This window comes from Exiguobacterium sp. s122, assembly GCF_018618475.1.
In the GTDB taxonomy this organism is placed as follows: Bacteria; Bacillota; Bacilli; order Exiguobacteriales; family Exiguobacteriaceae; genus Exiguobacterium; species Exiguobacterium himgiriensis.
Genome location: NZ_JACSMD010000001.1, coordinates 281255 through 338925 on the forward strand (window position 1 = coordinate 281255; position 57671 = coordinate 338925).

56 protein-coding genes (2 of these 56 running past the window's edge) are annotated in these 57671 nt (G+C 51.0%); 32 read left to right on the forward strand and 24 right to left on the reverse strand.

Features of this window, described 5'->3' with window-relative positions; genetic code table 11:
- On the forward strand, window positions 1–209 hold the final stretch of the coding sequence (locus KNP92_RS01535; RefSeq protein ID WP_214835910.1) for a glycerophosphodiester phosphodiesterase. Its footprint begins 466 nt before the window's first position; the window shows 209 of its 675 coding nt (coding positions 467–675); the start codon falls outside the window, past its left edge; the stop codon is at window positions 207–209.
- Between the two features lie 63 nt (window positions 210–272).
- On the opposite strand, the gene KNP92_RS01540 is transcribed toward KNP92_RS01535, so the two are convergent.
- The 4 genes from KNP92_RS01540 to KNP92_RS01555 all read right to left on the reverse strand — a co-directional run bounded on the left by KNP92_RS01540 (window position 273) and on the right by KNP92_RS01555 (window position 5463).
- On the reverse strand, window positions 273–620 hold the full coding sequence (locus KNP92_RS01540; protein ID WP_214835912.1) for a hypothetical protein: 348 nt from the start codon (window positions 618–620) through the stop codon (window positions 273–275).
- Window positions 621–637: 17 nt separating this feature from the next.
- A complete protein-coding gene (locus KNP92_RS01545) occupies window positions 638–1780 on the reverse strand; it encodes a GGDEF domain-containing protein (RefSeq protein WP_251136357.1) in 1143 nt (380 codons plus the stop codon).
- A gap of 63 nt (window positions 1781–1843) precedes the next feature.
- Window positions 1844–3136, reverse strand: a complete 1293-nt coding sequence (locus KNP92_RS01550) for a glycoside hydrolase family 32 protein (protein ID WP_214835915.1) — start codon at window positions 3134–3136, stop codon at window positions 1844–1846.
- A complete protein-coding gene (locus KNP92_RS01555; protein WP_214840161.1) occupies window positions 3133–5463 on the reverse strand; it encodes a glycoside hydrolase family 65 protein in 2331 nt (776 codons plus the stop codon). The genes KNP92_RS01550 and KNP92_RS01555 overlap by 4 nt, the downstream gene beginning before the upstream one ends.
- A gap of 172 nt (window positions 5464–5635) precedes the next feature.
- Between KNP92_RS01555 and KNP92_RS01560 the strand changes: the two genes are divergently transcribed.
- Window positions 5636–6346 (forward strand): DUF1189 domain-containing protein, encoded by a 711-nt coding sequence (locus KNP92_RS01560; protein WP_214835918.1) that lies wholly within the window; start codon window positions 5636–5638, stop codon window positions 6344–6346.
- Here the strand turns inward: KNP92_RS01560 and KNP92_RS01565 are convergent, their stop codons facing one another.
- Entirely contained in the window at window positions 6347–7363 is a 1017-nt protein-coding gene (locus tag KNP92_RS01565; RefSeq protein ID WP_214835921.1) for a LacI family DNA-binding transcriptional regulator, read from the reverse strand. It lies immediately after the preceding gene.
- A gap of 225 nt (window positions 7364–7588) precedes the next feature.
- On the opposite strand from KNP92_RS01565, the gene KNP92_RS01570 reads away from it, so the two are divergent.
- The 5 genes from KNP92_RS01570 to KNP92_RS01590 are packed head-to-tail and all read left to right on the forward strand — an operon-like array spanning window position 7589 to window position 13053.
- Window positions 7589–8863 carry an ABC transporter substrate-binding protein gene (locus KNP92_RS01570; RefSeq protein ID WP_214835924.1) on the forward strand — a complete coding sequence of 425 codons (1275 nt, stop codon included), beginning with the start codon at window positions 7589–7591 and terminating at the stop codon, window positions 8861–8863.
- A 56-nt stretch (window positions 8864–8919) separates the two neighbouring features.
- Window positions 8920–9885 carry a carbohydrate ABC transporter permease gene (locus KNP92_RS01575; RefSeq protein WP_214835927.1) on the forward strand — a complete coding sequence of 322 codons (966 nt, stop codon included), beginning with the start codon at window positions 8920–8922 and terminating at the stop codon, window positions 9883–9885.
- Window positions 9886–9898: 13 nt separating this feature from the next.
- The gene (locus KNP92_RS01580; protein ID WP_034807278.1) at window positions 9899–10723 is read left to right on the forward strand and encodes a carbohydrate ABC transporter permease; all 825 of its coding nucleotides are present in this window, start codon (window positions 9899–9901) and stop codon (window positions 10721–10723) included.
- Between the two features lie 11 nt (window positions 10724–10734).
- Window positions 10735–11385 carry a beta-phosphoglucomutase gene (pgmB, locus tag KNP92_RS01585; RefSeq protein ID WP_214835930.1) on the forward strand — a complete coding sequence of 217 codons (651 nt, stop codon included), beginning with the start codon at window positions 10735–10737 and terminating at the stop codon, window positions 11383–11385.
- A 54-nt stretch (window positions 11386–11439) separates the two neighbouring features.
- Entirely contained in the window at window positions 11440–13053 is a 1614-nt protein-coding gene (locus tag KNP92_RS01590; protein ID WP_214835934.1) for a glycoside hydrolase family 13 protein, read from the forward strand.
- Between the two features lie 54 nt (window positions 13054–13107).
- On the opposite strand, the gene KNP92_RS01595 is transcribed toward KNP92_RS01590, so the two are convergent.
- The 7 genes from KNP92_RS01595 to KNP92_RS01625 form a co-directional block, all read right to left on the reverse strand.
- Window positions 13108–13254, reverse strand: a complete 147-nt coding sequence (locus KNP92_RS01595; RefSeq protein WP_214840336.1) for a hypothetical protein — start codon at window positions 13252–13254, stop codon at window positions 13108–13110.
- Window positions 13255–13272: 18 nt separating this feature from the next.
- Window positions 13273–14103 (reverse strand): carbohydrate ABC transporter permease, encoded by an 831-nt coding sequence (locus KNP92_RS01600; protein WP_214835937.1) that lies wholly within the window; start codon window positions 14101–14103, stop codon window positions 13273–13275.
- On the reverse strand, window positions 14100–15002 hold the full coding sequence (locus KNP92_RS01605; RefSeq protein WP_260564071.1) for a carbohydrate ABC transporter permease: 903 nt from the start codon (window positions 15000–15002) through the stop codon (window positions 14100–14102). Before KNP92_RS01605 ends, KNP92_RS01600 begins: the two co-directional genes overlap by 4 nt.
- Window positions 14999–16315, reverse strand: coding sequence for an ABC transporter substrate-binding protein (locus KNP92_RS01610; protein ID WP_214835939.1), 1317 nt, complete (start codon window positions 16313–16315; stop codon window positions 14999–15001). The genes KNP92_RS01605 and KNP92_RS01610 overlap by 4 nt, the downstream gene beginning before the upstream one ends.
- 199 nt (window positions 16316–16514) lie before the next feature.
- On the reverse strand, window positions 16515–17693 hold the full coding sequence (locus tag KNP92_RS01615) for a sensor histidine kinase (RefSeq protein ID WP_214835941.1): 1179 nt from the start codon (window positions 17691–17693) through the stop codon (window positions 16515–16517).
- A gap of 298 nt (window positions 17694–17991) precedes the next feature.
- Complete coding sequence (locus KNP92_RS01620) at window positions 17992–18693, reverse strand: peptidoglycan DD-metalloendopeptidase family protein (RefSeq protein WP_251136358.1); 702 nt, start codon at window positions 18691–18693, stop codon at window positions 17992–17994.
- A 207-nt stretch (window positions 18694–18900) separates the two neighbouring features.
- Window positions 18901–19467 carry a YdhK family protein gene (locus tag KNP92_RS01625; protein WP_214835947.1) on the reverse strand — a complete coding sequence of 189 codons (567 nt, stop codon included), beginning with the start codon at window positions 19465–19467 and terminating at the stop codon, window positions 18901–18903.
- A gap of 185 nt (window positions 19468–19652) precedes the next feature.
- On the opposite strand from KNP92_RS01625, the gene KNP92_RS01630 reads away from it, so the two are divergent.
- Complete coding sequence (locus tag KNP92_RS01630; protein WP_214835950.1) at window positions 19653–21659, forward strand: copper-translocating P-type ATPase; 2007 nt, start codon at window positions 19653–19655, stop codon at window positions 21657–21659.
- A gap of 60 nt (window positions 21660–21719) precedes the next feature.
- Window positions 21720–22679, forward strand: coding sequence for a F510_1955 family glycosylhydrolase (locus KNP92_RS01635; protein ID WP_214835955.1), 960 nt, complete (start codon window positions 21720–21722; stop codon window positions 22677–22679).
- Between the two features lie 37 nt (window positions 22680–22716).
- On the opposite strand, the gene KNP92_RS01640 is transcribed toward KNP92_RS01635, so the two are convergent.
- From KNP92_RS01640 to KNP92_RS01650, 3 genes are read right to left on the reverse strand one after another with little or no spacing between them, the layout of a single operon-like run.
- Entirely contained in the window at window positions 22717–24135 is a 1419-nt protein-coding gene (locus KNP92_RS01640) for a sensor histidine kinase (protein ID WP_214835958.1), read from the reverse strand.
- Window positions 24132–24809, reverse strand: coding sequence for a response regulator transcription factor (locus KNP92_RS01645; RefSeq protein ID WP_034808685.1), 678 nt, complete (start codon window positions 24807–24809; stop codon window positions 24132–24134). Before KNP92_RS01645 ends, KNP92_RS01640 begins: the two co-directional genes overlap by 4 nt.
- Before the next feature lie 23 nt (window positions 24810–24832).
- Window positions 24833–26317 carry a UDP-N-acetylmuramoyl-L-alanyl-D-glutamate--2,6-diaminopimelate ligase gene (locus KNP92_RS01650; RefSeq protein ID WP_214835961.1) on the reverse strand — a complete coding sequence of 495 codons (1485 nt, stop codon included), beginning with the start codon at window positions 26315–26317 and terminating at the stop codon, window positions 24833–24835.
- A gap of 156 nt (window positions 26318–26473) precedes the next feature.
- Here KNP92_RS01650 and KNP92_RS01655 point away from each other — a divergent pair, with 156 nt between their 5' ends.
- Window positions 26474–26977 (forward strand): DUF305 domain-containing protein, encoded by a 504-nt coding sequence (locus tag KNP92_RS01655; RefSeq protein WP_214835964.1) that lies wholly within the window; start codon window positions 26474–26476, stop codon window positions 26975–26977.
- A gap of 141 nt (window positions 26978–27118) precedes the next feature.
- Here KNP92_RS01655 and KNP92_RS01660 read toward each other — a convergent pair whose 3' ends face one another.
- Complete coding sequence (locus KNP92_RS01660; protein ID WP_214835967.1) at window positions 27119–27292, reverse strand: hypothetical protein; 174 nt, start codon at window positions 27290–27292, stop codon at window positions 27119–27121.
- Between the two features lie 44 nt (window positions 27293–27336).
- Window positions 27337–28269, reverse strand: coding sequence for a TerC/Alx family metal homeostasis membrane protein (locus KNP92_RS01665; RefSeq protein WP_214835981.1), 933 nt, complete (start codon window positions 28267–28269; stop codon window positions 27337–27339).
- Window positions 28270–28511: 242 nt separating this feature from the next.
- On the opposite strand from KNP92_RS01665, the gene KNP92_RS01670 reads away from it, so the two are divergent.
- Window positions 28512–29348, forward strand: coding sequence for a Cof-type HAD-IIB family hydrolase (locus KNP92_RS01670; protein ID WP_214835983.1), 837 nt, complete (start codon window positions 28512–28514; stop codon window positions 29346–29348).
- A gap of 20 nt (window positions 29349–29368) precedes the next feature.
- Here the strand turns inward: KNP92_RS01670 and KNP92_RS01675 are convergent, their stop codons facing one another.
- Window positions 29369–29803: an Rrf2 family transcriptional regulator gene (locus KNP92_RS01675; protein ID WP_214835985.1), complete on the reverse strand. Its 435-nt coding sequence runs from the start codon at window positions 29801–29803 to the stop codon at window positions 29369–29371.
- Between the two features lie 147 nt (window positions 29804–29950).
- Between KNP92_RS01675 and KNP92_RS01680 the strand changes: the two genes are divergently transcribed.
- Complete coding sequence (locus KNP92_RS01680) at window positions 29951–30811, forward strand: SDR family oxidoreductase (protein WP_214835987.1); 861 nt, start codon at window positions 29951–29953, stop codon at window positions 30809–30811.
- Between the two features lie 34 nt (window positions 30812–30845).
- Here KNP92_RS01680 and KNP92_RS01685 read toward each other — a convergent pair whose 3' ends face one another.
- The gene (locus KNP92_RS01685; protein ID WP_214835989.1) at window positions 30846–32375 is read right to left on the reverse strand and encodes a methyl-accepting chemotaxis protein; all 1530 of its coding nucleotides are present in this window, start codon (window positions 32373–32375) and stop codon (window positions 30846–30848) included.
- Window positions 32376–32588: 213 nt separating this feature from the next.
- Here KNP92_RS01685 and KNP92_RS01690 point away from each other — a divergent pair, with 213 nt between their 5' ends.
- A complete protein-coding gene (locus tag KNP92_RS01690; protein WP_214835991.1) occupies window positions 32589–34298 on the forward strand; it encodes a methyl-accepting chemotaxis protein in 1710 nt (569 codons plus the stop codon).
- 32 nt (window positions 34299–34330) lie between these two features.
- On the opposite strand, the gene KNP92_RS01695 is transcribed toward KNP92_RS01690, so the two are convergent.
- Together KNP92_RS01695 and KNP92_RS01700 are read right to left on the reverse strand one after the other, a co-directional pair.
- Window positions 34331–34753, reverse strand: coding sequence for a DUF1801 domain-containing protein (locus KNP92_RS01695; protein ID WP_214835994.1), 423 nt, complete (start codon window positions 34751–34753; stop codon window positions 34331–34333).
- Window positions 34753–35109, reverse strand: a complete 357-nt coding sequence (locus KNP92_RS01700; RefSeq protein WP_214835997.1) for a DUF2200 domain-containing protein — start codon at window positions 35107–35109, stop codon at window positions 34753–34755. Before KNP92_RS01700 ends, KNP92_RS01695 begins: the two co-directional genes overlap by 1 nt.
- Window positions 35110–35253: 144 nt before the next feature.
- On the opposite strand from KNP92_RS01700, the gene KNP92_RS01705 reads away from it, so the two are divergent.
- Both KNP92_RS01705 and paiA read left to right on the forward strand, forming a co-directional pair.
- Complete coding sequence (locus tag KNP92_RS01705; RefSeq protein WP_214836000.1) at window positions 35254–35706, forward strand: MarR family winged helix-turn-helix transcriptional regulator; 453 nt, start codon at window positions 35254–35256, stop codon at window positions 35704–35706.
- A gap of 14 nt (window positions 35707–35720) precedes the next feature.
- Window positions 35721–36239, forward strand: coding sequence for a spermidine/spermine N(1)-acetyltransferase (gene paiA, locus KNP92_RS01710; protein WP_214836003.1), 519 nt, complete (start codon window positions 35721–35723; stop codon window positions 36237–36239).
- On the opposite strand, the gene KNP92_RS01715 is transcribed toward paiA, so the two are convergent.
- Complete coding sequence (locus tag KNP92_RS01715) at window positions 36214–36900, reverse strand: haloacid dehalogenase type II (protein ID WP_214836006.1); 687 nt, start codon at window positions 36898–36900, stop codon at window positions 36214–36216. The genes paiA and KNP92_RS01715 overlap by 26 nt on opposite strands.
- A 90-nt stretch (window positions 36901–36990) precedes the next feature.
- On the opposite strand from KNP92_RS01715, the gene KNP92_RS01720 reads away from it, so the two are divergent.
- Window positions 36991–37587: an FMN-binding negative transcriptional regulator gene (locus tag KNP92_RS01720; protein WP_214836009.1), complete on the forward strand. Its 597-nt coding sequence runs from the start codon at window positions 36991–36993 to the stop codon at window positions 37585–37587.
- Window positions 37588–37635: 48 nt separating this feature from the next.
- Here KNP92_RS01720 and KNP92_RS01725 read toward each other — a convergent pair whose 3' ends face one another.
- Together KNP92_RS01725 and KNP92_RS01730 are read right to left on the reverse strand one after the other, a co-directional pair.
- Complete coding sequence (locus KNP92_RS01725) at window positions 37636–38256, reverse strand: YesL family protein (RefSeq protein WP_214836022.1); 621 nt, start codon at window positions 38254–38256, stop codon at window positions 37636–37638.
- 25 nt (window positions 38257–38281) lie between these two features.
- The gene (locus KNP92_RS01730) at window positions 38282–39406 is read right to left on the reverse strand and encodes a GntR family transcriptional regulator (protein WP_214836025.1); all 1125 of its coding nucleotides are present in this window, start codon (window positions 39404–39406) and stop codon (window positions 38282–38284) included.
- Between the two features lie 369 nt (window positions 39407–39775).
- On the opposite strand from KNP92_RS01730, the gene KNP92_RS01735 reads away from it, so the two are divergent.
- The 16 genes from KNP92_RS01735 to KNP92_RS01805 form a co-directional block, all read left to right on the forward strand.
- Window positions 39776–41125: an ABC transporter substrate-binding protein gene (locus KNP92_RS01735; RefSeq protein ID WP_214836028.1), complete on the forward strand. Its 1350-nt coding sequence runs from the start codon at window positions 39776–39778 to the stop codon at window positions 41123–41125.
- Window positions 41126–41193: 68 nt separating this feature from the next.
- Window positions 41194–42090, forward strand: coding sequence for a carbohydrate ABC transporter permease (locus KNP92_RS01740; protein ID WP_214836043.1), 897 nt, complete (start codon window positions 41194–41196; stop codon window positions 42088–42090).
- Between the two features lie 78 nt (window positions 42091–42168).
- Window positions 42169–43005, forward strand: coding sequence for a carbohydrate ABC transporter permease (locus tag KNP92_RS01745; RefSeq protein ID WP_376778120.1), 837 nt, complete (start codon window positions 42169–42171; stop codon window positions 43003–43005).
- 67 nt (window positions 43006–43072) lie between these two features.
- Window positions 43073–44470 carry an arabinan endo-1,5-alpha-L-arabinosidase gene (locus KNP92_RS01750; protein WP_214836046.1) on the forward strand — a complete coding sequence of 466 codons (1398 nt, stop codon included), beginning with the start codon at window positions 43073–43075 and terminating at the stop codon, window positions 44468–44470.
- Window positions 44471–44485: 15 nt separating this feature from the next.
- Window positions 44486–45796 (forward strand): arabinan endo-1,5-alpha-L-arabinosidase, encoded by a 1311-nt coding sequence (locus tag KNP92_RS01755; protein WP_214836049.1) that lies wholly within the window; start codon window positions 44486–44488, stop codon window positions 45794–45796.
- 279 nt (window positions 45797–46075) lie between these two features.
- A complete protein-coding gene (gene araB / locus KNP92_RS01760) occupies window positions 46076–47773 on the forward strand; it encodes a ribulokinase (protein WP_214836052.1) in 1698 nt (565 codons plus the stop codon).
- Entirely contained in the window at window positions 47767–48465 is a 699-nt protein-coding gene (gene araD, locus KNP92_RS01765; protein WP_214836069.1) for an L-ribulose-5-phosphate 4-epimerase, read from the forward strand. The genes araB and araD overlap by 7 nt, the downstream gene beginning before the upstream one ends.
- A gap of 33 nt (window positions 48466–48498) precedes the next feature.
- The gene (araA, locus tag KNP92_RS01770) at window positions 48499–49986 is read left to right on the forward strand and encodes an L-arabinose isomerase (protein WP_214836072.1); all 1488 of its coding nucleotides are present in this window, start codon (window positions 48499–48501) and stop codon (window positions 49984–49986) included.
- A gap of 44 nt (window positions 49987–50030) precedes the next feature.
- Window positions 50031–51554 carry an alpha-N-arabinofuranosidase gene (locus KNP92_RS01775; RefSeq protein WP_214836075.1) on the forward strand — a complete coding sequence of 508 codons (1524 nt, stop codon included), beginning with the start codon at window positions 50031–50033 and terminating at the stop codon, window positions 51552–51554.
- Between the two features lie 88 nt (window positions 51555–51642).
- Window positions 51643–51795: a DUF6171 family protein gene (locus tag KNP92_RS15905; RefSeq protein ID WP_483297944.1), complete on the forward strand. Its 153-nt coding sequence runs from the start codon at window positions 51643–51645 to the stop codon at window positions 51793–51795.
- Window positions 51796–51811: 16 nt separating this feature from the next.
- Window positions 51812–52816 carry an aldose epimerase family protein gene (locus KNP92_RS01780; protein ID WP_214836078.1) on the forward strand — a complete coding sequence of 335 codons (1005 nt, stop codon included), beginning with the start codon at window positions 51812–51814 and terminating at the stop codon, window positions 52814–52816.
- Complete coding sequence (locus tag KNP92_RS01785; protein WP_214836081.1) at window positions 52813–53982, forward strand: sn-glycerol-1-phosphate dehydrogenase; 1170 nt, start codon at window positions 52813–52815, stop codon at window positions 53980–53982. The genes KNP92_RS01780 and KNP92_RS01785 overlap by 4 nt, the downstream gene beginning before the upstream one ends.
- Complete coding sequence (locus KNP92_RS01790; RefSeq protein WP_214836084.1) at window positions 53979–54926, forward strand: glycoside hydrolase family 43 protein; 948 nt, start codon at window positions 53979–53981, stop codon at window positions 54924–54926. The genes KNP92_RS01785 and KNP92_RS01790 overlap by 4 nt, the downstream gene beginning before the upstream one ends.
- Window positions 54923–55867, forward strand: coding sequence for a glycoside hydrolase family 43 protein (locus tag KNP92_RS01795; protein WP_214836088.1), 945 nt, complete (start codon window positions 54923–54925; stop codon window positions 55865–55867). Before KNP92_RS01790 ends, KNP92_RS01795 begins: the two co-directional genes overlap by 4 nt.
- Before the next feature lie 208 nt (window positions 55868–56075).
- On the forward strand, window positions 56076–57092 hold the full coding sequence (locus KNP92_RS01800) for an iron-siderophore ABC transporter substrate-binding protein (protein WP_214836091.1): 1017 nt from the start codon (window positions 56076–56078) through the stop codon (window positions 57090–57092).
- A 4-nt stretch (window positions 57093–57096) separates the two neighbouring features.
- A protein-coding gene (locus KNP92_RS01805) for a FecCD family ABC transporter permease (protein WP_214836094.1) crosses the window boundary here: on the forward strand, window positions 57097–57671 show its 5' portion. 445 nt of this gene lie beyond the right edge of the window; 575 of the gene's 1020 nt are visible here — the first part of the coding sequence; the start codon lies at window positions 57097–57099; its stop codon lies off the right edge, out of view.

Below are 57671 nucleotides of genomic sequence, written 5' to 3' on the forward strand. Positions count from 1 at the left end.
GGCATCCCGAATTAATTGAATTCGTCGAACGCATTCAAGCCGAGGCCGTCCACGCACAGCTTGCCTTCGTCGGAACGCGTGCGTGGCGAACGTTAAGCGAAAGAGGGATTCTAACGCGCTTGTACACAATCAATGACCCGAGCGAGCTCCCCGACACGACTCCTGTCGACGCCGTCATGACGGATGAAGTCGAATTGTTACGCCACTAATGAAAGTTCAGAAAGAGGCCACTTGATGCGACTTGCTCGCGTCAGGTGGCCTCTTCTTCATAATTAATAACCTTCGTTTAAAGTCATGAATTCGTCTTCTCTCAAAGGTGAGTCGCCATATGAGTTATGACCATAGTAGGTGACAACGTACGCATTGTCTTCATTCGTTTTGACGAAGAATTCGTAGGCGACCCTCGTTTCGTCCTCGAAGTCCAAACGATATAAGTAACCAAAGTGATTGATCTCGAACTCGACATCATAGTCGCTTTTCTCAATTGAAAATTGCTCGTACAAGGTTTCGTTCAAAAATGTTTCTCGCTCGTATACCTCACGAAGAAGCAACAAGACCGCTCCTAACATGAATAAAGCAAACGTGATTTGAAGCTTGGGTGAATTTCGTGTAGACGTCATCTCCATCCACCTTCTTTTTAATGAGGAATAAGCCGATGTGCATTGGCATGTCGCACGACCGTCCGGTTTCGTCCTTGGTCTTTTGCTTCGTAGAGCGCCGTATCGGCGAGGCTACTCATCGATTCGACCGGTAACGCGTTTCCGTGGGCGATGCCGATCGAGACACTGATTTGAATTGTCGTCCCGTCCGACAAGGTGAACGCCTCAGCCGCGATTCGCTTCCGAATCCGCTCGGCGACTTTGGCCACTTTCTCGGGTGATAGATCATAGATGAGGATAACGAACTCTTCGCCTCCGATACGTGCGACGATATCATGGGCACGCGTCTCAATTTTCAACAGTTCGGCGAACCGTTTCAAGACGAGGTCGCCGTTTGGATGACCATACGTATCGTTCACGTGTTTAAAATGGTCGATATCGAGCGCGAGTATATTGTATGTCCGTCTCTCAGACACGAGCGAGAGGGTCCGTTCTTCCCACATGCGACGATTGAACAGGCCCGTCAAATGGTCGCGTTCAGCTGAATGTTTATACGCCTTGGCGCGTTGTGTCGCTTTCTCTAAGTCGATGGCGAGCAGACTCGCGAGTGTCCCAACAAGTAGTCCGACGGTCCAAAACGTGAGGACGAGCTCGATGTAAGCCGTATCCCATCCGAGATTAATGAAAATTGAAACGGAAGTGACAAAGAGTGCCCAGACGTGTAACAACATACTTTGCCACAACAGATGATGAATGTGACGATGAATCCACCACATGCCGACGCTGACGATGAACGTCGCAATGAACGCGATGACGGCTTGATCGGTCACGCCGAATAAAAAGCGGGTACTCGCGACGATCATCGTCGCAATCAAGAGAGGGAAGCGGGCGCCGTAAAACGCGAGCAAGACGAGCGGCAAATACCGTAAGTCGACACGCACTTCACCGTTCACTTGGACCGCGTTCATCATAAGGAACAGACCGATTGCCCCGGTCAATAATCCGATTAAGAAACCGCGGAATCGAAAAGGTCCGAAGTGTTCAGAGTGATACAACTTAGAGATTAAGTAAAAGCCTGTGAACGCCACGGAGGCATTCAACAAAAGGGCGGTAAACGGCACGATGTCACTTCCTTCAAAATAGCGATACTTCAACCGTAACAGAGCGCTAAAAAATGTCAATTGATAATGCACGTTTACGAAAACAAGTGCCTCATCCCATGGATGACGCACTTGTTTTTCGGTTCACGTAGCGGTCGCGAGCCGATAGAGTGTGAGATTTTTAACATCACCTGAAATCGAGTGATGAGCCTGTTGAGCCAGGTAGACGCGGCTCGAAAATACATACTCTCCGTCGTTGACGAACACTTCGATGGACGAGGCGTCGATGAAGATACGGAATGTGCGTCCGTCCGCTTGAATGCGGCGGATTTCGCCGTCTCGGTTCAACTCGACCATGTTTCCTCGTCTCGAGAACGTAGCGGTGCCCCCGAAACAATCGAGTGTGAAGTCGCCGTCTGCACGGAACGTCAATTCGAGCGCATCCCCTTCGAACGTTGGATCTTGAAGTACCTCACGCGTTTGCCGTAACGTCTTCACTTCTTCAATGGGTGTCATATACAAACGGCCGTCGCGAAGCGACAACTCGCGCGGAAGTGTCATCTGATTCGTCCACCCCTCGGCTTGCTCGGGCCAATCCCGTTCCCACATCGCGTTCCACGCAAGTAAGATTCGACGTCCTTGGTCGTCTAAAAACGTCTGGGCCGCGTAAAAATCATGCCCGTAATCGAGCTCGGTGAAGGCACCGTGCGTATAGACGGGCGTTCCGACATCGAGTTTGCCGACGAAGTATCCGCACTGATGCAAGTTGTGATAACGGTCACCGTTTGGCTCCATGCCCTGGGGCGAGAGGAGCAAGACATCATCGCCATCTAAGTGGAACAAATCTGGGCATTCCCACATCCAACCGTGCTCACCTGTCTCTCCGGCAATCACGCCGCGCTCGGTCCAGTGAATGGCGTCGTCTGAGTCATACAAGACGACTTTTCCGTCCGTCGCGTCACGCGTGCCGAGAACCATGTAGTGCCGACCGTTCGTTGTCCACACTTTCGGGTCGCGGACATGAGCGTTCCCACCTTTTGGCTCATTGGAAATGAGAGGATTGGCAGGATGCTTCGTGAACGTCACCCCATCTGTTGAGATCGCGAGGCATTGGACTTGCTTTAACGCTTCCCGTTTCTCGTCGAGCCAGACGTTCCCGGTGTAATACACGTGCAAGACGTCATCCACAATGAGCGCACTGCCAGAGAACACCCCGTCCCGGTCGTACGTCTTTCCGGGACGGAGGGCGATCGGTTTATGTTCCCAGTGAATCAAGTCACGCGACGTGGCGTGTCCCCAATGCATATCGTCCCATTCGACACCGAACGGATGGTACTGGTAGAACAGATGATACGTCCCGTCGAATTGGCATAGCCCGTTCGGGTCGTTCATCCAACCGAACGGAGGAGCGAAATGGAAGTGAGGCCGGTACGTCATACCGTCAACACGTCACTTGTGAACGTATCTGTGATGACGCGTGTTTCTCCGTATACTTCCACTTGGAGTGGTTTCTCTGACGCAACGCGGCGGGTAATCGTCACATGTTGCTGCGTAGCGTGGACGTCGAGTGTCTCGCCTTGCCAGTCGATTGAGAAGGTGAGGGACGTCCATGCTTTTGGAAGCATCGGGGAGATTCGGAGCTTCCCGCCGGTCATCCGCACACCACCGAACCCGTTGACGACCGCTTGCCAAATCCCGCCGAGCGAGGCGGCATGAATGCCCGCATCAGACGTCTTCATGTTCGGACCGAGGTCGATTTCAGACGCGCGCCGGAATAAGTCGTACGCAAGCTCTTGGTCGCCGAGGTCGGAAGCGAGCACGCTGTGCGTCGACAGCGAGAGCGACGAGTCGTGGAGTGTCTTCGGCTCATAGTATTCCCAGTTCGCGCGCTTCACGTCAGCCGTGAACAAGTCTTCGAGGAGATACATCAAAATCATGACGTCCGCTTGTTTCGACACTTGAATCTCATTCACTTGCTCGAGGTTATAGTCGAGGAACATCGAACCGACGTTTTCTTGATTCTTATATTTCGTCAAATCGATGATCTGTTTGTCGAGGTACGTATCATCTTGCGGCAAGACACCGTCCTCGCGCACTTGCGGCAAGTAAATCAAATTAAGGACGTGATGGAAACGTTCCTCGGCCGTCTCGAGGTCAAGTTTTTCGTTCAAACGTTCGAACAGTTCAGGTTTCTCGGCACGAAGGAGGTCGACGTACTCGATTGCTTTTTGGATGTTCCAATGGGCCGTATAGTTCGTGAACGCATTGTTGTCGACATGCTCTTTATACTCATCCGGTCCGACGACTTCATTGATGTCGTAACGGCCGGCTGCTTCATTCCACTCTAAGCGGCTCGCCCAGAACTTGGCCGTGTCAATCAACAACTCGTAACCGTACTGGTCCATGAAGTCTTGATCACCGGTCACTTGGTAGTATTGCCACGTGGCGAACGCGATGTCGGACGTGATGTGTTGCTCGATAAAGCCGGACCAAATCTTCGTCGCCTCGCCGGTTACGATATCGGCCGCACCCCATATCGGCGTCACTTCACCGTCATCGAGCCAAGCCGACTCCCAAGGGAACATCGCACCTTCGTAGCCGTTCTCTTTCGCTTTTCGATGCGCCCCGGAGAGCGACTGATAACGATACTCGAGGAGACTGCGGGCGATTTTCGGGTTCGTGTACGTATAGTACGGCAAGATGAAGATTTCCGTGTCCCAGAACGTATGGCCCTTATAGCCTTCGCCAGACAATCCTTTCGCCCCGATGTTCATCCGGTTGTCGTGTTTTGGTGTCATGACGGCCATATGATATTGCGCGAAACGAATCGCGAGCTGATCGAACATTTCTGTCGATTCGATTTGAATCGGCACGTGTGACCAGACGAGTTTGTCCCAGGCAGCGATATGCTCTTTTAGAAGACGATCGTAGCCGAGCGCCTCGACATCTTTTGTAACGTTGAGCGCGTGCGAGGCAAGATCACTTGTCTCGACATCGCGGTCACGTGACGTGAACACCGTCGAATACTTCTCGATTGTCAGCGTCTCGCCGGCCGACACCGTGATGTCCGCATAGTCGAAGAAGATTTTCCGGCGGTCCATCTTGATGACCGACTTCGGTTCGACCGTCTCGGCCGTGGCGAAGCGATGGACACTATGGAAGACGAAGTCGATGCCGGACTCGGTCGTCGTTTGTAGCTGTTGCATAAAGCGACCATCATAGAGCCGTTTGTCGCCTTCAAGGAAATGCTGAACACCGCTATTTGTCATCTGCCCGTTGATGCCAGACGTGAGAGCGAGCGTCGTTCTTTGTTTCGGCGTGATGGTCACGCGCTGGGCGATGACGTGTAGGTTTGCCATCGAAACGAACCGTGAGAAGACGAGGTCGTACATGTCACCGTTCGGGCTCTCCCACGTCACTTCTCGCGTCAACTCGGCGTGTTTGACGTTGAGCGTGCGGCGATACGAATGGATCGTTCCTTGCGTCAAGTCAAAACGGACACCGTTCAGTTTGAATTCCATCCATAAAAGGTCGGCCGCATTCGGAAGCTCGGTCACTTCGTTGTCCGCAAATTTATTGAACGTCCCTGCGACGAACAAATTTCGCGTTTCATTCGCATAGTGCTCTTCTGTCACGGAACGAAGTCCCATGTAGCCGTTCCCGAGCGAGAAGACTGCCTCGCCTTTCCCGAGCCATTCTGGACGGAAACCGTCCTCCGCCACGAGCCAATGCTGTAAGTCCCCAGTACCTGTCGTATAGTTCATTAGTGTCTTCGCCACATTGTAACCTCCTGTATAATAAAGCGCTTTCTTGATTCGACCCCATTCTATCCGAAACGTTTCGGACAATCAAGCCGTATTTTTATGAACTTCTCTTTTGTTTGATTCGGAATCGTGATTAAATGGGGGTAGAAACGTTTTAGAAAAGAGGTTTGGCATGGAGCAAATGATCGCAAGTCTGGGATTTCAATTCAAAAAAGTGCAACAGTTTCGAGGACAGTCGATTTGGAAGTCAATCTTTTATGTCGTGGTAGCCGTCTTGTTGGCCAACGCTATCGTGTATGGTGTGAAATGGTTGAATCAGCCGACGTTTGACGAGGCGTTGCCGTCATTTCAAGTGACGGAACAAGGCTTGACGTACGAAGAACCGTTTACGTTCGACATGCCGGTGCTCGATCTTGTGGTCATGGTCGGGGAAGAGCGTTCGACGAACGCGAAACAGACGCTTTTACTTGAAGAAGACGGATGGGTATTCAAGCGGAGCGGCATCACGACGGAGCTGAACGGGTACGAGACGTTGCTAAATTTTGTGAATAAAGAACAACTGACTGAAGCGGACGTTCGCGATGTTGGGTCAGACTTAAATTGGTTTTATCCGCTCTACATTTACGGCGCGGTCCTACTAGACTTGCTCGTTCATATCGTGCTGATCACGTTACTGGCAGTGGCGGGTTTAAGCTTCCGGCGCTTTGTACCAATCCGTTTTAAAGAAGCATGGACGATCACGGCGTACGGCATCACGGCGCCGCTCGTCGTGCGAACGGTCATCACGCTCTTGCCAATCACAGTGCAAATGCTCCCTGTTCTCTACTGGGCGACGGTCGGCATCTTTGCTTTCATGACGATACGAAAAATCGGCGATGACTAATCATCGCCGATTTTTTGTGACCGATTCTCTAAGAATCAGCTGATTGTTCACGAACGCTTCGTGCGGTACATCTTTCCCGTCGACGATGTCGACGACCATCGCGGCCGCTTTCCGGCCCATCTCATAAGGGCGTTGTCCGACCGTTGTGAGCGTCGGGGACACGTATTGTGACAACAAGATATTGTCAAACCCGACAATCGACAAGTCTTCCGGAACGTTCAATCCGAGCTCGCGCGTCGCTTGGAGGACACCGAGCGCCATCACGTCCGAGGCGCAGAAAATCGCCGTCACTTCAGGGTGGTTCAGTAAGAACGGGAGGGCGACGTCTTTTGCCGCAGTCTCCTCGAAATCTCCGTTCAACACGTATGCATCGTTCGCGTCAATGTCGTTTTCTTGCATGACTTGACGGTAGGCGTCGTAGCGCACGGTTGATACATAAGCATGAGGTGCCCCATTCATGAAGGCGATGTGCCGATGACCGAGTCGGATCAAGTAGCGGACCGCTTGTTTGGCACTATCGAGCTGGTTCGACGTCACATATCCTGTGTTTTCCCCTTCGACTGGGATGTCGACAAGTACGCAAGGGACTTTGCTTTCAATCGCTTCGAGCAAATATGGATCGTCTCGTTTCAGTCCCTGGATGACGACGCCATCGAGTTGGCGCTCGGCGCACATTTGGCCGTACGTCTTATTTTTTTGTTTCGACGTCGTTGTCGATAGGAGGACGAACTCGTAATCGAGTTCGGACAGTTCGTCGGATACGCCGCATAGCGTTTCGAACATAAAGTTATCTTTCACGCTCTCGCGTTTTAAGTCCGTGACGAGAAAACCAATCGTCTTCGACTGTTTTTTGACGAGGCTGCGCGCTAAAATGTTCGGGCTATATCCAAGTTCTTTCGCGACGCTCATGATTTTGTCGCGTGTTTCTTTGTTCACGTCGTCGTATCCGTTCAATGCGCGGGAGACGGTCGTGATCGAAAAGCCGGAGGCGCGGGAGACGTCTTTTAGTGTGGCCATAGTCATGACTCCTTTATGAAAACGTTATGAACCTTTATGGGATTTGATGTCATTAAGCTCATTTTAGACCGAGAAGGAATAGACTGTAAATAGTGATGTATCAACATCTATTCGCCAAAACAAAAAAATGCTTGCTTTCCGAAACGTTTCGGGTATAAAATCGAGTTGTGAGTTGAAAGCGGTTACTTTTCTATTTTGCTATTATCCCTAAGGAGGAAATCACGCATGAATAAAAAACGCATCTCTTTATCTGTCTTAATGGTATCGAGTCTCGTGTTCGCGGCGGCTTGTGGCGGAAACGACGAAGCACAGGTCGCGTCGGACCCGGCCGAGCTCGAAGGAAAAGAAATTACAGTCGGGACATGGAAAGGGACGGACGCCGAAGTCAGAGCGTTTGATGAACTGCTCGCAGCCTTTACTGAAGAGACTGGCATTAAAGTGAAAAAGAAAGTATACAACGACTACCAGACACAGCTCCAAACGGATCTCGTCGGTGGAACGGCGCCTGACGTCTTTTATGTGGATGCGTTCCTCGCGCCAGAGCTGTCGAAGCAAGGCGTGCTTGAACCGCTCGACCAATACATCGAGCAAACAGACAAAGATCTCGGCGACTTTTATGAACCGGCGATTGACGCCTTTAAGTCAGACGATCAGTTATTTGGATTGCCGAAAGACTACTCGACGCTCGGACTTTACTATAACAAGCAAATGATTGAAGAGGCGGGCTTCACGGCGGATGATATTCCGACGGAGATGGAAGAACTTCCAGCGTTCCTCGCTGAGCTGCAAGGGGAACTCCCGTCAGGCGTCGTTCCGGCCATCACGACGTCTGAACTCGCACGTCACATGTTCGTCTTACAGTCAGGCGGTACGGACGTCGTTGACGGAGACGGAAAGGCTGTTCTTTCACAACCAGACCAACTCGCGGCGCTTCAACCGCTCGTTGATGCCTATCAGGATAAACTCGTCCAACGTCCGGCTGACCTCGGGCAAGGTTGGGCTGGAGACTCGTTCGGTGCCGAGCGCGCGGCCATCATGATTGAAGGCAACTGGGCCATCTCGCACATCGAACAAAACTTCCCAGATGTCGAAATGGGAACGAAAGAAGTTCCGACAATCGGGGGTGACAGCGGATCGATGATGTTCACCGTCTCGTACTCGCTCAATAGCGACTCGAAAGAAAAACCTGCAGGCTGGGAGTTCATTAACTACGCGACATCACAAGACGGGATGAAGATTTGGTCTGAAGGTGCCGGCGTCCTTCCATCTCTCAAATCGATTGCAGAAGAGTTGAACCTCCAAGATGACGAATTGAAAGCACCGTTCGTCGCGGCAGGCGCGTATGCGACACCGTGGCAAAAAGGAGACTCGCTCTCCATCGTCGCACGTGAATACAACAACTTGTTGCCGGCAGCTCTTACGGGCGACATGACGCTCGAAGAGGCGATGAAACGTGCCGAAGATGCGGCGAACAAAGATATTGAGACGCAGTTACAGTAAGGTGAAGGGCTCGCGTGACACCGCGAGCCTACTTTTGTTCGGAAAGGAAGGGTCCTATGGGCACACAACTCGAGATTAACCGTCGCACGGACGCGGCCGCACAAGCCCCGAGTCCGAAAAACGGAAAAGGGAGCGAACGAAATCGTCGGGAGGCCCTGCAAGGCGTCACGTTCATGTTGCCGACACTCATTCTATTGTTCACGTTCACATTGCTTCCGATCTTCTATTCGCTCTTTTTGTCGTTCACACGTGTCAACTTGTTCGGGGGCATCGACTTTCAATGGGTCGGCTTCACAAACTACGTGAACGCCTGGAACGATGACCGGGTATGGGCGGCACTGAACAATACGTTCCGCTACGCGCTCTTCGTCGTCCCGATTCAGACGGCGGTCGCGCTCCTTATGGCAGCTGTCCTCAACTCGGGCATCCGGTTCCAAAACACGTTCCGGACGATTTACTTCTTGCCGACGCTCACGTCGAGTTCGGCGCTCACGATGATTTTCATGTTCCTCTTCAGTTTGAACGGACCGATCAACAACTTGCTCGTCAACATAGGTCTGCTGGAGGCGCCGGTCAACTTCATCAACGAGACCGATTTCGCGCTCGCGACGATTATGGTCATGAACATCTGGTCGACCGTGCCGTTCTTTATGACGATTTACTTGGCGGGACTCCAAGACATCCCACACTCGCTCTATGAGGCGGCGTCCTTGGACGGGGCGAACGCCTGGCAGAAGCTCATGAAAATTACCGTGCCGAACTTAACGCCGGTGACGAACTACGTTCTCTTGATGGGCATCATCGGATGTTTCCAATTGTTCGACCAAGCGTATATCATCTCGGGCGGAACAGGTGGTCCGAACAATGCGACGCTCACGTTCTCGCTCATTATCTACCAATACGCGTTCCAGACGATCGGGACGATGGGATACGCCTCGGCGCTCGCCATCATTTTGACGCTCATCATCTTCACCGTGTCGATGATTGCCCGTCGCTTGAACAAGGAAGAGTCGAACTACTAAGGAGGAATGGACTATGAAAAAAAGAAAATGGCCGCGCGTCTTGCTCTATGTCATTCTCGTGTCATACGCGCTCATCACGCTGTACCCATTCCTTTGGGCAGTGCTCGCCTCGTTCAAGCCGTATAGCGAGATTGTCGCTGGGGGGCTGACGCTTTGGCCGGAAAATCCAACGCTTGCCAACTACCAACACATCTTCACGAACGATCCGTTATTCCCACGCTGGATTATGAACTCGTTCTTCATCGCGACGGTCGGGACGATTGTGAACGTCATCTTCAACACGATGGCGGGATATTCGCTTGCGCGCCTCCGTTTCCCGGGGCGGAACTACTTGTTCCTGTTGATTCTCGCCGTCATGATGGTACCGGGACAAATCTTGCTCATCCCGAACTACTTGATTATGCGCTCGCTCGGGATTTTGGATACGTACGCGGCGCTCATCGTACCCGGAGCGATCAACTTCGCCTACATCTTCTTGATGCGTCAGTTCTTCATCAACTTCCCGCGTGAAGTCGAAGAAGCCGCGCAAGTCGACGGGCTCAACCGATTCCAGACGTTTTGGCGCATCGTTTTCCCGATGGCGAAAGCCTCTGTCGCGACGCAAGCCGTCTTCGTCTTCCTCGGTTTTTGGAATGAATTTTTAAAACCGCTTCTCTATATCACGTCGCCAGAGAAGTACACGCTCACGCTCGGGCTCCAGTCGTTCCAAAGTCAAAATGCAACGCAATGGAACTACATCATGGCGGCCTCGGTCGTCAGTATCATCCCAATCATCATCTTGTATATCTTGCTGAATAAGTACTTCATGCAAGGGTTACGTATCGGTGGGGACAAATAAGGAGAGATCATATGAAAGCTTTTATCTTTGACTTAGACGGTGTCATCACGGACAGCGCGGAATATCACTACTTGGCCTGGAAAGCACTCGGAGAAGAGCTCGATATCCCGTTCGACCGCGAGTTCAACGAGACGCTCAAAGGGGTAAGCCGTACCGAGTCGCTCGAACGCATTCTTCGTCTCGGCGGCCGTGAGCACGATTTTTCAGTGGAAGAGAAGGAACAACTCGCCACGAAGAAGAATGAACACTATGTGTCGCTCATTTCGAACATCACCCATGCGGACATTTTACCTGGGGTTGAAGCGTTCCTAAGTGAAATCATACAAGCCGGCTATAAAGTGGGCATGGCGTCCGCTTCAAAGAACGCCCATATGGTGACGCGTCAGCTCGGTCTCCTCGACCAGTTTGACCATATTGTCGATGCGGCGACCGTCGCCGAGTCGAAACCACATCCAGAAGTATTCTTAAAGGCGGCTGAGGCGCTTGGCGTCGAGCCAAAAGATTGTATCGGCGTCGAGGATGCGGTGGCGGGAGTCGAAGCGATTCATGCGGCCGGCATGTACGCCGTCGGCATCGGTGACCCGGCGGTGTTGACGGAAGCGGACGTCGTGTTCACAGACACGACGGGGCTCACGCTCGACAACATCTTGACACGGATTTGAAAAACGAAGCCTCGAGTGGTCGCTCGAGGCCTTTCTTATGAAGGAGGAAACGAGATGAACCGAACATGGTGGAAAGAAGCGGTCGTCTATCAAGTATATTGGCGGAGCTTTCTCGATACGAACGGGGACGGATATGGGGATTTGGAAGGGGTGCGACAAAAGCTTCCGTATATCAAGGAACTCGGAGCGGACGTCGTCTGGTTGAACCCGTTCTACGTCTCGCCGGACCGGGACAACGGCTATGACATCGCCGACTATTATCGCGTCATGGAGAAGGCGGGGACGATGGAAGACTTCGAACGGTTGCTCGATGAAGCCCACGCGATCGGCCTGAAAGTCATCCTCGACCTCGTCGTCAACCATACGTCAGACGAACACCCGTGGTTTTTAGAGGCGAAGGCATCGAAAGACGCACCGAAGCGCGACTATTATATTTGGCACGACCCTGTGGACGGCGGGGCGCCGAACAATTGGCGCTCCTACTTCGCCCCGTCGTGTTGGGAGCTTGATTCGCAGAGTGGGCAATACTACTATCACTCGTTCGCGGTCGAGCAACCCGATTTGAACTGGGAAAATGAGGCGCTGCGCCGAGAGATTTATCGCATGATGCGGTTTTGGCTCGACAAAGGCATCGACGGATTCCGCATGGACGTCATCAACCTGCTCGCTAAGCGGAAAGACTTATCGGATGTGGCCAATCCATACGATCTCAGCTATTTAGCGAACAATCCGGGGATTCACGACTATCTTCAAGAGATGCACGAGGAAGTGCTCCAGCACTATGACTGCATGACGGTCGGGGAAATTCCGTTCGTGACGCCGGCGGAAGGACTGTTGTATGTCGATGAGGCACGCCGCGAGCTCGACACGTTGTTCCACTTCCAAATCGCCGACGAGATGCCGACGTGGGACATGCTCCGCTTTAAAGCGATTCAGCGCGATTGGTATGAAGGCTTGAACGGACGGGGATGGAACTCACAATTCTTGAACAACCACGATCACACGCGCCAAGTGACCCGGTACGGCAATGACAAGGAACATCGCGTCGCTTCGGCGAAGTTGCTCGCGACACTCACGCATACGCTCCCCGGCATGCCGTACATTTATCAAGGGGAAGAAATTGGCATGACCGGCGTGACGTTCGACTCGATTGACGACTATCAAGACATCGCCATGCGAAACCGGTACACCGAAGAAGTGGGGAATGGGCGTGACCCGAAAGCGGTGCTCGCGAGTCTGCAGCTACTCAGCCGCGACAACTCCCGCACACCGATGCAGTGGACAGACGAGCCGCAAGCAGGCTTTACGACGGGAGTGCCGTGGATGACGGTCAACCCAAATTACCATGAATTGAACGTGGCCACCGACCTCGAGCGGGACGATTCGGTTTTCCGCTACTACCAACAATTGATTCAGTTGCGGAAGTCGCATGACGCGCTCATTTACGGTACGTTTGAAGACTTGTTGCCAGAGGATGAATTCTTGCACGCCTACGTCCGCGAACTTGACGGTATGCGCTTTACGATTGTCTTAAACCATTCGGATGAACCGCGTGACATTCCGATCGATGTGGAAGGGGGCACGCTCGTGCTGCAGAACGTAAAGAACGACGAGACGCGATTGTTTCCACATGAAGCGCGCATTTACATGAAAAAGACCGCCCGTTAAGCGGTCTTTGAGATGAAGAACCACATCGTGTAAGCGATGCGGTTCTTTTTTACGTCAGGCTTTCTTTTTCGTCCCTTGGAAGGCGAAGAACATCGCAATCCCGACACCGAGGCCGAGCCACCAGTTATTAAATAACAGGCCAAAGATGACAATGAAGGCGATGGCGACGGGTAAGGCTAAAAATCCACGTTGTCGTTTCATCTCAATCATCCTTTCTACTTACCCTTTCCCACCGCTCGACAAATCCATTCCTTCGATAAAGTACTTCTGGAAGATGAAGAAGAGGACGATGACGGGCAAGAGCACGATCAGCGACCCGGCCATCAATAGATTCCACTGCGTGTTCGCCTCACTCTTGAACACTTGAAGTCCAAGTTGGAGCGTATACTTCGTCTCGTCGTTCAAATATAAGAGCGGTCCAAGAAAGTCGTTCCAAGCCCCGTTGAACGAGAAGATGGCGACGGTCGCAAGGATGGGTTTGGATAACGGAAGCATAATGTGCCACCAAATGTAGAAATGGCTAGCCCCGTCCATTCGTGCCGCTTCAATCAGTTCGTTCGGGATGCGTAAATAGAACTGGCGGAGCAAAAAGATAAAGAACGCACTACCGAAAAACGCCGGCACGATGAGTGGCAAATACGTATTCAACCAACCGAGCCGAGAGAACAAGATATATTGGGGTACGAGCGTGACGAAGCCGGGAATCATCATCGTCGACAGCAAAATGACGAACCATACATTGCGTCCCGGAAATTGAATTTTCGCGAAACCATAGGCAACAAATGCGTTCACGAGCACGTTGCCGATGACGACGAGAAGTGTGATGAACAATGTATTCACTAAATAAAGCGTGAATGGGGCGGCTTGCCACGTTTTTAAATAGTTGCTGAACTGCCAGTCGTCCGGGAAGAACGTCGGAGGAAACTGGAGGATTTCCGCCATCGGTTTCAACGACGTCGAGATCATCCACCAGAGCGGCAATAAAATTAGGACGCTGCCGAGGCAGAGCAACAGAAACACGACTAAGTTACTTCCGCGTAACGATTTCATCGGCGATCCCCCTCATAATACACCCATTTTTTCGCGAATTTGAAATTGAAAAGCGTCAGCAAGAGGACGATCACGAACAAGAACCACGTCATCGACATCGCATACCCCATGTTATACACCTCAAACGCCTGATTCCAAATGCGCAAATTGTAGAACAAGAGCGAGTTGACCGGCCCGCCGTTCCCACCTTCACTCATGACGTACGCTTCCGAGAAGATTTGGAATGCACCGATTGTGCTCGTGATTAAATCAAAAAAGACGACCGGTGTGATGAGCGGGAACGTGATGTAGCGGAAGCGGTGCCACCAATTCGCTCCTTCGAGTGCCCCGACCTCATATAGCGTCTTCGGTACACTCTGGAGCGAGGCGAGATAAAACAGCATGCTTCCACCGACCGACCACATCTTCATTAAAATGAGGGCCGGCTTTGTCCAGTTCGGGTCGGCGAGCCACGCGGGACCGTCGATGCCGATAAATCCGAGCATCGTGTTCACGAGACCGGATGACGGGGATAACATCTGCATCCATAATAAGTAGACGCCGACGCCAGACAAGACGGCCGGCAAATAGAAAATGGTGCGGAACACGCGCTGGCCCGGGATGCCTTTATTGAGTAAGAGGGCCAAAATCATCGCCCCGACCGTCGTGAGCGGCACGCTCCAAATGACAAAAAAGAACGTGTTATAAAGTGAGACCCAAAACAGGTCATCTTTTGTGAACATCGTCGTATAGTTGACGATGCCGATGAAATTCATCCGGGACGTCATATCATAGTCGGTGAAACTCGCCGCGAGCGAAAACAGCATCGGACCCGCCGTTAAGACGGCGAATCCGATGAGCCAGGGCATAATGAAGAGATAGCCTTGCCAAGTGTCGGCACGGCGGAGCGGGTTCTTCACTGTGCTCCCTCCTTGGCAGCTTTTACTTTTTGTTCGGCTGCTTGGAGTGCTTGTTCAGGTGTTTTCTTTCCGAGCGTCGCTTGCTCGAGTTCCGGGCTCACGAGGCTGACCAAATCAGGCACCTCGACCGGGACAGGGGTCAAAAGAGTGTTTTCCATGGCCGTGAGTGCCACTTCATACACTTCCTTCTCTTTGTCCTCGAGTTGATCGGCTACCGCGCGACCTGCTTCTTGGTTCGCGACTTGGTCGAAGTTTTTCTCCGCCCAATACATTTGCGCTTCTTTGCCGGCCATGTACTCGATAAATGTTGCGGCTTCTTTCGGGTGTTTCGCCCCTTTCGGGATTTCGAGGGCGAAGCCGCCGCTCCAGCTGTAATGTCCGCTACCTTCTTCTCGTTCTGGGAGCGGGACGACCCCGTAGTCAAGGTGGTCACCATAGTCTCGGATTTGCGTGTAGAACGTGGCGACATCGACGTACATCGCCACTTTTTCAGACAAGAACGGGTTCGCTTGTTGCTCACCGAACTCGGCTTTGAACGCATCGATTTCTTTGCGGCCCATCTTGTCTGTGAATTCGTTGATCCACTCTAACGCTTCGCGGTCTTCTGGCGTGTTAATCGTGACCTCGCCATCTTTCGTGATGTAGTTCCGTCCGTCGGCATTGATGAGCCAGACGTCGGTCCCGACACCGAAGAGGGGATAGAAGCCGACTTTTTCAAATGTATTGCCTTGTTTGACCGTGATCTTCTCGCTCATCTCGGTCAAATCGGCCCACGTTTGTGGCGGCTCGGTGTACCCGGCCTCTTCTAACATTTTCTTGTTGTAAAACAAGAGACGTGTGTCCATCGTGAACGGCACCGCATACGTTTCGTTCTCATATTGCACGGCGTCCCACGCCTCCGGGTGCATGACCCCTTGTAACGCGTTCACATCGACCAAGTTATTTAGCGGTTCGACTTGTTGCTTTTGCCCGCGTAGCTTGATGGCGTTAATATCCCCGACGACGACGTCCGGAATCGCGTTTTGATTTTTCGAAGCGACAGCAGCGAGTTCTTTCGTCCAAATGTCACCGAACGGGATAAACGTATGTTTCACGAAAATCTCGTCTTGCGATTCGTTGAAGTCTGAAATCATCTGTTCAATAATCGGGCGTCTCGTTTCAGACCCCCAAAATGACCAAAAGTCGAGCGTCACTTTCTCATCCGAGTTCGCAGTGTTAGAGGCCTGCTCTTGCCCACCTTGCATCCACCAGACGAGGCCGCCAAGCGCAGCAATCAACAAGACAACGAGTCCAATGCCGACTCCTCTTTTCATAGTAAAACCCCTTCCTTGATTGAATTGGTTGACGATATGTATGTAGTGCGTATGAAAATCACTGTGATGACTCCTTTCATATTTATATAAGTAAAAGCACACGTGATAGTGATGTTCCTCTTTTGTAGCGAGAAGAAACCGTTTTCTTTTAAATAAAGAAAAAACCTTCGCTCATCATTTTTTGATGGACGAAGGTCAATCATTCGTATACTTCTCGTTCTGGGGGCGGGAGCGTCTCGGTTACGGACGCCGGATAGAAATAAATCGAGAACGTCGTCCCTTCCCCATACACGGAATCGGCCTGAATGGCCCAACCGTGTGCTTCAGCAATACGCTTACAGATGCGAAGTCCTAATCCCGTCCCTTTAATTGGACGATGGGCATCGGAATCGACGCGATAGTATTCGTCAAAAATATGAGGGAGTGCTTCTTCCGGAATCCCGATTCCAGAATCTGTAACGGATAAGACGAGCGTACCGTCTTCGTCGGTGACATGAATTTTGATTGTGCCACCGTCGGGGGAGTATTTAATGGCATTCCCCATCAGATTATGGATGAGTTGCAACAATTTGTCTTGATCGGCGTTGAGCGTTACATCGTCGTTCGCGGTCAAGACGATGCGATGCTGCATGGAAGTCGTGTCGTAACTCGCGACAATCGTTTCGAGCACCGGTTTCAGTTCGAATGTCTCTCGATTGAGGAGCTCTTCTGAATAAGAGACCCGCTGGTAATCGAGGAAGTTGTCAACGAGGCGTTCGAGTCGTTCGGCTTCTTGTTTCACGAGCTTCAGCATCGCATGCGTCTTCTCATCATCGGTATGACGATAGGTGAGCAGTTCGGCATAGCCGGTAATTGCTGTGAGTGGCGTACGGAAGTCGTGCGACAGTTCGGCCAAGAACGCGTCTTTTTGTTCTTCAAAGCGAATCGCTTCCGTGTCGTCACGCCACATAATGAACACACCCCGTGGTGTCGTCATAAAATTAAAGATCAGTTGCAAAATGCGCTCCCCGACTTGAATGCGTCGGGCGTCCATTTGTGGACGCTCGGTGAAGCGTTTGTCGAGCAGCTCTTGCCAGAGAAGTTTGACGACGTCCAGATCCGCACCGTTCTGTTCAAACTTTTCAAGAAAGAACGCCGACAGCGCCTCCATGCTACTGAAGCGTCGGGTCGGCATCGACGGACAGAGTTCACGTAAATGATCGTTCGAATAGAGATGATGACATGTGAAGTCGATATAACAGACAGCATCTTGTGCTTCATTGACAATGGAAGCGATAGGGATGGTTCGAACGGTGGAATGGCGGATGTTACGATGAGATCGTTGTAGATTTGAATGACCGTGGCGACGGCGTGCCGAAAAGTAAGCCTTTCGTTTCATCGTAAACTTAACCTCCCTTCGTCTTACATTTGAATTTCATCTATAGGTTATCTATAGGTTCAGGAATATGAATACAAAAGATATGTAAATACCTACTCTTATTATACGTTAACTTGTCTAACGCCCATAGCTGACACAAAGTCCTATTGAAAACGATGCAAACTTGGGCGGGACAAAGTGAAATGATAAAAAATATATAGAATACATGTTTCAATTCCACCAAATGACCTATGTGAATCGTAAATGGCAGAAAAATCACACGAAAAAACCCCCATCCGATGGAGGATGGGGGGAAGGGTCAAAAGAAGTTATAAGGGTTAAGGCTATTCGCTGGCGCGCTACTGCTGTAGACGTACGGCGACTTATGGACTTCGAAGTGAAGGTGGCTACCGAACGAGTTGCCAGTGTTCCCGACCGTTCCGATCGTCGCACCGCGTAAGACGGTCTGTCCTTGGACGACGTTCAAACGGTCGAGGTGGGCGTAGACGGTCGTATACGACTGACCATTGATTTGATGGGTGATCATAATGTGGTTCCCGTAGGCACCGGCGTTACGGGCGACGATGACCTGACCGCCAGAAGCAGCCTGGACCGGTGTACCTTTCGCTGCGGCGAGGTCGATGCCGTTATGGAACGTGTAGCCGTAAATGCCGCTCGCCGGACCGTACTTTTGCGTCAATGTGCCTTTTGTCGGCATGAGGAGCGTCGCCGCTGACGTCGTTTGGAGCGTCGTGCTCGTGTAAGGCTTAAGGAATGAGCTCGAGACGTAGCGAGACGTGCCGTTGTAATTGATTTTTGTCCAGGCGGCCGTCGTGCTTTGAGCCGAGAACGTTTGACCCGTATTGACGGTTGCGACGACAGGATACGTCGTTCCAGGGCCGGAGCGGACGTTCAAATTGTTCGTCGTCACGACCGCTTTATAGTATGTGGATGCTTCGACCGGTGTCGAGGCAGGGGTGATTAGACCGATGGTAAGTAGTACGCTTAATGTAATTGTCATTAATTTCTTTTTCATGATTATGTAAATCCCTTCGCTGTTAGAAAGTGGTACAATGCGACATTAGCAACCTTATAAAGAAATTTTACCATCAAAAATATAATTTAATATTTCATTTATATTTCAAAAAAATATATTGACATCCTAAAAAGAACCTATCTAACTCGGACAGGTTCTTTCTGATTGTTTTATAGATTGTGCGACGTTCCTTTAGTTTGCAGAAAGCTCGTCTTCCGTCACCCATTTGTGGTTCGTCACGCGCTCCCCGCTGTCGAGCTCGAAATCGACCATGTAAACAGTCGTCTCTTCAGCCGAGTCGATTGTGGCAGTGGCACCGCCCATCCCCCTCATATGTTCAGCATCGACCGTCACTTCGTCACCCGGCTCGTAAGCGTCGGCTTTTGCGTCAACGATCTCTTCGTGAATGATCCATTTATGGTCACGTACGCGTTCACCGCCATGCATGGGATCATACGAGATGCTATAGACGACTGTATCGTAGGCGCCGACGATGGTCGCCTCGGCTCCCTCCATTCCAGGCATATGTGCCTCCGTGATGATTGCTTGATCGCCGACTTTGAACGTCGGGTTTTCAGCTTCTTGGAGATCAGTCGGGACTTCACCAGAACCGGACATGTCCATCTCGCCATGATCCATCTCACTCATCGATTCGTTAGGCATGTCGTCCATCGTTTGATCGTTCGTACCGCAAGCGGCGAGTCCGGCGCTTAAGGCAAGCGTCATCGTCAACGCCGTGATTTTATTGTTTAGTCTCATGTGAATTCCTCCTGCATAAAAAGATTGTCAATCATTTGGTGAAACAAGCTGCACTCCACGTTTAGACACGCATCATTAAGTGACTGTACTCTCTTTATAGCACTCGTTTATGAAATATTTGTTAAATCAAAAAATTGAGTTTCATATACTGTATAGGGGTATATGGTATATAGGAGGTGATCGACATGGACCATCATGACCATATGCATTCTTCTCACAAGGAAGCGGATAGACGTCATTCAGACGAAACCGGTCATGATCACATGATTGGAATGTATAAACGTCGATTTTATGTATCGCTCGTGTTAACGGTGCCCATTGTCATATTGTCAGACATGATCCAACAGTGGGCGGGATTTGAACTCACATTCGCCTATGAGAAACCCCTTTTGTTTATCCTATCGACCATTGTTTATCTGTATGGAGGCGGACCGTTCTTGAAAGGAAGCCTCGTTGAATTACGAGATAGAAACCCGGGCATGATGCTGTTGATCGGACTCGCCATTAGCGTTGCGTATGTTTATAGCGTGGCCGTCGTCGTTGGATACGGGCATGGGCACGACTTCTTTTGGGAGTTAGCGACGTTGATTGTCATCATGTTGCTCGGGCATTGGGTAGAGATGAAGTCCGTGATGGGTGCGTCGAATGCACTTCAACAACTTGTCCGACTTCTGCCGAGCGTAGCCCACCGCGTGAATGATGAAGGTGCTGAAGATATACCAGTGGCAGACGTGAAAGCAGGAGATTTGATTTTAGTTAAACCAGGCGAACAAATCCCGGTCGACGGGGAAGTGGTCAAAGGACGAACGACCATCGACGAATCAATGCTGACCGGGGAGTCCTTGCCGATTGAGAAAGAACCGGGGCATCCTGTGATTGCGGGTTCCATCAATCAGGAGGGAAGCGTGACGATTCGGACGACAGGGACGGGTGAAGGGACGTACTTGTCCAAAGTCATTGAGTTGGTACATGAAGCGCAACAGTCGAAGTCGCGCACACAAAACCTTGCCAACCGTGCGGCAAAATATCTTTTTTATATCGCAATCGGTGCCGGATTATTCACTTTCTTCGTTTGGATTGCGCTTGGCTATCCGGTTGGCACTGCCGTCGAGCGGATGGTCACGGTCATGGTCATCTCATGTCCTCATGCACTTGGGTTGGCGGCACCGCTCGTCGTGGCGGTCTCGACAAGTATATCGGCGAAGCGTGGCCTGCTCATTCGCAATCGCACCCAATTTGAAGAAGCACGTCACTTGGATGCCGTCATTTTCGACAAGACGGGAACGTTGACGCAAGGGGATTTTGGTGTGACGGATATCGAATCGATGGCACCTAATACGGAAGAAGACGTGTTACGTTTTGCGGCATCAGTCGAAAGCGCTTCGCAACATCCGCTCGCGAAAGGCATCGTGCGTGAGGCAACCCATCGATCGTTACCGTTGTTCGAAGTGGACGCGTTCCGTTCCATGACCGGCATCGGACTTGAAGGCTTCGTGAACGACGAGAAAATCCAAGTCGTCAGCCCTCGCTATATGCGTGATGCTGGAGAACCGCTCCCGGAAGAAACGTTTGAGCGATGGTCGGCTGCCGGGAAGACGGTTGTGTTTATTTTAAAAGATGACCAATTCATTGGCATGATTGCCTTAGCGGACATCGTGCGCGATGAGGCGCGTGAGACGATTCGAGCGTTACACGATCGGGGCATCCGCTCCATCATGTTGACAGGAGACAATGAAAAAGTAGCGAACTGGGTAGCGTCACAGCTTCAAATGGATGAAGTCTATGCCGAAGTCTTGCCAGACGACAAATCCCGTCAAGTCCAGACGGTTCAAGCCGACGGTAGTAAAGTGGCGATGGTGGGAGATGGAATCAATGATGCACCCGCGTTGGCGCAAGCAGACGTCGGCATCGCGATCGGCAGCGGAACCGATGTGGCTGTCGAGACGGCGGATATCGTCCTCGTTCGAAGCAATCCGAAAGACGTGTTGAACATTCTTGAGCTGTCGCGTCGAACGTATAACAAGATGGTTCAAAACCTTTGGTGGGCAGCAGGATACAACATCCTCGCCATTCCGTTAGCAGCCGGCGTCCTTGCCCCGTTTGGCATCCTACTGTCACCAGCCATCGGTGCGGTGTTGATGAGTTTGAGCACAATCATCGTGGCGCTCAATGCCCGGACGCTTCGAATTTAACAATTCTTTCATCTTTAGACGGTACACTGAGAACGATGCTGAAGATGGAGGAAAAAACACATGAAGAAAACGTTGAGTCTGTCAGTTCTTTTGGCGACCGTATTATTAACCGCTTGCGCGAGCACGCCTTCGAATGAAATGACACCTGAACCGGAGGCGCCAGAAGCCGAGGTGGAACAAGCGTCACCACAAAATGAGACCGACAATTGGCAACAAGTCAAAGCCGACGCGGCGATCACGCACATCCATGGTGCCGGGTTTTGGCAGGAAGATGCCCGTCCAGTCGTAGCGACGCACCATGGGTTGATGGAGTATCGTGAGGACGGCTGGTATGAGCTCATGTCAAACCGACATGATTATATGGGTTTTGAGCTCGTCGAAGATGGATTTTATGCGAGCGGGCACCCTGAACCGCAATCCGCATATAAAAATCCGCTCGGTGTCGTCCGCGGTACCGACCGAGGAGAGACGCTCGAAATCCGCTCGCTCGAAGGGGAAGCGGATTTTCATCATATGAGCGTGGGGTATCGTTCCGAAAGTCTATACGTCTATCTAGAAGAACCGACAAGTGAGTTACGACCGGGCTTTTATCGTTCCCTCGACAAAGGTGAGACGTTTGACCCGATGAAGATGGAAGGGACGGCTCGACACGGGATTGCCGGTCTTCTCGCCGACTCCAGTGAACCGCGACGTGTGTATGTGTACGGTCCGAACGGGATGCTCGTCTCAGATGATGGGGGCGATACGTTCGAAGCATGGATTACAGACGAGCACATCCTTCTTGCCGCGAAAGACGACACGACACTCGCCTACGTACGCGAAGCGTCTGTTTATAAACTCGTCTTACAAAAGGATGAAGGAGAGACGGTCCTTCCGTTACCTGACTTAGAAGCGGGAGCGCTCCCGCTTGAACTCGCCATTAAAGAGGGACGTCTCTTACTCGCCACGTCTGACAATAGCGTCTACTTGTATGAAGATGGGGACTGGGTAACGCTTTTACAAGCAGGAGCAGTACCCTAATCTTTCCATGGGGTGAGTCCATCATAAAAATGAGCCGTTACCTGTAGACAGGCAGCGGCTCATTTTTTAGGAGGGGGAGGACGATCGTAAACGTCGTGCCCGAATGATTGGAGGCGACATGTAACGAACCTTCATGATATTGGATAATTTGTTGCGCGATGGCGAGCCCGAGCCCGCTTCCACCCGTTCGTCTCGAGCGGGACTTCTCGACGCGATAGAGACGTTCGAAGATATATGGTACGTCTTCTTCAGGGATACCTCTACCGTCATCCCGGATGGTGAATAGAATCGTGTCTTGTTTCAAAGTGCCATCGAGAGTGACATGGGTCGCCCCGCTATGCTCGATGGCATTATGCCCGAGCGCACGGAACACTTGGATGATTCGATTATGGTCGATGCAAAGCGGCACATCGGCCATATTCGCAAGGCGACTCTCGAACGTGATCGGGGTGACACGAAACATGGAGGTGAGGACACGGGTCAAATCAACACATAGTTCTGAAACCATGATGTCCTCCTTATGGAGTGTGAACGTGTTCTCGTCAAGTTGAGCGAGCTGAAACGCATTCTCGACGAGTTCCGTTAACGCTTGGCTCTCCTCTAAAATCGTTTGAATCGATTGCTCCTTCAGTGCGATGGGTGTTTGAGGTTTGGATGCAATCTCGGCGTACCCTTGTAAATACGTGAGTGGTGTTTTGATCTCGTGGGCGAGATTGGAAAGAAATTGATTGCGCTCATTTTTTAAACGCACCAGCTCGAGCGACATCGATTCAATGGAGCGGGCGAGTTCCCCGATCTCATCGACACGTGACGTCGGGAGGGTGAGCTGATCCGGTCGCGTCAACACGTTCTCGGTCGCTCGGCGAAGTTGCTGAATCGGATTCGAAATGAGTCGACTGAGCAAGAGGAACGTCAATGCCGTGACGATGAGCGCGATAGCGGTGATGTACAGGAAGCGAACCTGTAAGCGGTGGCTGATGCCGTGGATGATTTCGGTCGGTAGGAACATGTACACATAGCCATACCGTGTCGCCCCATCCATCGACTCGATCGGCGTCCGAACGGCAAGATACGGCTTGTTTTCCCAGTCCGTCTCGAGCACGACTGTTTCATCGAGCGTAGTCGGATTAGAAACGTCACCGATGAACCCTGACAAGACGTCCGGGAAGCGATTGGATGTGTCGAGTACCGTCTGATCCGGTGCGACGATGGCGACTTTCGTGTCGGTTTCGCTTTCCATCGTCGCGACATGCGAAATCGTCTCTTCGTCAAAACTCATCGCCAGTACACTCGCGTGGCTTTCTGCCCGTGACTCGAGCCGGTCCATCTCCTCGACGACCCGCTCCCCGAGCAACGTGTGATACAAAAGGATGAACAAGACGCTTTCAATGAGTAATGTCGTCAATAGAAAGACGAGACTGATTCGAAACGGGAGACTATTTCGCCAAGGCATCATGATGGATCCCTCCCCTCGACCCAGCGGTATCCCCGTCCCCACACGGTCTTCAAATAATCATCGATCGGAAAACCAGCCTCCCCGAGCTTATCCCGAATCATGCGGATATGAGCGTCGACGGTCCGGGGATCGGATTCTGAAGAGTACGGCCAGACGAGGTCGTACAAATCCATGCGATGATACAAACGGTTCGGATGCTCGAGAAACAATTTTAAAATCGCCGTCGCTTTTGGAGTTAGGACGACTTCTTGTTCCTCATAGAGCACACGGCCGCTCGGTTCGTCATATCGCAGCGGACCATAGCTGACGTTCGTGAGTCGGCTACGGCGTAACACGGCACGAATCCGGGCGAGTAAGACGTTCCCATCGAACGGTTTCGTCACATAGTCATCGGCCCCGGCGTCTAAGCCGCGAATCGTCGTTTCACTGTCGGACCGCGCCGTCAATAAGACGACGGGTAAGTCCGCATCTCGCTTTTTCAGTTGACGACAGAAGGTGATGCCGTCCACGTCCGGCATCATAATATCCAATAAGACTAAGTCAGGACGTTCGGCCATGAGTTCAAGCGCTTCGGCCGCGTCGCTCGCCTCGAGACACGTATAACCGTCGCCTTCGAGAAAGAGTCGCAACAGGCGGCGCATCTTCATCTCGTCATCCACAATTAGTATCTTCATGCATTCCCTCCCTCCTTTTCTTCTCAACCTTCAGTTCGTGATGCATCTCCAGGTTCCCTTTCGTTTGGGTAGAAACGATGGATGAGGGCAGGTTCGTCACACGGAATCAATTCGCCGTCGATACGTTCGATTCGATCATGTCCTTTTCCGAAAATGACGCCACAGTCATAGTTCGGAAGCTGTTCGGCGAACGCACGGATGGCGTCGTGCCGTGTTGGATGAACGGACAGCGGAGGGAGGGCAGACTGACCGAGCGCTAAATCGTCAAGAATCTGTTGTGGGGCCTCGCCTCTCGGATCGTGGACCGATAAAATATAGTCCGCTCCCGACTGTGAAACAATCTCTGTCATCCCGCTCCGCTTTGAGCGGTCCCGCTCTCCGGCGGCACTGAGCAGGACGAGGACGCGGGTATGACGTTCGGTCAACACTGTGACAACTTTCTGAATCGCATCTGGCGTATGCCCGTAGTCGACATAGGCGAGGGAAGCGATTCCTTCGATTCGTTCGAGCCTTCCGCTCGGCAAGCGAAGAGAGGCAAGATGCGGTGCGGCGTTTTCAAGCGACACTCCGGTCGCGAGGACGATTCCGAGCGCGCACAGCAGGTTGTCGAGGTTGTACGTCTCTTTGAACGGAGGTATGACGGCAATGAATTGTCCTTTCGTACTAATTGACAATCGATCGCGGTCAAGTTGTCTAAACAAATCAGCAGAAGCGTCGTGTCGACTGTAGTAGCTTCGTTTCACGTCGCCAGGTGTCGCGCTGTCCATCTGTACATGGAACGGGTCATCTCTGTTAAAGAAGACATGGCCGTTCGTCTTCACTTGTTGGAATAGGCGTGCTTTCGTCTCCGCGTAGGATTCTATCGACCCGTGATAGTCGAGATGATCCTGGGTCAGGTTCAGAAAAGATGCCGATTGAAAAGAAAGTCCAGTGATTCGGGATTCAGCGATTGCCTGAGAGGAGACTTCAATCACGCAGTCGGTGATTCCCGCTTTAACCATTTCATTTAGATGACGGTTGACGGTCAACGGGTCGGGTGTCGTGTTCGGTGTCGTAAACGTCTGACCGGCGTATTGAATCCCAAGCGTTCCGACCCACCCGGCTTTCATCCCGAGAGCTGTGAAGAGTTGATATGCAAGCGAGGTCGTCGTCGTTTTCCCGTTCGTCCCCGTGACCCCGTGTACACGTAAACGTTTAGAAGGCTCGTCATAAAACGTCGCCGCGAGCTCGGCCAAAGCGATTTTGGTATCTCGACAATAAATGACGGGTATAGGCGCATCGATTGGTCGTTCCGCGACGATGGCGATGGCTCCGTTTGCGATGGCTTCATCGATGAAGTTGTGTCCGTCATGCCGGTGTCCGGTTATGCAGACGAATAAATAATTTTTTTTTATTTTTTTCGAGGAGAAAGCAATCCCTTCGATGAACGTTTCATTCGAACGTTCCAAATACGTCCACGTGACAATCTGGCTTAGCCTTGCCATAAAGTGTTGTAAAGTGTTAAGCACGAGGCGTTCTCCTTTTTCTAGTAAGTCCATTTTGACAGTATAGCCGTCGTTTGTGAAAAAGAAGTGAAATCGAAGAAACGTAAAAATAGCTCATGTTTTTGATTCAGAAACAGTGGAAACATAGTGTTAACCATACAAAACAAAGGAGGAATCCATTTGAATCCATACGTAAAATTTGGGGTCATGATTGGCGTCTCAACGTTTCTCATGTATTGGCTCATGTATTTGAACGTGTTTCAGCTCGACCACATCCTTTTCAGTCAAACACGACTTTACATGGCACTGATTATGGGATCGGTCATGGCATTCGTCATGATGCTTTTTATGTGGGGGATGTACAAAAATAAGAGACAGAACGCAGTCATTTTAGGGGTTAGCGCAATCGTATTTGCCGTCTCGCTTTGGCTCGTCCGGAGTCAGACGACGGTCGACGACGTCAGTTGGATGAAAGCGATGATTCCACATCACTCGATTGCGATTTTAACGAGTGAACGAGCGGAAATTGAAGATCCGCGTGTGAAACAACTATCAGAAGAAATCATCCATGCGCAAGAACGGGAAATTGCCGAGATGAAGCGATTGATTGAAGAGTTGGAAAAAGAAGAGGGAACAGCTAAAGCAGATGTGCAAGTGCCTACTAAGGCGGATAGGAGCGAATAAGGGGGACCTATACATTATGTTTTTATCAGAAAGCCGTCGGTCATAAATGGACCGACGGCTTTTCGTGTATTGGTACGCGAAGAAAACGTAAAGTAAGATGAACTTTCTTCAACAATCGACACGTTCTTGATTATACGTTACTTAACGAACTTGTGGCATGTCGTCACGCGAACGGCGATTTGACAAGTATGGTGTGATTGCGAAACCGATACCAAGCAATGAACCGACGACAAGTCCGATCATACTATCGGTCAAGAGCATGAATACAATGCCGAACATGAATCCGATACTTATATCTCCAATCCGGTCAAACATGTTGCACCACCTTTTTTCATAGACGAAACCATTACAACTGAACGTTAACTCGTCTCTCTTTTACGCATGCTTCCCTCGTTAGGTTTCGTTTTATAAAAACTATAGACGACACTGATCAGAATCACGACGATGATCACACCGAGTGACATCCAGTTCGGCATCTTGTACACATCCCCGAATACCATCTTCGTTCCGATGAAGACAAGCATGAAACTGAGTCCGTGTTTCAAATAGTAGAAGCGGTCAATCAAGTTGGCGAGGACGAAATAGAGGCTACGGAGTCCGAGAATCGCCATGATGTTCGCGTAGAAGATGATATACGGGTCACGCGAGTACGCGAAGCTAGCGGCGACCGAATCGACGGCGAAGACGATATCCGACAGCTCGATGAAAAGGAGCGCGATGAAGAGTGGTGTGAAAAATAGCTTTCCGCCTAGGCGCTTCACAAACTTACCCGAAGAGATGTCTTGTGTGAGCGGCAAGCGACGTTCGAGCCAGCGAATCGTCTTGTTCGCTTCGAGCGACTCCTCCTTCCCGATGTTCTTGTACATCATCCACCCGGTATAGACGAGGAAGGCACCGAACACGTAATAGACCCAACTAAAGTTCTCCAAAAGCGACACACCGGCGACGATGAAGACGGCTCGGAAGAAAATCGCGCCGAGGATGCCCCAAAACAACACCTTGTGCTGGTATTTGAGCGGGATGGCGAAGTAGGCGAAGACGAGCGAAAATACGAACACGTTGTCAATCGCGAGCGCTTTCTCGATAAAGTAGACGCTTGCGTACTCGGTCGCGACCGCGCTCCCTTGCGAGTAGAACAACCAACCGCCGAAGGCGATGGCAATCCCGATCCAGACGAACGTCCACGTCCATGCCTCGCGCATGGACACCTCGTGGGCTTTTCGGTGAAATACACCTAAATCAAGTGCGAGCATCACGACAACGAGCAGTAAAAACCCAATGAGTAGGGTCAACAACTATTCCTCCTTTTAAGTTCAAATGAACCTCTATATCATTAATTTAAGTTCATTTGAACTTAAAGTCAAGTGTCGAATGTCATTTCATCATTTTGACAGGAGGAACGCACGAGCGGTATGCTGGAAACGAACCGCATATCGTTAGGATTGTTACTGACTTGCAGGCAAAACCTAAATCTGGCGCATCCATTGCGTCTGGTTTAGGTTTTTCTTTTTTTACAGGGAAGGGGAGATAAAGTATGCAAAAAATCATCTTTTTAGACGTCGATGGCACACTCGTCGATGAACACGGGAATATCCCGGAATCAGCTAAGGAAGCCGTTCAAAAAGCCAGACAAAACGGCCACCTCGTCTTCTTGTCGACGGGGCGCTCGAAAGCGGAACTGTTCCCGGACATACTCGATGTCGGCTTCGACGGCATTATCGGGGCAGCTGGTGGCTATATCGAGCTTGAAGAGGATATCTTGTTTCATCAACACGTATCGACCGAGGATTTAACCCATCTCGTCTCGTTCTTTACGGAACATGGCATCGATTTCTATCTCGAATCGAACGACGGTCTGTACGCCGGTGGAAATGCGAAAGCACGGATCGCACAACTGATCGAGGACTTGATGACGAGCAACCCGGAAGCGAGTGCGACGATTGAACGGGGCTTGAAACCGTTCCATGACGCGATGAAGGAAGGGGTTGACCTCGTCCGTCCGAACGTCAACAAAATCTCGTTTCTCGGTTCATCAATTCCGCTTAATGTCATCCAAAGCGAGTTCGCTTCTCGATTTACCGTCATCCCGAGTACCGTTGCCGTGTTTGGCGCCAACAGCGGCGAGCTGTCCATTCCAGGCATCAACAAGGCGACGGCGATTGCAACGCTGCTTGAACATCTAGGGCTCGAGCGATCGCAGACGTTTGCCTACGGAGACGGGTTGAACGACATCGAGATGCTCGAGTATGTCGAGATCGGTGTCGCGATGGGGAACGCCAAACCCGAGGTGAAACGGGTCGCGGACGACGTGACCGACGCTTGTGAAGCGGACGGGCTCGCCAATAGTTTTGAAAAATACGGACTCATATAAAAAAGCCAAGGAACCGGTCGTTAGGTTCCTTGGCTTTTTGTGGCGACGTCTTGGACGATATCGGCGAGCGTCACATGCTTCAATACTGATTCCATCGCCGATTGGGCGTGAATAAAAATCGGTTCAATCGTCGTTTGGATATGTTGACCGACAGGACATGCCGGATTCGGATTGTCATGGATGCTGAACAACTCGTTCTCCTCGACGACGTTGACGGCTTGATACACATCATATAGTGAGATTTCGGTCAATTCTTTCGTCAGTTTGGCGCCGGCGACGCCGGGTTTCACTTCAATCAAGTCGGCCTTCTTCAACATGGCCATGATTTTACGGATTAAGGCAGGGTTCGTATTAACGCTCCCGGCTAAATAATCAGACGAGGTGACGCCGTCCTTGTTGAACTCGATTAACGTCAAGATATGAATGCCAACTGCGAAACGGCTACTAATTGACATAAGCCACCACCTTTCTGAACTGTCGTGTAAGCGAATTGGTTACATCTTCAGTATAACAGGGAACAAACAATTGACAAACGAAGATGCTGTAACTATGATGATTACATGTAACTGATTTGATTACAGGTTAAAGGGAGGAAATAAATCATGAAATATTTAGTCACAGGGGCGACCGGGAAACTCGGTTCGAAGATTGTCGATTTCTTGCTTGAATCCGTACCGGCAAGTGAAGTGGCCGTCAGCGTCCGCAACCTAGAGAAAGCGTCACTATTGAAAGAAAAAGGCGTCGATGTGCGTCATGGCGACTTTGACAAGCCGGAGACGCTCGAAGCGGCGTTCAAAGGGGTCGAGCGACTTCTCATCATCTCAGCAGACGGGGACAACGAGACGCGGATTCGTCAACATGCGAACGCGGTCGAAGCCGCAGAGACAGCAGGGGTCAAGTTCATCGCCTATACGAGTCTCGCGGATGCCCAGCAGAGTCAGAACTTGATGGCACCGCCGCACGTCGAGACGGAAGGCGCCATCGAACGGACGGGAATCAAGCATGCGTTTCTACGCAACAACTGGTACTTAGAGAACGAACTCGGGAGCATCCAAGGCGTCCTTGCCGGCGCACCTTGGGTGACGGCGGCACGTGATGGGAAAGTCGGATGGGCGCTCCAACGAGATTATGCGGAAGCGGCGGCAAACGTCCTCATGTCGGATGACTTCGATCAAGAAATCTTCGAACTCTCCGGTCCGCTCCACACGCAAACCGAGCTTGTCGAGGCGCTCAGCGAAGTCCTTGGGCGAGACGTCGCACTCCAAGAAGTGAGTGCCGAGGCCTACGGTGACATCATGCGCGGTGCGGGCGTGCCGGAAGGGGCGATCCCCATCGTCGTCGGCATTCAAGACAGCATTCGCAACGGGTCGCTTGAAGTCGAGTCGAACGACTTTGAATTGGTGCTCGGGCGGCCGGTGACCCCGCTGAAAGAAGCACTCAAACAGTTAGTTGACACGTTATAAAAACAAGCCGCGACAGTAAAGTCGCGGCTTGTTTTTATGTGTTGGCCCGTTGTTCGAGCTGACTCGTCACGACGTCGAGCGTGTTCGCAGTCGAGGCGAGACGGTCCGACATGTGACGCAGTTCTTTTTGGATCGCGACTTGTTCTTCTGTTGCTGACGCGACGTGCTCGATTTGGTGTTGCAGCTCGCTTGCGGCATATTTCGTCGAGGCGAGACGAGTTTCAAGTGCGCCCATTTGAGACGTCACGTGTTGACGGGTCTCTTGGATGGATGTGATTTGTGCATCGATTTCAGAGACATCCTCGGTTAAGCGGGTGAAGACGGCAGTGACATCTGTCGTGACAGTTTGACAGTTCTCCGTCGCATGTTTGAATAGCTTCGCTGAATCTCGAACGACTGTCGTGTCTTCCATTAATCCGCCGAGTACCCGTGTCATCTCAGATGCGTACTCGCGGGATTGAACGGCGAGCTTCCCGACTTCGGCCGCGACGACGGCGAATCCACGACCGGCTTCCCCTGCACGAGCCGCTTCGATTGAAGCGTTCAAGGCGAGCATGTTCGTCTGTTCAGAAATGGTTTCGACATGTTGCAAGATGGCTTGAATCTCACTTGAACGGTTCGACATCGTCGTGACGACGTCATCAAGTCGCGTCGATTCCTGGATAATCTCTTCGACTTTTGCTTCCATGCGTTGCATGTCGCGATTTCCGGCGATTGCATCCGACGCGATGCGCGACGAGGCGTTTGCCGTCTGGGCCATACGCTCTTGAATGAGGGCGGTAAGGGAGCGGATGGCTTGAATCTCATCGGCACCGTGGGTCATCGATGTTTGTTGCTCGGTCGCATGGGTCACAATCGGGTCGACCGACACAGCGATTTGTTCTCCTGACGTCAGCGATTGACTCGCGGCAGCCTCGAGTTCCACGGCATGTTCTTTCAATGACGTCACGAGACGGCTCGCGTCTGCGACCGCCTGGTCAAGTAGGCGTCTCGTCTCATCCTCGTTCGCTTTCACGCGGGCAGCCTCGACGTTTCTGAAATGAATCTGTGCGATGAGCACCGCGCTCAACAAGAGTAAATATACGGCATGGACGAGTAGTAAACTGAACGGATAGTCGCTCGTTCCACAAATGATCTCAGGAATGAAGAAGTATCCGACTAAATGTTGAACGGCGAAGATGAGGGTGCTATAGACAATCAAGTCGATTCGGCGCATGAACGACAAGATGGCCAATACGACGAAGATGGAGAAGTGGTACTCGACGAGCCCTTGTCCACCAGCGACGGTCGAGATGCTCGCGAACGTCAACGTCAGCATCATCCAGTATGCGAACGAGCGATGGTGTTTCTGCTCGCTCACCAACATGAAAACAAAAAATATAATCGGGACGAGGAACAACATCCACGTCGCGGTTGAATAGGGGTAGCCTGTGACGCCGTTCCGAAGCACGGTGTACGAATAAGCGAAATCGGTGAAGCGGTGAAGCAGATGAACGGTGACGGACGTCAACACGATGACGAACGTCGTGATCAGCATCAAGTGGTTCCGTTTTGTTAGACTCATGGCAATTCCTCACATTCTAGTTATAGTTCGTTCGAGCTACGTTATTATCGGACGGAAGTCCTGAATGTTGATTGGAATTGCAGGTTCTCAACGAAAAATATAACTTCGAAATGAATGTCCACTTTGAAAATTTAAAGTTAGGTCAACGAGTGTGTAATCTCGCTTCACGTCTTCGTCCCTTTATACGATACATGGAATAGGAGGGATTAAGAAATGAAAAATTTAAGTATGTCGAAAAAACTGGCCGTCTTGATTGCGGCGTTTATGACGACACTCGTCATCGTTGCGGCGATGAGTCATATAATGATTGGCCGCATGGCGGATACAGGGGAAGGGATTTACGAAGAACGGTTAATCCCGATTCGCGCGCTCGGTCAACTTCGGACAGACAACCGGGCACTCGAAGGCTATCTACTCGAACTCATGTTGACGACCGACGGAAGCCGTAACGAAGAACTTCAGGCAAACATCGAGGAACGTCGAAATGGCATGATTCAAAACTTGAAGACGTTTAATGATACGTATACGTCACGTGACGCTTCGATTAACCAAGAGATTGAAGATTTAAGCGCTGAGATTGAAACGTATTTGGCAGGTGTCGACCCTGTCATGCGTCCGGCACTTCGAAACGAGAACGTCGCCGCATATCGTCAGTACGTGAATGACTTGCGTCCTGTCCGTCTCGCGCTCGTCGAGACAGCGACCGTCGTCATGGACGACATTAATAAAGAAGCGGAAGCAGCAAGTCGGGCGATGCAAGCCGAACGTGAACGGACCGTCCTTATATTTTGGGCGATCGTCCTGATTGGTAGCGTGATTGCGATCGGGTTAGGCATTTACATCACACGTCTCATCGTCCGTCCGATTCGCGAGTTGAACGCGCTCATGAGCCGTTCCGGCGCGGGAGATTTGACCGCGGACAGTTCGTATACGTCTCGTGATGAGGTTGGGACGCTCGCGGCATCCTTCAATCAAATGAATGCAAGCTTACGGACATTGATTGGGAACGTCACGTCGACAGCCGGACGTGTCGCCACATCGTCTGACGATTTGAAGACGAATGTCGAAGAGACGACGAAGGCGACCGAGATGGTAGCGGTCACGATGGAAGAAATCGCGTCAGGGTCGTTACGTCAATTGTCTAGAGTGAAAGAGTCGAACGGGACGATCACCGACTTGACGCGTGGGATTCATCACGTCTCAAACAACGCCCAACAGATGACCGAGCTCTCAGACGGGGCACTTCAAAAAGTTGATACCGGCAACGAACTGATTGAGACGCTCGAAGCCCAGCTCGAAGCGATGAACGAGAAAGTGAAAGTCCTGCAAGCGGTCATCGGCCAACTTGACGTTCGCTCGCAAGAAATCGGTGGCATCACGAGCACGATCTCCGGCATCGCCGAGCAGACGAACTTGCTCGCCTTGAACGCCGCCATCGAAGCGGCACGAGCCGGTGACCAAGGTCGTGGCTTCGCCGTCGTGGCGTCGGAAGTACGGAAACTCGCTGAAGAATCAGCGGTCGCGACGAAACGGATCTCGAGCTTGATCGGCGACACGCAGACGGAGACGAAACAAGCGGTCCAGACGATGCACGTCGTCGAAAGTGAGATGGATCATAGCGTCACGAACGTTCAACAAGCGGGTGTGGCGTTCGATGAGATTAAGCGAGCGATTGAAGAAGTCGGACAAAAAGTCGAGGAAGTGTCGAGTGCAGTCCAAGAGATGGCAGCCGGTGCGACCGAGATTTTGACGTCGGTGAACGAGATTCAAGGCATCACCGAGACGACCGCAAGCGAAACCGAGAACACGTCGGCGGCGACAGAAGAACAGATGGCGTCGATGGAAGAAATTACGGCCTCGGCCCAAGAACTTTCCAACATGGCGGACGAGATGCGCCAGATGACGAAGCGATTCACCGTATAACAAACAGGCAGGTCGGACACCGACCTGCCTGTTTAGCGTGACTCGTATGCGGCAATCCATTTTTCAGGCGTCATTTTCGAGACGAGTTCGCCCATCAACTCGTACGGAATATGCTTCACGTTATTGAAACGGATACAACTTTTACCCATGTCGAGCTTCGTCGGCACCTCTTCGGCGTAACGGCGTTTGAACCAATCGAGCAACGCTTCGTCCGTGTAGACGCCCATATGATAGACGGCGAGATGCCGCTTTTGGGCGATGACACTTAAAAACGGGAGCGGTGTGCCTGGTGTCAAGTGATACCCGGACGGATACGTCGACAGGGGGACGACATAATGGACGCCCGTGCCGTCGGTCGTCTTCTCAAAACCGTCCGGCAGATTCGCGTCGATGACGTCAATCAAGTGGATGAAGGCGTCGAGCCGCTTGTCGTCGACGAGTGTCGCATAATCCATCAAGCGTCACCTCCTCGTAAAATCTTCTCCATCGCCTTGCCTTTTGCGAGTTCATCGACGAGTTTGTCCAAGTAGCGAATCTCGCGCATGAGCGGCTCTTCGACGTTCTCGACACGGACGCCGCAGACGATGCCTTTGATGAGTGCACGGTCTTCGTTCATGTGTGGGGCGTCGGCGAAGAACGTGTCAAAGTCGACCTCAGACGCGAGTTGCTGTTCGAGACCGGCTTCGTCATAGCCGGTCAGCCAACGGATGATCGTGTCGACTTCTGCTTTCGTCCGGCCTTTCCGTTCGGCTTTCGCGATGTAATGCGGATAGACGCTCGAAAAGCTCGTCGTGTAGATGCGGTGTGCCATACACTTCCCCTCGTTTCTTAAATAGATACCTTTATTTTCTCACATTGTGTGTGAAAAGAAATGATAATAATTTTGTTGCAAATGCAATAAAATTTGTTAAACTGAAGATGTAAAGATTCTACATACAATATTCGGGAGGCTTACATGAGAGACCATCTACGAGAGATTGGGATGATTGCCCGCGCGCTCGACTCGATAAGCAACATCGAGTTCAAAGAGCTCGAGTTGACGAAAGGACAATACTTATATGTCGTCCGAATTTGTGAAGAGCCAGGGGTCATCCAGGAAAAGCTGGCCGAACTGATTAAAGTCGACCGCTCGACGGCAGCACGGGCGATTCAAAAGCTTGAGAGAGAGGGGTTCATTCAACGAGTCGACGACCCGCACAATAAGAAAATCAAACGACTGCATCCGACCGAGAAAGGACAAAAAGTCTATCCGTTCATCCTTCGCGAGCATAATCATTCAACAGACGTGGCGCTCATGGGTCTCTCCAATCAAGAAGCCGAGCAACTGCTGCGATTGTTGAAGCGGGTGCGCCGTAACATTGAAGGGGATTGGGAAGCGGTCAAGCGAGGTCACAAACGAGACTATTAAAGGGGGGAAGCCAGATGATTACGATCAAAGCTTGTACACTGGAAGACGTCGACATGCTCCGAGACATTAGCATCGAGACGTTCACGGAGACGTTCGAGGCTGAGAACGATCCGGCGCACCTAAAGGCGTATCTCGAGCGTGCGTACAACGTGCCGCAACTTAGAACGGAACTGTCGAATCCCGACTCGAAATTTTTCTTCGCCACGTTGAACGGGGAAGTGGCCGGTTACTTGAAAGTGAACGCCAATAACGCCCAGACGGAAGCAATGGGAGAGGAAGCGTTCGAGCTCGAGCGAATTTACGTCCGCCGCACGTTTCAAGGGAGCGGTGTCGGGAAAGCTCTCTATGAGCAGGCCGTCCAATGTGCGAACGAATGGGAGAAACGTGAGATTTGGCTTGGCGTCTGGGAACATAATGAAAAAGCGCTCACCTTCTATCGGAAGCAAGGCTTCGTCCAGACGGGAGCGCACACGTTCTATATGGGGGACGACGCACAAGTCGACTTGATTATGGCCAAGCCGCTTCGTCCGTGAGCCACTCGAGCATCCCCTTCAAATCTTCATAGACGGCGTCAGGGGCGAGGTCGAGCGTGTCGAGCGGTTTGCCGTCTCGATTGATCCATGCCGTATGGAACCCGAAGTTTTTCGCCCCGGCGATGTCCCAGCCGTTTGAGGACAGGAACAATACCTCGTTCCGCTCCAGTCCGCTGTTTTTGAACCAATGCATATACGCGGCCGGTGCCGGTTTCGCTTGTTTGACACCGTCGACGCTGACGAGTTCATCGAACAGCTCGGTGAAACCCGCGTTCTCGATGAGCGCCGTGAGCATCGCGTCCGTTCCGTTCGAAAGCACGACGGTCCGTTTCGCGTGGAGTTCGTTCAACACGTCTTTGACCTCCTCGTACGGTGACAACTCGGCATATTTCGCGATCAACACGTCTTCAGTCTCAGGTGTCCACGTCACATCGGCCGCCGACAAGGCGTAGCGGAGCGCTTCGCGCGTGACGACCGAGAAGTCGGCATAACGACCCATGATGTGACGGGTAAAAAAGTAATCGAGCTGTTTCGTCCGCCACGTCTGGCTGATCTGTTCCCCTTTCCCGGGAAATTGTTCCTCACACGCCGTCTTGACGGAATGGACGTCGAACAACGTCCCGTACACATCGAACACGAACGCTTGAATTTTCGGTTTCATAATAACCCCTCCTCAAGTCACATAGCGTCATCTTGTCTTTACCCTACTTGACGCGGCTTAGACGGAGGTGAACCAGACAGGAGGAATTCGATGTACGTCCCAAAACAATACGCCGTGAACGACCCGAAAGAAGTTCAAGCCTTTTTACAAGCCCATCCGTTCGGCACTGTCATCTCACATGACGGGGAGAAGCCGATCGCGACGCACGTGCCGCTCCGCCTGCATGAGACGGACGGACAGCTTTCGTTCACAACGCCTATCGCCAAAGCCAACCCGCAGTGGAAGACGATTGAACAGCAGACGGTGCTCGTCATCGTCCAAGGCCCGGACGCCTATGTGTCGGCGTCGTGGTATGGGCATGAGGACGTGTCGACGTGGAACTATCAGGCAGTCCATCTATATGGGAAAGCGACGATCATGACCGAGGCGGAACTCGAGGACGAGCTGGCTGGTCTGCTTCGGGACCATGAAGGGGAACGGAAAAACGCCGTCGTCTGGGAAGAGCTATCGGAACCGGTAAAACGTCAGAAATACGGCGTCGTCGGTTTTCGAATCGACGTCTCAGAAATCGAGGCAGCGTTCAAACTGAGCCAAAATCGAAACGACGAAGATTACGAACGCATCGTCTCTGAACTTGAACAGGAAGGATGTCCGATGGCGGATGTGATGCGTGCTCATAAAAAATAACCCTTCTCCCCTCTGCGTGACCTACATGCAGAGGGGAGAAGGGTTATTTCATGGCGATTCGATATCGACATGCCGGCTCGTGATGGTGCGGTCTAACTGATGGAGGTACAACTTCGTCGTTAAAAACACGATGAACGAAAAACCGAACAATAAATAGAGGGGAGAACGGTATGCGAGCATACCGAATGCCGTGAATAGCAAGAGCGCGACGATTACGATATAGCCGTAGCGCATGATACTGAATAACGCTAATTTTAAAGCGTCTCTCGTTTTCATTTCATAGTGTGTCAAAATCGGAAACAGGAATAACGAAAGCGCGATGAAAACGAAGCTGATGACGAACAGACCCGTGAAAAGAATCGACTGCCCTGAATCGATTTGACGAATGAGGAAGAAGTCCATAAGCAAGACGATTAAGAACAAACTCCAAGCCGCTCCAAGTTTGTAATGGAGCCGCACCCCTTCCTTGAAGTAGTGAAAGTACGTGCGGAAGACGCTGTAGTCTTGATTAATGGCCCATTGCCGTGTCACAGCACTCAATGCGTACATGGCTGGAAACAACGTGATGACAGGTAAGATGGTTAGTAGAAATACCATATTTAGTTGAACCAGGCTCGTTACAAATTCGAGGGCTTGGAATAGTTTATTGTGTTCATGCTTTAAGTTCATGAGTACCTCCACGAAAATAAGAGAATCAGCCTAATTTTGATTCCAGACGATTATATGGTGCAGTCGAGTTGCGGACGATTAGTTCGGGTTCATACGTATGTGAAGGTGGCGTATCTTTTTTCTCCACAGCTGCAATGATCCACTCAGCAGCATCCCGGCCCAAATCCTGCTTCGGATGGATAATAGAAGTCAATTTCACTTCCGTTGCTACGGCAAGCACGGAATCGTCATATCCAACGAGGGAGACGTCTTGTGGGACAGAGAGGCGCAGATTTCTCAACTGGTCCAACACATTGAGTGCGAGTTGATCGTTATAACATACAATCGCGCTTGGTCTCTCGCCTGTGTTTTCAAACACCCGTTGGATCACGTCGTAAAAAGAAGGCACGAGTTCTTCTGTCGTATACGTTATAATTAATTCTGGTTCTAAAGGAAGGTTGTATTCCCGGAACGCGCGAATGAAGCCGCGCATCCGATGGACCCCTTGAAGGTCATCTGTTTTAAATAATCCCATGATACGCTCGTGCCCGAGTTTAATCAGATGTTCTGCAGCTAAGAAGCCGCCCTTCTCGTCATCCATGATTAAGTAAGGGGGAGTCAGCTGCGAATAGTATTGGTTGATCATTAAATAAGGCGTATGCTGTTGCTCGAGCTCCAAATAATATTTGATATTTGGATTATAGCTACTGCTCTTGGTCGGCTCGACAATCAAGCCGTCAATTTGGCGATCTAGCATCATTTCTAGACATTGACGTTCCTTCTCGACGTTGTTATCTGTACAAGACAACGTTAACGTATATCCTTTTGAAGCCAAATGAGATTCAATCCCACGGATAATGGATGGAAAGATATAATCAGACATATAAGTCGTAATAACCCCAATGTTCTTCCCGTTACTCGACCGTTCAGTCGCTTGAGGAGTGGCGCTCGGAAGAACGGGAGAACAGTATGTGCCTGAGCCCTGTTCTCGATAAAGGTAACCTTCGTTCACTAATTCTCCAACAGCTTGACGAATGGTATGGCGGCTAACTCCAAATGATTGAACCAGTTCATTTTCAGAAGGAATTTTTTCACTTGGCCTTACCGTCCCGTCTTTGATCCATTCAAGAATATGATCTTTGACCATATTGTACTTTGTACGTTGTGCCATCTGGCGTCCCTGCTTTCTCTCATGTACGTCCAACAACTCATACGTACAAGATATAATCTTACTTACATATTACCAAACAAATGTACTGTTTACTATGGATATGCATAAAATCAAGTCAACTTTTCGAAAAATATGTACGGATGAAATACAAAAATAAGTAAAAAATCAAATTGACATGTACGAACGTGTGTAATAGACTCAAATTGTACAGAAAACGCTTTCATTGTTGTCTTGTCTTATTATTTAGCTAATGTTTGTATAGTGTTGTGTGGGCTTCACTATACAGTATTCTTTTTTATTTAACTTAACATGTACGTACATGTTTTTTCATGCTTTACCCATGAATATAAAGTGATGGAGGAATTTACAATGAATCGTAAATCGAAAAAAATGTTTGCATTAACGATGTCGGCATTAATGACCACTTCTTTGGCACTCGCTGGTTGTTCGAGCGATGAGGCAGGCGCTGATGGTAAAGTTGAACTGACGTTTATGTTCCGTGGAAATCCAGAAGAGTTAAAAGCTTATCAAGCAACGGTAAAACGTTTTGAAGAAGCCAACAAAGACGTGAAAGTAACGATGGTGCAGACGGCACCGGATCAGTACGATACCAAACTCAAATCGGCAATCGCAGGCCGAAAAATTCCTGACGTTTTCTTCTATAACCCTGCCCAAGTAAAGGCATATGTAAACTCAGGCGTGCTACTCGATATTACAGAGGCGGTTGAAAATTCTGAGGACGTCAAGTTAGATGATATTTGGGAGAAGGGTGTCGACAAGTATCGTTTTGATGGTAAGACGCTTGGAGAAGGGGCGATTTATGGGCTCCCAAAAGACTTAGGTCCGTTTGCACTCGGCTACAACAAGACGATGTTCGAAGAAGCAGGTGTGCCGCTCCCGGATAAAGACAAACCGTACACGTGGGATGAGTTCGTAGACGTAGCCAAACAATTGACAAAAGATACGAATGGTGACGGAAAGATGGATCAGTACGGTACCGGGTTCAACGTAAACTGGGCTCTTCAGCCGTTCGTTTGGAGCAACGGGGCGGATTGGATCAACGAAGACGGTACGAAAGTGACGATTGATGATCCGAAGTTCATTGAAGCGTTACAATTTTTCGTCGATCAACAGTTAAAACATGGGATCACACCATCAATCGGAGAAACGCAGACTCTCGACACGTACCAGCGGTGGTTGAAAGGGCAACTCGCCTTCTTCCCGGTCGGACCTTGGGATATGGCGGCCTTTAAGGAACAACTGAAATTTGAGTATGACTTACTTCCATGGCCAGCTGGTTCGACAGGTAAAGCGTCTGGTTGGGTCGGTTCACTCGGGATTGGTGTCGGTTCGACGACGAAACATAAAGAGAAGGCAGCAGAGTTAGCCATGTACTTGTCTGCGGACCAAGAAGGTCAACAAGCGCTCGTAGACGCACAAGTTCAATTGCCGAACAGTATGGAAATCGCAGAAACTTGGGCGGCAGATACATCCATTCAACCCGAAAATAAACAAGAATTCCTTGATTTAATCAACGACTATGGTCGTGGTTTCCCTGCTGAAAAAACATATACAGCAGAATGGTATGATGAGTTCTTCAAAAACATCCAGCCTGTACTCGACGGCAAAACGTCGGTCGAAGATTACGTGAAGACGGCCCAGCCGAAAATGCAGAAATTGCTCGATGCGGCAATCGAACAAGAGAAGCAGGCGAACTGATCAGAGAGGCGAAACGGGGTGGCGTGATGCGCCACCCACGTCTCTGACGTTGAAAGGATGGAAGAACAATGAAGACAAAAACGATTTCGAAGTTATATCGAACAGAACAACGCTACGCTTACCTGTTCGTTGCGGCACCGGTCATTGGGTTCTTCCTCTTCGCGTTCGTACCGTTGATGTATTCTGTTTACGGCGCCTTCACGAATTGGAACGGTCTCGGGCAAATGAAATTTATCGGGTTTGAGAACTTCGTTAATTTGTTCAAAGATGAATATTTTTATAAATCTATGTACAATACGCTGTTTATGATGATTGGAATTCCGATTGGGATTGTCCTTGCTCTCCTGCTCGCCCTCGCATTGAACCGTGGGATTTTTGGGACGAATACGTTTCGAGTGATTTACTATATTCCCGTCATCTCGTCAATTGCTGCCGTGTCGATTTTGTGGCAATGGGCGTACAACGGAGATTATGGATTGGTTAACCAGTTTTTGGCCTTGATCGGAATCGATGGGCCGAACTGGCTTCAAAACACGGATACCGTCAAACCAGCGCTCATTCTCATGGCGATTTGGAAAGGGCTTGGCTACACGATGCTCCTTTATTTGGCGGCACTTCAAAGTGTTCCAAAATCATTTTATGAAGCGGCGAAGCTCGATGGCGCCAACGCATGGCAAAGTTTTTTACACATCACGCTCCCGATGGTCAAGCCGGTCACATTTTTCATTATCGTGACGAACATCATCGGTGGAGCTCAAATTTTTACGGAAATCAACGTAATGACACCAACCGGGGGTCCAGAGTACTCGTCTGCTTCTGCGGTCTTCTACATTTGGCAAAAATCGTTCGGGAACTTCCAACTCGGTTACGCTTCGGCGATGGCGCTCGTCCTTGGGCTCTTCATTTTCATCGTCACGTTACTCCAATTCCGAATGAATGAAAAATCATCATTCGATCTTGATTGATCGAATCGTGTTAAGGAAAGGAGAATGACCATGCAATTAGCTCTTTCACGGAAAAAAGAGAACGTGGAAACGATGTCGATGAAAAAGAAGGACCGGATCACGGATTTCTTCATTTTTATTTTCCTATCTGTCGGAGCGGTCGTGATGATCGCACCGTTGCTCTGGATGGTGTCGACGTCGCTCAAATCAAAAGAGGATGTGTTCGCACTCCCACCGGTATGGATTCCGACGGATATTTCGTTTAGCAAATATACGGAAATTTGGAGTATGGGTCCCTTGTTGTCCGGGATATCGAACAGTTTGATTGTCGCATTATCCGTCACGATCGTCGGGACGTTCACATCGAGCTTAGCAGCGTTCGCGTTCGCAAAGTTGAACTTCAGAGGGAAGAATAAAATATTCCTCCTCTTATTCGCTTCCGTTATGATTCCATACCCGGTACTCATGATTCCTCAGTTCATGATGTTCTCAAGTATCGGTTGGGTCGACACCTTGTTACCTTTGATCGTTCCAGGATTGTTTGGGAATATCTTTATGATTTTCTTCTTGCGGCAATTTTTGAACAGTATTCCCAACTCGATTATCGAGGCGGCGAAGATTGATGGTTGCTCGTACTTCCAAATCTTCTACAAGATTATCTTCCCGCTAATCAAGCCGGCCGTGGCCGCGCAATTGATTCTTTGGTTCATGGCAATCTGGAACGACTATCTCGGCCCGATTCTATATTTGAACTCGCCGGAGAAACAGACGCTTCAACTTGTCATTGCAAACTTTAACGCATCGTATGCAATTCAAAGTGATTATCCGTTAATCATGGCCGCGTCCGTCGTGGCCTTACTCCCGATGTTAATCGTCTTCATGATCTTCCAAAAACAGATCATCGAATCGATTGCGATTTCTGGTGTGAAGGGCTGAGGTGTGACGAGACAGAGGCACCCGTCTTTTTAGGCGGGTGCCTTTTTGATGGAGAAAGGAGATTGAAATGAAAAAAATGATGGTCTGGATGGTGTTGCTCGCCGTCGTGGGCGGAGTCTTATTCTGGCAGACGACGAGTGCTTCCATCGATGAGTCGGCACTTCCGGAAGCGCCGTTTAAGGAGAAAGTAGAAGATGTGATGCCTGAGGTGCTCAACAAAGAGGGCGAGTGGACGACGAACTTCACGCATGACGGAGCGATTATGAAAGACGGAGACACGTATTATGTCTTCTCAACGGATTACATGGTAGGGAGTCCACCGACGCCTGGCATACAAATCCGTAAATCGACGGATCTCGTTCATTGGGAGTTCGTCGGTCGTGTGTTCGATCAAGTGTCTGAAGAGGCGTTCGCCTGGGCCGGCGGAAATACGTTTTGGGCCCCGGCAATCACCAAAATCGGGAGTCGGTTTCACATGTACTATTCCGTATCAGGGGTCGGGAGCCGGACGTCGTACATCGGGCTAGCGACCGCGTCAATGATTGAAGGTCCTTGGAAAGACGAAGGTGCCGTCGTGACGTCGAAAGAAGGGGACGGGGGTGTGGCCAACGCAATCGACCCTCATGTGACGCAAGATGCGAAAGGCAAATGGTGGATGACGTATGGCTCGTATTTCGGTGGAATTTTTTTAGTAGAGATTGACCCGAACACAGGGAAGCGAGTGGACGAATCATCAGAAGGGACGTTGCTCGCTAAGCGGAAAGATATGTCGATGGGCATCGAAGGTCCGGAAATTCTATACAACGAGGAGACGGGCTATTATTACTTGATGGTATCGTACGGGTGGCTTGAAGATACGTACAACGTCCGGATCGGTCGCTCGAAGTCAATCACGGGGCCGTTCGTCGACTCGCAAGGTCGAGACTTACGGGACGAATCGGATGAGTCATTTGATACAGGTATGAAAATCATAGGATCGTATCGTTTTGACGGAGATGACGGGTACGTCGGGACCGGACACTCTGCATTTTTGCAAGACGGGACTGACACGTTCGTACTTCATCAGGCGCGGCCGAGTGAAGACATTTACTGGTCACAGCTGCATGTCCGAAAAGTGTATTGGACAAAGGACGGTTGGCCGGCCGTCTCGCCTGAGCGTTACGCCGAGGAAGTGGAAATCGAGGTCGAGGACGCTCACCTTGTCGGAGACTGGGATGTCATCACGTTCCCGCGATTCGACGATGGACAGCAAGAATCAAGTACATTGACGTTAACACGAGGCGGACAACTTAAAAACGAGAGCGGCTCGTGGAAGCTAGATGGATCAGGCTTGGAGCTTCAAGTCGGTCAAGAGACGTATGAGACGCAAGTCGGAGCGGCTTGGGACTGGGAGAAGTGGAAACCGACGATTATCTTCACAGGTCTGAGCGAGGATGGGACCGCCGTATGGGGCAAAAAACAATAAAAGGAGAAACAAGACATGCAAAAACTGAACAGTCCGAGACGAGAAGAACGTTATGTGCTAGAACGATTGACGAACGAAACGATGTGGGGCACGCACAACGCCCATGACCCGGCATCCATCAAAGTGGGGGATTGGTATTATGTGTTCTCGACGGACGCTGCTCATGGGCACCGAGTCGACGGGGGGATTCAAGTACGCCGCTCGAAAGATTTGATCCATTGGGAGTACGTCGGTTTGGCGCTTGAGGAACTTCCGGCCGAGGCGGTGGAATGGACTGGGGCGCCAGGGCTTTGGGCGCCGGAAATCGTGTTCATGGGTGGTCGCTATGTCATGTACTATGCAGCTTCACAATTTGGACAGACGCAATCCTATATCGGTGTCGCCAGCGCGGACACGATTGAAGGGCCGTGGCAGGATCTCGGGCTCGTCGTGAAGAGTGTGGCCGGGACATCGGGGCCGAACGCGATTGACCCGAATATCACGTTCGATGAGCATGGTGAGCCGTGGCTCGTGTACGGCAGTTTTTTCGGTGGGTTATACGTGTTCCCCGTCGACCCCGAGACTGGTAAGAAACGTTCAGGAAGTGAAGAGACGTTAATCGCGAAACGGCATCAAAGCGTCGAAGGGGCGATTGAGGGTCCATACATCGTATATCGCGAGACGGATCGTCATTATTACTTATTCGTTTCTTACGACTCTCTCTTCAAGGATTATCATATTCGTGTGGCCCGATCGATATCCATCACCGGGCCGTATGTCGATTTTGACGGGAACGTCATGACCGATCTCGAAATGGACCCACAACAAGTCGGCATGAAGGTGTTGGGCGGCTATCGGTTTGAAAACAATGAAGGCTGGGTCGGACCTGGTCATAATTCCATTCTTCAAGATGAGGGCGATGATTATATCGTTCACCATGTCAGAGGTGAAACAGATCCGCACTGGCATGAGCTGCACATTCGAAAAATCATTTGGACAGAATCGGGTTGGCCACTCGTTTCACCGGAGCGCTATGCTGGGGAAACGGAACGCCCTGTCGAGATGGAGGAGCTCTTCGGCGACTGGGAGTGGATTTATATGGATCAAACAAATCATGGCGTCCTGCCGTCGGAAAAGATTCAACTTCAGACAGACGGAACATTTGTGACGGAGGATGGTGGGCGAGGTCGGTATGAGAAGGTGACGGACACGAGTATCAAGCTACATGGTTCTGTAGGGATGACCTGGTATATGTTACCGGGATGGGACTGGGAAAATTGGCGAGAGACGCTCGTGTTCGCGGCGCTATCTGATCGGGGTCACGTGTTTATAGGGAAGAAACTATAAATATACGTACAACTTTTGTCGTTTCTAATAAAAATGGAATGTCACATTTTTATTAGAAAAAACGTCAAAAATGTAAATAAAGCACGAAAAACAGTTGATTAATTTAAAATAGTTGATACAATCAAGATGTAAGTTATACGTACAACTTGGTTGTAACTTTTTGTTTTCTGTATGAAATATCGATTGATTTTAAATAGTTGTACGGATGAAAAGAAAGGAGTGCCCACACACTTTATTTTTTCATCCTTTATGTAAGCGCATTCTTTTGGAGGCAGGGTGATGAATATGGCCAACTATACAATCGGCATCGACTATGGGACGCAATCAGGACGTGCCGTTCTCGTTGACGTCGCGACAGGTCAAGAAGTGGCAATGGCCGTCAAACCATACACACATGGCGTGATGGATGAATATTTACCGGACGGGGTGACCCGTCTCGAACATGATTGGGCGCTCCAACATCCACAAGACTATTTAGAAGTATTAGAAATCACGATTCCGGCCGTCGTCAAAGAAGCGGGGATCACACCCGACCAAGTCGTCGGGCTCGGCATCGATTTCACAGCATGCACGATTTTACCGATAGACGAACATTTGACCCCTCTTTGTTTCCTAGAGGAACATCAGCAAAACCCACACAGCTACGTGAAGCTTTGGAAGCATCACGCTGCGCAAGACGAAGCGGACGAATTGAACCGCATTGCAGCCGAACGGGGCGAAGACTTCTTGAAACGATATGGCGGGAAAATCTCATCGGAATGGATGATTCCGAAAGTGTGGCAAATCTTGAACGAAGCGCCGGCCATTTACGAAGCGGCGGACCAGATTCTAGAAGCGACCGATTGGGTCATCTCCCAGATGACAGGTCGCGTCGTACGGAACAGTTGTACAGCTGGATATAAAGCCATTTGGCATAAACAAGACGGATACCCGTCGAACGAGTTCTTCAAAGCGCTCGATCCACGACTAGAAAACGTCGTCGAAGAAAAACTATCGCGCGACATTGCGCCGATTGGATCTAAAGCGGGTGAACTGACAGTAGCGTTCGCAGCGCGGATCGGACTTCTCCCTGGCACGGCTGTGGCGGTCGCAAACGTTGACGCCCACGTGGCGGTCCCTGCCGTCGGTATTGCAGAACCTGGCAAGATGTTGATGGTCATGGGCACGTCGACATGCCATATCCTGCTTGGGGAAGACGAACAAGTCGTCCCAGGCATGTGCGGTGTCGTTGAAGACGGCGTTATTCCCGGGTTAATGGGGTACGAAGCCGGACAATCGTGTGTCGGAGACCATTTTGAATGGTTTACCGAGACGTGTGTTCCCGGTCACTATGTTGAAGAGGCAGCCTTGAAAGGCATCGGGATTCATCAATTGTTGACGGAAAAGGCAGCTCGTCAACGTGTCGGCGAGAGCGGACTCGTCGCCCTCGACTGGTGGAATGGAAACCGATCGACGCTCGTCGATACAAATTTAACAGGTGTGTTAATTGGGGCGACGTTGCTGACGAAACCGGAAGACATATACCGAGCCTTGATTGAAGCGACAGCGTACGGGACACGGACGATTGTGGAAGCATTCCGACATAGCGGCGTCCCGGTACACGAAGTATATGCGGCCGGTGGAATTGCTGAGAAGAACGCTCTCATGATGCAAATCTATGCGGACGTTCTGAACATGGAAATCAAAATCTCAGCCTCTTCCCAAACGCCAGCCCTCGGATCAGCGATGTTTGGAGCGGTTGCGGCCGGTGCAGAGCGAGGCGGTTACGCTACAATCACGGAAGCAGCGGCACAGATGGGGCGCGTCAAAGAAGAGACGTACAAGCCGATTCCAGAAAACGTCGCGACGTATGACGCGTTGTTTGCCGAATATACAAAACTTTACGACTACTTCGGTCGCGGTGAAAATGATGTGATGAAGCGCTTGAAAAAAATCAAAGCGGAGGCGTCGCGCGTGAAGGAGGAACCGGTATGGTGAGTCGCGCTTTGAAGGAAGCGGTGCTCGAAGCAAACTTGGCACTTCCGGAGCATGGTCTAGTCACATTCACATGGGGCAATGTCAGCGGGATCGACCGCGACGCCGGATTGGTCGTAATTAAGCCGAGCGGTGTCCCTTATGACCGGTTGACCGTGGAGGATATGGTCGTTGTCGATTTAGAGGGCAACATCGTCGAAGGAGAGCTTCGTCCTTCATCAGACACACCGACGCATCTCGCGCTCTATCGGTCTCTCCCTGAAATTGGAGGTATCGTGCATACCCATTCACCATGGGCGACGAGCTGGGCGCAGGCCAAGCGAGCGATTCCGGCGTTTGGAACGACGCATGCGGATTACTTTTATGGTGAGATTCCTTGCACACGCGAATTGACGGACGAAGAGATTGAAACGGCATATGAGCTCGAGACCGGACATGTCATTTTAGAAACGCTCGACGAGCTCATGCTCGAGACAGTCGCCGTACCCGGCGTACTAGTGGCCAACCACGCGCCGTTTTGTTGGGGTAAAAACGCGGACGAGGCCGTCCATAACGCGGTCGTTCTCGAAGAAGTCGCTAAGATGGGTCTTCATGCCTTGAACTTGAATCCGGGTCTGACACCGATTAAACAGAGCATTTTAGATAAACATTATTTGCGAAAACATGGGGCGAACGCATACTACGGCCAAAAATGACCGGTACTTCGCTTCCACATAGGGGGACTTTGGATGTTGACAGCAAAAACATATGAATTTTGGTTCGTGACGGGAAGCCAAATGCTTTACGGCGAAGACGTGCTGCGACAAGTGGAAGAGCATTCAAAAGAGATGGTGACCGGTCTTGATGCGACTGGCGTCTTTAGCGACCGAATCGTCTTTAAGGGCGTCGTCAAAAACGCAGAAGAGATTCGTCAAATGATGCTACAAGCCAATGCGGATGATTCCTGTGCGGGCGTCATCACCTGGATGCACACGTTCTCACCATCGAAGATGTGGATCAGCGGCATGCGCATCTTGCAAAAGCCGTTGCTCCATTTCGGTACTCAGTTCAACCGAGACATCCCATGGGATGCAATCGACATGGACTTCATGAACTTGAACCAATCGGCGCACGGGGACCGGGAGCATGGCTTCATCACGAGCCGGATGAACGTCAAACGCAAAGTGCTCGTCGGGCACTGGGAAGACGAGACGACGCGCGGCAAGATGGCGAGCTGGATGAAAGTCGCTCATGCGTTAGCCGAAAGCAAAGTGTTAAAAGTGGCACGTTTCGGTGACAACATGCGAAACGTCGCCGTGACGGAAGGCGATAAAGTCGAAGCACAGATTCGACTCGGTTGGACAGTGGACGGATATGGGGTTGGCGACCTTGTCGCATACATGAATGCTGTGACTGATGCGGACCTCGATACGTTGATGGACGAGTATGCGTTTCGTTACGAGTTGACGAACAAAAGTATGGTTGAAGAGGAGTTTCTAGCTTCGGTTCGTTATCAAGGCCGGATTGAACTCGGTATGAAAGCCTTTCTCGAGGCCGGTGGCTATACTGCCTTCACGACGACGTTTGAGGACTTACATGGCATGAAGCAGTTACCAGGTCTCGCGGTCCAACGCTTGATGGAGCAAGGCTATGGCTTTGCTGGAGAAGGTGACTGGAAGACGGCGGCATTGGTTCGTCTGATGAAAATCATGGCGAACAACGAGCGGACATCGTTCATGGAAGATTATACGTACCACTTTGAGCCGGGCAACGAGATGGTGCTTGGTGCCCACATGCTAGAAATTTGTCCGACGATCGCTGTCAATCAACCAAGAATTGAAGTCCACCCGCTCGGTATCGGCGACCGGGAAGCACCGGCCCGTATGGTTTTCGAAGGGCAGAGCGGCAAAGCGTTGAATGCCAGCATCATCGATCTCGGTCATCGCTTCCGCCTTCTCGTTAACACAGTCGAAGGCATCCAGCCCGAAGAGGCGATGCCAAACTTACCGGTCGCCCGCGTTCTTTGGAAAACAGAACCTTCGATGGCGCAAGCGGTCGAAAACTGGATTCAAGCCGGTGGGGCACATCACACTTGTTATTCGTATGAAGTGACGACCGACCAGCTGCGGGACTTTGCTGAACTGCTTGACGTTGAGATTGCGGTAATCGACGCGAAGACGGAGACGGTTCAATTTAACAATGAACTGCGTTGGAACGAACTTTACTATCGACCATAATCTAAAGGGCCACTTCGTTGGCCCTTCTTCATGGAGGAGATACAATGAACAACCAATTGATTAAACCGTCACACGTGACGACCGGGACGACACAACTTATCGTCAATGCCGACTTGTCAAAAGGGACAATCAGCAAGCACATTTATGGTCACTTCGCCGAGCATTTAGGACGTTGTATTTATGAAGGGCTCTGGGTCGGTCCTGATTCACCGATTCCAAACACGGACGGCATTCGCAACGACGTGCTCGACGCTTTGAAGAAGTTGAATATTCCGGTCCTCCGTTGGCCAGGGGGCTGTTTTGCTGACGAATATCACTGGAAGGACGGAGTCGGTCCGAACGAGAACCGCAAACGGATGGTCAATACGCACTGGGGCGGAGTGGTCGAAAACAACTATTTCGGGACACACGAATTCATGCGTCTTTGTGAACTGCTCGAGTGTGAACCGTACATCTGCGGCAACGTCGGAAGCGGGACGGTGCAAGAGATGTCCGAATGGGTGGAATACATGACGTTCGGCGGCGAGTCACCGATGTCGAATTGGCGCCAAGAGAACGGTCGTACCGAGCCTTGGGAACTTACGTACTTCGGCGTCGGAAATGAGAACTGGGGTTGCGGCGGTAACATGCGCCCCGAATATTATGCGGACCTGTACCGTCGCTACCAGACTTACGTCCGTAACTACGACGGCAACAAACTGTATAAAATCGCCGGTGGGGCGAACATCGATGATTATAAATGGACAGAGGTTCTCATGCGGGAATCAGGATCGATGATGGACGGACTCAGCCTTCATTACTACACAATCCCAGGCGACTTCTGGTTAGGCAAAGGATCAGCCCTTGATTTCACGGAGGACGAATGGTTCATCACGTTGAAGCGTGCTCTTTATATGGACGAGCTAATCACGAAACACGGTCAAATCATGGACCAGTATGATCCGAAGAAGCGTGTCGGGTTAATCGTCGACGAGTGGGGCACATGGTTCGATGTGGAGCCGGGAACGAACCCAGGTTTCTTGTATCAACAAAACTCGATTCGCGATGCACTCGTAGCCGCGATTCATTTCAATATCTTCCATCAGCATAACGACCGCGTCCATATGGCGAACATTGCTCAAATGGTCAACGTGTTGCAAGCGATGATTTTGACAGAAGGAGACCAGTTTATTCTCACGCCGACATACCACGTATTCGAGATGTACAGCGTCCATCAAGACGCCGAGCGCGTCGAACTCGCTGCGCACACACGCAACTATGTGGCCAAAGATGAAACGATTCCAGCCGTGAGTGCCACAGCATCGCGTAATACGGAAGGTGTTCTTCATATCAGCTTGTGCCAACTCGACCATGAGCAAGGCGATACGGTCGAAATTGATTTACGAGGGGTCGGCGCCATCTCTGATGTGTCAGCACGTATGTTGACGGCGGAGCATTTGAACGCGCACAACACGTTCGAACAGCCCGATCTCGTCTCTCCGCGTGACCATGAAGTAACGGTCACAGAAGACGGCAAACTCGTCTTCGATATGCCTGCGATGAGTGTCATCACAATCGCGGTTCGCTAAAATGACGGTGTCGCAAACACGGCGGTGTCGGACATGTCCACCGCAGGAGTTAAGCTATGACTGGTTATTGAGCATCGATACGGAAGTAATGGAGCAGGTTACGGACTCCGAATATGAGGCACGACTCGCTCATTGTGCCGCTTGTCCGTCTTATCAACAAGACACTTGTTTAAAATGTGGGTGTTTCGTCTCCTATCGGGCGCGGCTCGCGACGAAGCATTGCCCAGTGAACGTTTGGTAAAAAAGGAGTAGATGTCATGAAGCGGCAAACAGAAACAGAGATCGAGGAGTCTACGATCACCCTTGAAAACGATTTGTATCGATTAAACATATTGACTTATGGAGCGACACTACAAGAATTTTCGGTTCAAGACGATGGCTGGAAAAATCTAATCTTGTCGTACGACACGACCGAGGCGTACATGCACGATACGTATTATTTAGGCGCGACGATTGGACGGGTCGCCGGACGAATCGACCAAAGTACGTTTGACATGGATGGCGTGACTCATCGCTTGCCTGCAAATGAAGGCGTCCATCACCTTCATGGCGGGGAGGGGCTACACCGTCGGATCTGGACGATCGAACAAAAGACGTCGGAACGAGTAACGCTTCATTACATCAGTCCGGACGGTGAGAACGGATATAGAGGGACACTAGATGTACGTGCTACGTTCGAACTAGTCGACCAAGGCGTCACAATCACATACGAAGCGACATCTGATGAGGACACAGTGTGCGATTTGACGAATCATACGTATTTCAACTTGAGTGGAGGCGAACGTGACATTTTGAATCATGAACTCACATTGTCTGCTGATCGCTTCGCTGAGTTGCGAGACGATTTGATTCCGACAGGCCGCTTGATTGAAGTGGATCAGACAGCGTTTGACTTCCGGTCAGGTCGCGTCTTAAGAGACGGTCTTGACTCCCTTCATCCACAAAATAAATTGGTCAATGGCTATGACCATCCCTTCGTTTTCACAAACCAACGGGAAGCAAAGCTGTATGACCGAGAGTCGCAGCGTGAGTTGACGATCTCGACGACGTCCCCCGCCATCGTCCTCTATTCAGGTAATCAGATGAATGAGACGACTGCATTGCGTGAAGGGACATCGAGACGTTACTACGGCGTTTGTCTAGAACCGCAACATCTCCCTGATGCGGTGCACCACGAAACATTCCCGTCGATTCGCTTGCAGGCCGGGGATACGTATCGTTGGCGCACGACGTACCACGTCGAGACAGGAGTGAGCCGATGAATCTCGAACAGATTAATGAACGCGTGCACGCATGTGATTGCGGGAACCCCCACCACATAATCACGATTGAGCGCATCGTCGCGTCCGAACATGTCTGGCACGAATTGGCTACGTTCGTCTATGAAAAATCGTGGAGTCGCCTACTCGTCATCGCCGATTCGAATACCGAGCACGTCGGGTTTCTTCCGCTACGAGAAGCCTTGACGGGGATCGGGATCGATGTGTCGCTCGTCTCGCTTCAAGCCGATGACCAAGGAGACGTATTGGCGGAGGAACGCGCAATCGTGCAAGTGTTGCTTCATCAAGAAAGCACGGTCGATGCACTCATTGCGCTAGGAGCCGGCACGATTCATGACGTCACTCGTTTCTGTGCGGCAAAAACAAAAGTGCCGTTTATCTCGGTGCCGACCGCGCCGTCAGTGGACGGGTTCACGTCCAAAGGGGCACCACTGATTGTGAGAGGCAAAAAAATCACGTATCAGCTCGTTTCCCCGATGGCCGTATTCGTCCCGAGTCAGGTGATTCGAAAGGCGCCGGACGCATTAATTGCGGCCGGTGTCGGCGATATGCTCGGAAAATATACGTCCTTGTTGGACTGGCAGTTCGGTGCGTATGACGGCGGTGAACCGTTTTGTCCGGTCGCCGCATCGCTGACGGAACAGGCGCTACAATCGTGTGTCGACGCCTTGCCTGACATCTATAAACGAGACGCGGACGGGCTGGATCAACTGATGGAGTCGTTATTGTTATCCGGAGTCGCGATGCTCATTTTTGGTCATTCGCATCCAGCTTCCGGAGGCGAACATCACTTGTCCCACTATTGGGAGATGGATTTCATCGCCAACCATCGTCCGGCCGTCCTGCATGGGACGAAAGTTGCCATCGCTACAATGGAGCTCATCGATTCATATAAAACGACCATACTCAACGGGCCCGAGATGCCGGACACGCTACAGGCGTGGGCCGAGCAGATGCCGAGGCGTCAAGAACTCGAGTCTATCTTCCGCACGTTACGGGCACCGCTGCGACCAGAAGAAATCGGGATCTCTTCCCTCTTGTTAGCAAGTAGCAAGAGAGAGGCATACCGTTTGAGAGAACGCCATACATTGTTGAAACATATGAGCTTGAACCGAACAGAAACTGAGGTAGGGGAGCGTTTTTTATGAAAGAGACGATCACGAATCCGTTAGTGGAACAACGGGCGGACCCATGGATTATGCGCCATACAGACGGCTATTATTATTTCACGGCCTCGTTGCCAGACTTCACCGGCATCCCGCTCCGGCGGGCGAAAACAATTGCCGCCTTGACTGAGGCCGAAGAACGGGTCGTCTGGACTAAGCGCCAGACGGGCATCATGAGCGCGAACATTTGGGCTCCAGAATTACATTACATCCAAGGGAAGTGGTACCTCTATTTTGCGGCCGCACGAGAAGATCACGTCTTCGATCACCGGATGTATGTGCTCGAGAACAGCGCGGCAAATCCACTAGAAGGCGAATGGATTGAAAAAGGACAGGTCCGGACTTGGTGCGAATCGTTCGCGCTTGATGCGACCACGTTCGAGCACGAAGGGCGTCTCTATTACGTGTGGGCCCAAAAAGACCCGGCCATTGCTGGAAACTCGAACATATACATCTCAGAAATGGAAAATCCGTGGACGCTCACGGGGCCCCAAACGATGATCGCGACACCAGAGTATGATTGGGAGAAGATCGGTTTCCTCGTGAACGAAGGACCGGCCGTCTTGAAACGGAATGGTCACATCTACATCACGTTCTCGGCAAGTGCGACGGACCATCACTACTGCATGGGCCTCCTGCACGCTGAGGAGACGAGCGATCTATTGGACGCGGCGAGTTGGACGAAACATCCCGAACCAGTCTTCGAAACGGATGAAGCGGCAAGCCAGTTTGGGCCGGGCCATAATAGTTTTACGACGTTAGAAGATGGGACGGACGTGTTAATCTATCATGCCCGCAACTATAAAGAGATTGTAGGGGACCCGCTCTGGGACCCGAACCGACATACACGTGTCCAATCGTTCATGTGGAACGAAAACGGGCCTGTATTCGGCCGACCAATACGTGACGAGGAGGCTGTACGATGAACCGAGTAGAAGATCGTCATTTAATATTAGAACAGCGTGCCGACCCGTGGGTGTACTTGCATACAGACGGCTATTACTATTTTACGGCGTCGGTGCCCGAGTATGACTTGATTGAGTTACGCCGAGCCAAGACGCTCCAAGCACTGCGGACGGCCGAGCCGGTTACCGCATGGGTGAAGCATGAAACAGGTCCAATGAGCGACTTGATTTGGGCGCCCGAACTGCACTACATTCACGGCAAGTGGTATCTCTATTTTGCTGCTGCGAAGTCGCGGGAAATCGTCAACGGTTTGTTTGACCACCGTATGTTCGTGTTAGAGAACGAGTCGACAAATCCGCTTGATGGAGAGTGGGTCGAAAAAGGACAAATTCAGACTGAATGGGACTCGTTCGCACTCGACGCGACCGTGTTTGAGCATCGTGAGAGCCATTATTTAGTGTGGGCCCAAAAAGATCCCGCCATCGATGGGAACTCAAATTTATACATCGCCGAACTCGAAAATCCATGGACGATCAAATTACCGCAAGTCATGCTGACGAAGCCTGAGTTTGATTGGGAGACTCGCGGTTTTCTCGTCAACGAGGGAGCGGCCGTCTTAAAACGAAACGGGCGAATCTTCATTACGTACTCTGCGAGTGCGACCGATGAGAACTATTGTATGGGCATGTTGTGCACCTCAGATGACGCGGATGTATTAAATCCGGCATCTTGGTCAAAATCGTTCCGGCCGGTATTCCAGACGAATGCCGAAGTGAGTCAATTCGGCCCAGGCCACAACAGTTTTACCGTGAATGAGCAGGGGGAAGATGTCATCGTCTATCATGCCCGGACGTATACAGAAATCGAAGGGGATCCACTCTACGACCCAAATCGTCATACACGGGCGCAAACGTTCATGTGGAACGAAAAAGGATATCCGGAGTTTGGAAAGCCACTTTAAAAAAAGAACGCTCACCACGCGTGGGCGTTTATTTTGTTATTCGGACATCAGTCAAGTCTCATCGTGCTCTTAAGGTAGAATTTAATTTCGCATTGACAACGGTTACGTATCATCCTATACTCATAAATGATAATGATTATCAGTGTCGGTGATAACGCGTCGGCATACTAGAGAAAAAGGGGATTAAAACGTGAAAAAGCATAAGAAGATGTTACATATGTTCTTGTTCGTCTCGGTGTTCATGCTCGTGCTCGCCGGTTGCGGCTCGAACACAGAAGAACCTGCGACAACAGATGAAAATTCAGAGTCAGCAGAAGGTTACCCAATCACGATCAAGCACGCGCTTGGTGAGACGGTTATTGAAGAGAAGCCAGAACGCGTCGCAACGGTCGGTTGGTCGAACCAAGACGTCGCCCTCGCGTTAGGCGTCGTCCCGGTCGGGTTCTCGGCTGCCAACTACGGTGTTCAAGATGGTAGCGGCGTGTTGCCATGGACAGCAGAAAAGTTAAAAGAACTCGGTGAAGAAAATCCGAACGTCTACCAGGACACGGATGGTCTCGACTTCGAAGCGATCGCCGACTCAGAGCCGGACGTCATCTTGGCGGCCTACTCAGGAATCACGCAAGAAGACTATGACACATTGACACAAATCGCACCGGTCGTCGCGTACCAAGAAACGCCTTGGGTTTCTTCATGGCAAGACACGGTCCTTTACAACGCGAAGGCAATGGGCATGGAAGCAGAAGGCAAGCAATTGATTGCCGACACAGAACAGCTCATCGCGGATAAAGCGGCGGAAGTACCGGACATGGCAGGCAAGAAAGGGGCGTTCGTCGCCTTGAGCCCTGGTGATTTGTCGAAGTTCTACATCTACACGACAGGTGACCCACGTGGTGCCTTCATCGAAGAACTCGGCATGGAGTACCCGCAAAACATTAAAGACCAACTCGAAGAAGGTAGCTTCTACCTTGAGCTCAGCTCAGAGAACGCCGACATCTTGAACGACCTTGACCTCTTCGTCGTCTATGGGAACGAAGAGACGCTCAAAGAACTTCAAGCGGACCCGCTCTACAGCAAAGTACCGGCCATCGAACGCGGGTCGGTCGTCTTGATCGAAGACAACACGCCGCTTGCGGCAGCCGGCACACCGTCACCACTCTCAATCGAATACACGATCGATGAGTACGTGAAACTTGTCTCGGAAGCACTCGAGAAAGTCGAGTGAACAAATGAATAAGCTGAAGAAGTTGCAAACGCCGAAACGGTTTCCTCTCATCTTGATGGGGGCGCTCGTCTTGCTCGTCGTCTGCATGCTCGCTTCACTTGCTTTCGGCTCACGGACAGTCGGATGGAATGAACTGCTTGACGGTTTGTTCCGTCCGGCTGTTCAGTCGTATGAAGCGGACATCATCCGACAGCGGATTGTGCGGACAATCTTTAGTCTCATGTGTGGTGCAGCGCTCGGCGTCTCAGGCGCTTTGATGCAGTCGGTCACACGAAATCCGATCGCTGATCCGAGTATTCTTGGGGTTAATACAGGGGCGGCGTTGTTCGTCGTCGTCGGAATCGCGTTTTTTAATATTTCATCGTCGTCGGACTACATTTGGTTCGCGCTCGTTGGGGCGCTCTTGACGGCCATCTTCGTATTCGGCATCGGGTCACTCGGTCGGGGTGGGGCGACACCGCTCAAACTCGTCCTTGCCGGGGCGGCGACGAGTGCGGCTTTGTCGTCGCTCGTCATGGCCATCATGATTCCGCGTTCGAACGTCATGGACCAGTTCCGTTTCTGGCAAGTCGGCAGCGT

Bases quoted from the DNA above. Each gene is read 5' to 3' on its own strand.
- KNP92_RS01540 (WP_214835912.1), bottom strand. From the start codon at position 620: ATGACGTCTACACGAAATTCACCCAAGCTTCAAATCACGTTTGCTTTA.
- KNP92_RS01550 (WP_214835915.1), bottom strand. From the start codon at position 3,136: ATGACGTACCGGCCTCACTTCCATTTCGCTCCTCCGTTCGGTTGGATG.
- KNP92_RS01555 (WP_214840161.1), bottom strand. From the start codon at position 5,463: ATGAACTATACGACAGGTACTGGGGACTTACAGCATTGGCTCGTGGCG.
- KNP92_RS01560 (WP_214835918.1), top strand. From the start codon at position 5,636: ATGGAGCAAATGATCGCAAGTCTGGGATTTCAATTCAAAAAAGTGCAA.
- KNP92_RS01565 (WP_214835921.1), bottom strand. From the start codon at position 7,363: ATGGCCACACTAAAAGACGTCTCCCGCGCCTCCGGCTTTTCGATCACG.
- KNP92_RS01570 (WP_214835924.1), top strand. From the start codon at position 7,589: ATGAATAAAAAACGCATCTCTTTATCTGTCTTAATGGTATCGAGTCTC.
- KNP92_RS01575 (WP_214835927.1), top strand. From the start codon at position 8,920: ATGGGCACACAACTCGAGATTAACCGTCGCACGGACGCGGCCGCACAA.
- KNP92_RS01580 (WP_034807278.1), top strand. From the start codon at position 9,899: ATGAAAAAAAGAAAATGGCCGCGCGTCTTGCTCTATGTCATTCTCGTG.
- pgmB (WP_214835930.1), top strand. From the start codon at position 10,735: ATGAAAGCTTTTATCTTTGACTTAGACGGTGTCATCACGGACAGCGCG.
- KNP92_RS01590 (WP_214835934.1), top strand. From the start codon at position 11,440: ATGAACCGAACATGGTGGAAAGAAGCGGTCGTCTATCAAGTATATTGG.
- KNP92_RS01595 (WP_214840336.1), bottom strand. From the start codon at position 13,254: ATGAAACGACAACGTGGATTTTTAGCCTTACCCGTCGCCATCGCCTTC.
- KNP92_RS01600 (WP_214835937.1), bottom strand. From the start codon at position 14,103: ATGAAATCGTTACGCGGAAGTAACTTAGTCGTGTTTCTGTTGCTCTGC.
- KNP92_RS01610 (WP_214835939.1), bottom strand. From the start codon at position 16,315: ATGAAAAGAGGAGTCGGCATTGGACTCGTTGTCTTGTTGATTGCTGCG.
- KNP92_RS01615 (WP_214835941.1), bottom strand. From the start codon at position 17,693: ATGAAACGAAAGGCTTACTTTTCGGCACGCCGTCGCCACGGTCATTCA.
- KNP92_RS01620 (WP_251136358.1), bottom strand. From the start codon at position 18,693: ATGACAATTACATTAAGCGTACTACTTACCATCGGTCTAATCACCCCT.
- KNP92_RS01625 (WP_214835947.1), bottom strand. From the start codon at position 19,467: ATGAGACTAAACAATAAAATCACGGCGTTGACGATGACGCTTGCCTTA.
- KNP92_RS01630 (WP_214835950.1), top strand. From the start codon at position 19,653: ATGGACCATCATGACCATATGCATTCTTCTCACAAGGAAGCGGATAGA.
- KNP92_RS01635 (WP_214835955.1), top strand. From the start codon at position 21,720: ATGAAGAAAACGTTGAGTCTGTCAGTTCTTTTGGCGACCGTATTATTA.
- KNP92_RS01640 (WP_214835958.1), bottom strand. From the start codon at position 24,135: ATGATGCCTTGGCGAAATAGTCTCCCGTTTCGAATCAGTCTCGTCTTT.
- KNP92_RS01645 (WP_034808685.1), bottom strand. From the start codon at position 24,809: ATGAAGATACTAATTGTGGATGACGAGATGAAGATGCGCCGCCTGTTG.
- KNP92_RS01660 (WP_214835967.1), bottom strand. From the start codon at position 27,292: ATGTTTGACCGGATTGGAGATATAAGTATCGGATTCATGTTCGGCATT.
- KNP92_RS01670 (WP_214835983.1), top strand. From the start codon at position 28,512: ATGCAAAAAATCATCTTTTTAGACGTCGATGGCACACTCGTCGATGAA.
- KNP92_RS01675 (WP_214835985.1), bottom strand. From the start codon at position 29,803: ATGTCAATTAGTAGCCGTTTCGCAGTTGGCATTCATATCTTGACGTTA.
- KNP92_RS01680 (WP_214835987.1), top strand. From the start codon at position 29,951: ATGAAATATTTAGTCACAGGGGCGACCGGGAAACTCGGTTCGAAGATT.
- KNP92_RS01685 (WP_214835989.1), bottom strand. From the start codon at position 32,375: ATGAGTCTAACAAAACGGAACCACTTGATGCTGATCACGACGTTCGTC.
- KNP92_RS01690 (WP_214835991.1), top strand. From the start codon at position 32,589: ATGAAAAATTTAAGTATGTCGAAAAAACTGGCCGTCTTGATTGCGGCG.
- KNP92_RS01695 (WP_214835994.1), bottom strand. From the start codon at position 34,753: ATGGATTATGCGACACTCGTCGACGACAAGCGGCTCGACGCCTTCATC.
- KNP92_RS01700 (WP_214835997.1), bottom strand. From the start codon at position 35,109: ATGGCACACCGCATCTACACGACGAGCTTTTCGAGCGTCTATCCGCAT.
- KNP92_RS01705 (WP_214836000.1), top strand. From the start codon at position 35,254: ATGAGAGACCATCTACGAGAGATTGGGATGATTGCCCGCGCGCTCGAC.
- paiA (WP_214836003.1), top strand. From the start codon at position 35,721: ATGATTACGATCAAAGCTTGTACACTGGAAGACGTCGACATGCTCCGA.
- KNP92_RS01715 (WP_214836006.1), bottom strand. From the start codon at position 36,900: ATGAAACCGAAAATTCAAGCGTTCGTGTTCGATGTGTACGGGACGTTG.
- KNP92_RS01720 (WP_214836009.1), top strand. From the start codon at position 36,991: ATGTACGTCCCAAAACAATACGCCGTGAACGACCCGAAAGAAGTTCAA.
- KNP92_RS01725 (WP_214836022.1), bottom strand. From the start codon at position 38,256: ATGAACTTAAAGCATGAACACAATAAACTATTCCAAGCCCTCGAATTT.
- KNP92_RS01730 (WP_214836025.1), bottom strand. From the start codon at position 39,406: ATGGCACAACGTACAAAGTACAATATGGTCAAAGATCATATTCTTGAA.
- KNP92_RS01735 (WP_214836028.1), top strand. From the start codon at position 39,776: ATGAATCGTAAATCGAAAAAAATGTTTGCATTAACGATGTCGGCATTA.
- KNP92_RS01740 (WP_214836043.1), top strand. From the start codon at position 41,194: ATGAAGACAAAAACGATTTCGAAGTTATATCGAACAGAACAACGCTAC.
- KNP92_RS01745 (WP_376778120.1), top strand. From the start codon at position 42,169: ATGAAAAAGAAGGACCGGATCACGGATTTCTTCATTTTTATTTTCCTA.
- KNP92_RS01750 (WP_214836046.1), top strand. From the start codon at position 43,073: ATGAAAAAAATGATGGTCTGGATGGTGTTGCTCGCCGTCGTGGGCGGA.
- KNP92_RS01755 (WP_214836049.1), top strand. From the start codon at position 44,486: ATGCAAAAACTGAACAGTCCGAGACGAGAAGAACGTTATGTGCTAGAA.
- araB (WP_214836052.1), top strand. From the start codon at position 46,076: ATGAATATGGCCAACTATACAATCGGCATCGACTATGGGACGCAATCA.
- araD (WP_214836069.1), top strand. From the start codon at position 47,767: ATGGTGAGTCGCGCTTTGAAGGAAGCGGTGCTCGAAGCAAACTTGGCA.
- araA (WP_214836072.1), top strand. From the start codon at position 48,499: ATGTTGACAGCAAAAACATATGAATTTTGGTTCGTGACGGGAAGCCAA.
- KNP92_RS01775 (WP_214836075.1), top strand. From the start codon at position 50,031: ATGAACAACCAATTGATTAAACCGTCACACGTGACGACCGGGACGACA.
- KNP92_RS15905 (WP_483297944.1), top strand. From the start codon at position 51,643: ATGGAGCAGGTTACGGACTCCGAATATGAGGCACGACTCGCTCATTGT.
- KNP92_RS01780 (WP_214836078.1), top strand. From the start codon at position 51,812: ATGAAGCGGCAAACAGAAACAGAGATCGAGGAGTCTACGATCACCCTT.
- KNP92_RS01785 (WP_214836081.1), top strand. From the start codon at position 52,813: ATGAATCTCGAACAGATTAATGAACGCGTGCACGCATGTGATTGCGGG.
- KNP92_RS01790 (WP_214836084.1), top strand. From the start codon at position 53,979: ATGAAAGAGACGATCACGAATCCGTTAGTGGAACAACGGGCGGACCCA.
- KNP92_RS01795 (WP_214836088.1), top strand. From the start codon at position 54,923: ATGAACCGAGTAGAAGATCGTCATTTAATATTAGAACAGCGTGCCGAC.
- KNP92_RS01800 (WP_214836091.1), top strand. From the start codon at position 56,076: ATGTTACATATGTTCTTGTTCGTCTCGGTGTTCATGCTCGTGCTCGCC.